Annotated in this window: 48 protein-coding genes and 2 pseudogenes (2 of these 50 cut by a window edge); 28 read left to right on the top strand and 22 right to left on the bottom strand. The window is 71.8% G+C overall.

The window, feature by feature from the left end; all coding sequences use genetic code 11:
* A protein-coding gene (locus WJM95_RS27745; protein ID WP_339132551.1) for an ATP-grasp domain-containing protein crosses the window boundary here: on the top strand, nt 1-1135 show its 3' portion. The gene continues 62 nt to the left of window position 1, outside the view; 1135 of the gene's 1197 nt are visible here — the last part of the coding sequence; its start codon lies beyond the left edge, outside the window; the stop codon is at nt 1133-1135.
* A 148-nt stretch (nt 1136-1283) separates the two neighbouring features.
* Nucleotides 1284-2969, top strand: a complete 1686-nt coding sequence (locus WJM95_RS27740; RefSeq protein WP_339132549.1) for a carbohydrate binding domain-containing protein — start codon at nt 1284-1286, stop codon at nt 2967-2969.
* 105 nt (nt 2970-3074) lie between these two features.
* Here WJM95_RS27740 and WJM95_RS27735 read toward each other — a convergent pair whose 3' ends face one another.
* From WJM95_RS27735 to WJM95_RS27720, 4 genes are all read right to left on the bottom strand, one after another.
* Nucleotides 3075-5861: a bifunctional YncE family protein/alkaline phosphatase family protein gene (locus WJM95_RS27735; protein WP_339132547.1), complete on the bottom strand. Its 2787-nt coding sequence runs from the start codon at nt 5859-5861 to the stop codon at nt 3075-3077.
* Nucleotides 5862-5865: 4 nt separating this feature from the next.
* Nucleotides 5866-7251 carry an ABC transporter permease gene (locus WJM95_RS27730; RefSeq protein ID WP_339132545.1) on the bottom strand — a complete coding sequence of 462 codons (1386 nt, stop codon included), beginning with the start codon at nt 7249-7251 and terminating at the stop codon, nt 5866-5868.
* Nucleotides 7248-8189: an ABC transporter ATP-binding protein gene (locus tag WJM95_RS27725; RefSeq protein WP_339132543.1), complete on the bottom strand. Its 942-nt coding sequence runs from the start codon at nt 8187-8189 to the stop codon at nt 7248-7250. The genes WJM95_RS27730 and WJM95_RS27725 overlap by 4 nt, the downstream gene beginning before the upstream one ends.
* A gap of 199 nt (nt 8190-8388) precedes the next feature.
* On the bottom strand, nt 8389-9726 hold the full coding sequence (locus tag WJM95_RS27720; protein ID WP_339132541.1) for a 6-phospho-beta-glucosidase: 1338 nt from the start codon (nt 9724-9726) through the stop codon (nt 8389-8391).
* Between the two features lie 169 nt (nt 9727-9895).
* Between WJM95_RS27720 and WJM95_RS27715 the strand changes: the two genes are divergently transcribed.
* Nucleotides 9896-10678, top strand: a complete 783-nt coding sequence (locus tag WJM95_RS27715) for an IclR family transcriptional regulator (protein ID WP_339132539.1) — start codon at nt 9896-9898, stop codon at nt 10676-10678.
* Between the two features lie 138 nt (nt 10679-10816).
* On the opposite strand, the gene WJM95_RS27710 is transcribed toward WJM95_RS27715, so the two are convergent.
* A complete protein-coding gene (locus WJM95_RS27710; RefSeq protein WP_339132537.1) occupies nt 10817-13525 on the bottom strand; it encodes an FAD/NAD(P)-binding protein in 2709 nt (902 codons plus the stop codon).
* Nucleotides 13526-13910: 385 nt separating this feature from the next.
* Here WJM95_RS27710 and WJM95_RS27705 point away from each other — a divergent pair, with 385 nt between their 5' ends.
* Together WJM95_RS27705 and WJM95_RS27700 are read left to right on the top strand one after the other, a co-directional pair.
* Nucleotides 13911-15077 (top strand): Ig-like domain-containing protein, encoded by a 1167-nt coding sequence (locus tag WJM95_RS27705; RefSeq protein ID WP_339132535.1) that lies wholly within the window; start codon nt 13911-13913, stop codon nt 15075-15077.
* A gap of 240 nt (nt 15078-15317) precedes the next feature.
* Nucleotides 15318-16718, top strand: coding sequence for a glycoside hydrolase family 16 protein (locus WJM95_RS27700; protein WP_339132533.1), 1401 nt, complete (start codon nt 15318-15320; stop codon nt 16716-16718).
* Nucleotides 16719-16855: 137 nt separating this feature from the next.
* Here WJM95_RS27700 and WJM95_RS27695 read toward each other — a convergent pair whose 3' ends face one another.
* Nucleotides 16856-17764, bottom strand: coding sequence for an AraC family transcriptional regulator (locus WJM95_RS27695; protein ID WP_339132531.1), 909 nt, complete (start codon nt 17762-17764; stop codon nt 16856-16858).
* A gap of 146 nt (nt 17765-17910) precedes the next feature.
* Here WJM95_RS27695 and tkt point away from each other — a divergent pair, with 146 nt between their 5' ends.
* The 9 genes from tkt (at nt 17911) to WJM95_RS27650 (ending at nt 28301) form a co-directional block, all read left to right on the top strand.
* Nucleotides 17911-19986 carry a transketolase gene (tkt, locus tag WJM95_RS27690; protein ID WP_339132529.1) on the top strand — a complete coding sequence of 692 codons (2076 nt, stop codon included), beginning with the start codon at nt 17911-17913 and terminating at the stop codon, nt 19984-19986.
* 19 nt (nt 19987-20005) lie between these two features.
* Nucleotides 20006-21175 carry a transaldolase gene (gene tal, locus WJM95_RS27685; protein WP_339132527.1) on the top strand — a complete coding sequence of 390 codons (1170 nt, stop codon included), beginning with the start codon at nt 20006-20008 and terminating at the stop codon, nt 21173-21175.
* 206 nt (nt 21176-21381) lie between these two features.
* Nucleotides 21382-22911: a glucose-6-phosphate dehydrogenase gene (zwf, locus tag WJM95_RS27680; RefSeq protein WP_339135890.1), complete on the top strand. Its 1530-nt coding sequence runs from the start codon at nt 21382-21384 to the stop codon at nt 22909-22911.
* Nucleotides 22908-23843: a glucose-6-phosphate dehydrogenase assembly protein OpcA gene (gene opcA, locus WJM95_RS27675; RefSeq protein WP_339132525.1), complete on the top strand. Its 936-nt coding sequence runs from the start codon at nt 22908-22910 to the stop codon at nt 23841-23843. The genes zwf and opcA overlap by 4 nt, the downstream gene beginning before the upstream one ends.
* Nucleotides 23836-25482 carry a glucose-6-phosphate isomerase gene (gene pgi, locus WJM95_RS27670; RefSeq protein WP_339132523.1) on the top strand — a complete coding sequence of 549 codons (1647 nt, stop codon included), beginning with the start codon at nt 23836-23838 and terminating at the stop codon, nt 25480-25482. Before opcA ends, pgi begins: the two co-directional genes overlap by 8 nt.
* A 7-nt stretch (nt 25483-25489) precedes the next feature.
* The gene (gene gnd / locus WJM95_RS27665; RefSeq protein ID WP_339132521.1) at nt 25490-26368 is read left to right on the top strand and encodes a phosphogluconate dehydrogenase (NAD(+)-dependent, decarboxylating); all 879 of its coding nucleotides are present in this window, start codon (nt 25490-25492) and stop codon (nt 26366-26368) included.
* A 9-nt stretch (nt 26369-26377) separates the two neighbouring features.
* Complete coding sequence (locus tag WJM95_RS27660) at nt 26378-26989, top strand: histidine phosphatase family protein (RefSeq protein ID WP_339132519.1); 612 nt, start codon at nt 26378-26380, stop codon at nt 26987-26989.
* An 86-nt stretch (nt 26990-27075) separates the two neighbouring features.
* Nucleotides 27076-27531: a TerB family tellurite resistance protein gene (locus tag WJM95_RS27655; protein WP_339132517.1), complete on the top strand. Its 456-nt coding sequence runs from the start codon at nt 27076-27078 to the stop codon at nt 27529-27531.
* Between the two features lie 104 nt (nt 27532-27635).
* Nucleotides 27636-28301: a TetR family transcriptional regulator gene (locus WJM95_RS27650; RefSeq protein WP_339132515.1), complete on the top strand. Its 666-nt coding sequence runs from the start codon at nt 27636-27638 to the stop codon at nt 28299-28301.
* A 46-nt stretch (nt 28302-28347) separates the two neighbouring features.
* On the opposite strand, the gene WJM95_RS27645 is transcribed toward WJM95_RS27650, so the two are convergent.
* Complete coding sequence (locus WJM95_RS27645; RefSeq protein ID WP_339132514.1) at nt 28348-28785, bottom strand: PPOX class F420-dependent oxidoreductase; 438 nt, start codon at nt 28783-28785, stop codon at nt 28348-28350.
* A gap of 95 nt (nt 28786-28880) precedes the next feature.
* Here WJM95_RS27645 and WJM95_RS27640 point away from each other — a divergent pair, with 95 nt between their 5' ends.
* Genes WJM95_RS27640 through WJM95_RS27630 form a run of 3 tightly spaced genes read left to right on the top strand, consistent with a single transcriptional unit; the run spans nt 28881 to nt 30982 of the window.
* Nucleotides 28881-29465, top strand: a complete 585-nt coding sequence (locus tag WJM95_RS27640; RefSeq protein WP_339132513.1) for a TetR/AcrR family transcriptional regulator — start codon at nt 28881-28883, stop codon at nt 29463-29465.
* A complete protein-coding gene (locus WJM95_RS27635; RefSeq protein ID WP_339132511.1) occupies nt 29462-29725 on the top strand; it encodes a hypothetical protein in 264 nt (87 codons plus the stop codon). The genes WJM95_RS27640 and WJM95_RS27635 overlap by 4 nt, the downstream gene beginning before the upstream one ends.
* 30 nt (nt 29726-29755) lie before the next feature.
* Nucleotides 29756-30982 carry a serine hydrolase domain-containing protein gene (locus WJM95_RS27630; protein WP_339132509.1) on the top strand — a complete coding sequence of 409 codons (1227 nt, stop codon included), beginning with the start codon at nt 29756-29758 and terminating at the stop codon, nt 30980-30982.
* Here WJM95_RS27630 and WJM95_RS27625 read toward each other — a convergent pair whose 3' ends face one another.
* Both WJM95_RS27625 and ribA read right to left on the bottom strand, forming a co-directional pair.
* Complete coding sequence (locus WJM95_RS27625) at nt 30983-32212, bottom strand: MFS transporter (RefSeq protein WP_339132507.1); 1230 nt, start codon at nt 32210-32212, stop codon at nt 30983-30985.
* 29 nt (nt 32213-32241) lie between these two features.
* Nucleotides 32242-32949, bottom strand: a complete 708-nt coding sequence (ribA, locus tag WJM95_RS27620) for a GTP cyclohydrolase II (protein ID WP_339132505.1) — start codon at nt 32947-32949, stop codon at nt 32242-32244.
* Between the two features lie 38 nt (nt 32950-32987).
* Between ribA and WJM95_RS27615 the strand changes: the two genes are divergently transcribed.
* Nucleotides 32988-33749 carry a creatininase family protein gene (locus WJM95_RS27615; protein WP_339132504.1) on the top strand — a complete coding sequence of 254 codons (762 nt, stop codon included), beginning with the start codon at nt 32988-32990 and terminating at the stop codon, nt 33747-33749.
* 137 nt (nt 33750-33886) lie between these two features.
* Here WJM95_RS27615 and WJM95_RS27610 read toward each other — a convergent pair.
* The 5 genes and pseudogenes from WJM95_RS27610 to WJM95_RS27590 form a co-directional block, all read right to left on the bottom strand.
* Nucleotides 33887-34612 (bottom strand): annotated as a pseudogene (locus WJM95_RS27610) (lysylphosphatidylglycerol synthase transmembrane domain-containing protein); the annotation flags it as partial.
* A 260-nt stretch (nt 34613-34872) separates the two neighbouring features.
* Entirely contained in the window at nt 34873-35844 is a 972-nt protein-coding gene (locus WJM95_RS27605) for a class I SAM-dependent methyltransferase (protein ID WP_339132503.1), read from the bottom strand.
* On the bottom strand, nt 35841-37055 hold the full coding sequence (locus tag WJM95_RS27600) for a glycosyltransferase family 4 protein (protein ID WP_339132502.1): 1215 nt from the start codon (nt 37053-37055) through the stop codon (nt 35841-35843). Before WJM95_RS27600 ends, WJM95_RS27605 begins: the two co-directional genes overlap by 4 nt.
* Entirely contained in the window at nt 37052-37450 is a 399-nt protein-coding gene (locus tag WJM95_RS27595) for a 6-carboxytetrahydropterin synthase (RefSeq protein ID WP_339132501.1), read from the bottom strand. Before WJM95_RS27595 ends, WJM95_RS27600 begins: the two co-directional genes overlap by 4 nt.
* Nucleotides 37451-37587: 137 nt before the next feature.
* On the bottom strand, nt 37588-38568 hold the full coding sequence (locus tag WJM95_RS27590) for a zinc-binding alcohol dehydrogenase (RefSeq protein ID WP_339132500.1): 981 nt from the start codon (nt 38566-38568) through the stop codon (nt 37588-37590).
* A 108-nt stretch (nt 38569-38676) separates the two neighbouring features.
* Between WJM95_RS27590 and WJM95_RS27585 the strand changes: the two genes are divergently transcribed.
* From WJM95_RS27585 to WJM95_RS27565, 5 genes are all read left to right on the top strand, one after another.
* Nucleotides 38677-39477 (top strand): CDP-alcohol phosphatidyltransferase family protein, encoded by an 801-nt coding sequence (locus WJM95_RS27585; RefSeq protein WP_339132499.1) that lies wholly within the window; start codon nt 38677-38679, stop codon nt 39475-39477.
* Nucleotides 39478-39618: 141 nt separating this feature from the next.
* Complete coding sequence (locus WJM95_RS27580) at nt 39619-40506, top strand: DNA-3-methyladenine glycosylase 2 family protein (protein ID WP_339132498.1); 888 nt, start codon at nt 39619-39621, stop codon at nt 40504-40506.
* A gap of 126 nt (nt 40507-40632) precedes the next feature.
* Entirely contained in the window at nt 40633-41769 is a 1137-nt protein-coding gene (locus WJM95_RS27575) for an ABC transporter ATP-binding protein (protein ID WP_339132497.1), read from the top strand.
* Nucleotides 41766-42473, top strand: a complete 708-nt coding sequence (locus tag WJM95_RS27570) for an ABC transporter permease subunit (RefSeq protein ID WP_339132496.1) — start codon at nt 41766-41768, stop codon at nt 42471-42473. Before WJM95_RS27575 ends, WJM95_RS27570 begins: the two co-directional genes overlap by 4 nt.
* Nucleotides 42470-43144, top strand: a complete 675-nt coding sequence (locus WJM95_RS27565) for an ABC transporter permease (RefSeq protein ID WP_339132495.1) — start codon at nt 42470-42472, stop codon at nt 43142-43144. Before WJM95_RS27570 ends, WJM95_RS27565 begins: the two co-directional genes overlap by 4 nt.
* A gap of 79 nt (nt 43145-43223) precedes the next feature.
* Here the strand turns inward: WJM95_RS27565 and WJM95_RS27560 are convergent, their stop codons facing one another.
* Genes WJM95_RS27560 through WJM95_RS27545 form a run of 4 tightly spaced genes read right to left on the bottom strand, consistent with a single transcriptional unit; the run spans nt 43224 to nt 47334 of the window.
* Nucleotides 43224-43775 (bottom strand): ATP/GTP-binding protein, encoded by a 552-nt coding sequence (locus WJM95_RS27560; RefSeq protein WP_339135888.1) that lies wholly within the window; start codon nt 43773-43775, stop codon nt 43224-43226.
* 34 nt (nt 43776-43809) lie between these two features.
* Nucleotides 43810-44241, bottom strand: a complete 432-nt coding sequence (locus WJM95_RS27555; protein ID WP_339132494.1) for a DUF742 domain-containing protein — start codon at nt 44239-44241, stop codon at nt 43810-43812.
* A gap of 58 nt (nt 44242-44299) precedes the next feature.
* Nucleotides 44300-44773 (bottom strand): roadblock/LC7 domain-containing protein, encoded by a 474-nt coding sequence (locus WJM95_RS27550; protein WP_339135886.1) that lies wholly within the window; start codon nt 44771-44773, stop codon nt 44300-44302.
* Between the two features lie 2 nt (nt 44774-44775).
* Nucleotides 44776-47334 (bottom strand): ATP-binding protein, encoded by a 2559-nt coding sequence (locus WJM95_RS27545; RefSeq protein ID WP_339132493.1) that lies wholly within the window; start codon nt 47332-47334, stop codon nt 44776-44778.
* A gap of 341 nt (nt 47335-47675) precedes the next feature.
* Here WJM95_RS27545 and WJM95_RS27540 point away from each other — a divergent pair, with 341 nt between their 5' ends.
* From WJM95_RS27540 to WJM95_RS27530, 3 genes and pseudogenes are all read left to right on the top strand, one after another.
* Nucleotides 47676-48635: an ABC transporter substrate-binding protein gene (locus WJM95_RS27540; protein ID WP_339132492.1), complete on the top strand. Its 960-nt coding sequence runs from the start codon at nt 47676-47678 to the stop codon at nt 48633-48635.
* A 106-nt stretch (nt 48636-48741) separates the two neighbouring features.
* Nucleotides 48742-49374, top strand: a pseudogene (locus WJM95_RS27535) (aromatic amino acid lyase); the annotation flags it as partial.
* 77 nt (nt 49375-49451) lie between these two features.
* On the top strand, nt 49452-50330 hold the full coding sequence (locus tag WJM95_RS27530) for an aromatic amino acid lyase (RefSeq protein ID WP_339132491.1): 879 nt from the start codon (nt 49452-49454) through the stop codon (nt 50328-50330).
* A 169-nt stretch (nt 50331-50499) separates the two neighbouring features.
* Here WJM95_RS27530 and oxc read toward each other — a convergent pair whose 3' ends face one another.
* Nucleotides 50500-52251, bottom strand: a complete 1752-nt coding sequence (gene oxc / locus WJM95_RS27525) for an oxalyl-CoA decarboxylase (RefSeq protein WP_339132490.1) — start codon at nt 52249-52251, stop codon at nt 50500-50502.
* A gap of 106 nt (nt 52252-52357) precedes the next feature.
* Nucleotides 52358-53329, bottom strand: a complete 972-nt coding sequence (locus WJM95_RS27520) for a LysR family transcriptional regulator (protein WP_339132489.1) — start codon at nt 53327-53329, stop codon at nt 52358-52360.
* Nucleotides 53330-53643: 314 nt separating this feature from the next.
* Between WJM95_RS27520 and WJM95_RS27515 the strand changes: the two genes are divergently transcribed.
* Nucleotides 53644-54333 (top strand): GntR family transcriptional regulator, encoded by a 690-nt coding sequence (locus tag WJM95_RS27515; protein ID WP_339132488.1) that lies wholly within the window; start codon nt 53644-53646, stop codon nt 54331-54333.
* Between the two features lie 26 nt (nt 54334-54359).
* On the opposite strand, the gene WJM95_RS27510 is transcribed toward WJM95_RS27515, so the two are convergent.
* Together WJM95_RS27510 and WJM95_RS27505 are read right to left on the bottom strand one after the other, a co-directional pair.
* Nucleotides 54360-55175, bottom strand: a complete 816-nt coding sequence (locus tag WJM95_RS27510; protein WP_339132487.1) for an acyl-CoA dehydrogenase family protein — start codon at nt 55173-55175, stop codon at nt 54360-54362.
* Nucleotides 55176-55342: 167 nt separating this feature from the next.
* Entirely contained in the window at nt 55343-55897 is a 555-nt protein-coding gene (locus WJM95_RS27505) for a carbonic anhydrase (protein ID WP_339132486.1), read from the bottom strand.
* A 217-nt stretch (nt 55898-56114) separates the two neighbouring features.
* Here WJM95_RS27505 and WJM95_RS27500 point away from each other — a divergent pair, with 217 nt between their 5' ends.
* Nucleotides 56115-57671, top strand: the 5' portion of a protein-coding gene (locus tag WJM95_RS27500; RefSeq protein ID WP_339132485.1) for a heavy metal translocating P-type ATPase. The gene runs 801 nt beyond the window's last position; the window shows 1557 of its 2358 coding nt (coding positions 1-1557); its start codon is at nt 56115-56117; its stop codon lies beyond the right edge, outside the window.

Here is a 57671-nt window from a genome sequence, read left to right as displayed (position 1 = left end):
CCAGCTGCGAAATAATCCGCAGCACCGCGCGGTCGAGATCCACGCCACCCACGGTGACGCCGACTCGCCCGTCCTGGCCGCCGCCGACACCGCCGAGCCGGAGCCCGAGGGCCTGTCGCCGCGCGCCTACGTCGAGTACGCCCTCGACATGTGCGCACGCCGTTCCGTCGACGTGTTCGTGCCGGTCCTGCACCAGGACGCGATCGTGGCGCAGCGCGCGGAGTTCGCGGCGGTGGGTACGGCGCTGCTGGCTCCGCCGGCGGAGGCCGTCGCGGTCTTCCACGACAAGGCCGTCGCGTACCAGGCCGTGGAGGCCGTGGGCATACCGGTTCCTCCGTGGTACCGCGTGCGGACCGTCGAGGAACTGGTCACCGCGGTCGAGGAGTTGGAGGCGGCGGGGCACCGTGCGTGCTTCAAGCCCGCGGCCGGCGCGGGCGGCGTGGGCTTCCGCGTGATCACCCGCTCCCCCTTCTCCATGGTGCACCTCACCGGCTTCCCGAGCGCGTACGTGCCGCTCGATCTGGTGGTGGAGGCGCTGCGCACGGCCGAGGAGCCCGTCGACTGGCTGGTGATGCCGCACCTGGGACAGCCCGAGGTGTCGGTGGACTGCCTGACCGGTCCCGACGGCCGGGTCCGCATGGCCATCGGGCGCACCAAGAACGGCCGGCGCCGCGGGTTCACCCTCGACGACGCGTGGATCGAGCCCGCCCGGCTGCTCGCGGAGGCGTTCGGGCTGCACTATCTGTCCAACATCCAGTTCCGGATGTACGGCGACGAGCCGGTCCTTATGGACGTGAACACCCGTCCGGCGGGCGGACTGCACCAGATCGCCCAGTGCGGGGTCAACGCCCCTTGGGCCGCTGTGCAGTTGGCGCTGGGCGAGGAAACGGGCGAGCTGGTCCCGCCGTTCCTCGGTCCCGACTACACGGTGGTCGCGGGGCCCCGTCCGGTGCGTCCGGTGTCGCTGCCGGCGCAGCGGACCGAGTCGGGCGTACCCGCTCTGCCCGTCCTGCCCGCCGTGCCCGCGCAGGCCACGGAGTCCCCGTCCGTGCAGTCCGCCCCGATCGAGGCGACCGCCGCCGCGCGGCCGGCCCAGGCCGCCACGGCCGCGGGCGCGGCGATCGCGCCGGCCTAGGACCCGTCCGGCACGGAGCCACCCGCCTTTACCGGTCTGGACCAATTCCCGCGCAGTGTCTTGACAGCGGGATTGGTCCATACCAGCTTGGTTGCGCACCTCTCTGCACTCCCGAACACCCCCATATCTCCAGGGAGATCGCGTGCGCATGACCATGCTCAGACGTTCCAGACACCGTTTCCTCGCCCTGCTGGGCACGGCCGCGCTGGCCCTCGCCGGCGCGGTCGCCCTGCCGGGCACGGCCGAGGCGGCCAACATCCTGACCAACCCCGGCTTCGAGACCGGCAGCCTCTCCCCCTGGTCCTGTTCCGGCAATCTGGGCTCGATCGTCTCAAGTCCCGTGCACGGGGGCTCCAAAGCCCTTGCGGGGGCGGCGAGTTCGAGCGACAACGCACAGTGCACCCAGACCGTCTCGGTCCAGCCGAACACCACGTACAGCCTCTCCGGCTGGGTGCGCGGCAGCTACGTCTACCTCGGTGTGGACGGCGGTGCCTCGAACTGGACGACGTCCCCGTCGGCGTACAGCCAGCTCACCGTCTCCTTCACCACCGGCGCCTCGCAGACGAGCGCCAAGATCTACGTCCACGGCTGGTACGCGCAGGGCACCTACTACGCCGACGACATCAGCCTGGACGGTCCCGGCGGCGGTGGCGGCGGGACCGACACCCAGGCGCCGACCGCGCCCACGGGCCTGACCTCCACCGGCAAGAGCTCCTCCAGCGTGTCCCTGTCGTGGGGCGCGTCGAGCGACAACGTCGGTGTCACCGCGTACGACATCTACAGCGGCTCCAACAACGTGCTCAGCGTGTCGGGCACGAGTGCCACGGTCAGCGGGCTGTCCGCGAGCACCGCGTACTCGTTCACCGTCAAGGCGCGGGACGCGGCCGGCAACACCTCCGCGGCCTCCAACTCCGTGAGCGTCACGACCGACGCGGGCGGCGGCGGTGGCACCGGCTTCAAGCAGGCCGCTCCCTATCTGTACGAGGGCTGGGGCGACCCCCCGAACCCGACCACGGTGATGAGCGCGACCGGGATCAAGTGGTTCACGATGGCGTTCGTGCTGGACTCGGGCGGCTGCACCCCGGCCTGGGACGGCAGCCGTGCGCTGACCGGCGGCGTCGACCAGACGGCGATCAACCAGATCCGCTCCGCGGGCGGTGACATCGTCCCGTCGTTCGGCGGCTGGCAGGGCAGCAAGCTCGGCGCCAACTGCTCCTCGGCGAGCGCGCTCGCCGGTGCGCTCCAGAAGGTGATCTCGGCCTACAACCTCAAGGCCATCGACATGGACATCGAGAACACCGACGAGTTCGAGAACGAGGCCGTCCAGGCGAAGATCCTGACCGCGCTGAAGACCGTCAAGGCCAACAACCCCGGCCTCAAGACGATCGTCACCTTCGGCACCTCGACGACCGGCCCGACCTACTACGGCAACCGGCTCATCGAGCAGGCGCAGTCCCTGAACGCGAACATCGACGTCTTCACCATCATGCCGTTCGACTTCGGCGGCGGCTCCGACATGTACGGCAACACCGTCAACGCCGCCGAGGGGCTGAAGACCAAGCTGAAGTCGACCTTCGGCTGGGACGACGCCACGGCGTACTCGCACATCGGCATCTCCGGCATGAACGGCCTGTCCGACCAGCAGGAGAACACGACCCCGGCCATCTGGACCTCGATCCGTGACTGGGCGAACAACCACCACATCGCCCGGCTCGCCTACTGGGCGGTCAACCGCGACCGGTCCTGCCCCGGGGGCGGCGTGGTGAGCAACTGCTCCGGCATCAGCCAGAGCACCTGGCAGTTCACGTCGATCACGGCCGGCTTCACGGGCTGACGCCGACGCGAGCGAACCAAGAGCGGTGGGCCGCCCGGGAGTTGACCCGGGCGGCCCATCGCCGCGCGCACGTACGTCGGACACCGGTGAACGGCCGCAGGAGCGTCAGCCGTCGGACTCCGACGACGGGAGGTAGGCGCCCGGCACGTCCTTCGGTGCGAAGATCGTGCGCTCGCCGGGGTACGGCTTGGTCCACCCGTGCGTCTGATACCAGGTGAAGTGGTTCATCTGCGCGGGGTTGGCGAAGTCGGGAATGGCGTTCGGTCCGGTCAGCCGCTGGTGCGACTTCCAGGTGTCCCACTGCGCGGCCAGCGCCCGCTTGTCCGCCGGCACCTTCGCCGACGGCACGGGCGCCGCCGCCGGGTCCTGCGGGGCCGGGGTGTCCGTACCGCAGGAGGGCGGGGTCTTGAGGCCGTCGGTCAGCGAGGTCCGGTTGGGCAGCGCCGTGAACGGCGTGAGGTCCGCGTGCCCGGTGAAGGCGGCACGCATCGGGGTGGCCGCGCTGTCCTTCTGGTTCATGGGGTGGACGCCGAGGATCTGCTCGATCGTCCGGATGAGCGTTATCTGCGAGTAGTAGTGGCTGTCGACGACGCCGTGCCGGGCCCAGGGGCTGATGATCTGGATCGGGGCGCGGTGGCCGTCGACATGGTCGAGACCGGCCTGGGAGTCGTCCTCGACGACGAAGATCGCCGAGTCCTTCCAGTACCTGCTGTGCGAGATCTCGTCGACGATCCTGCCGGTCGCGAGGTCGTTGTCGGCCACCTGGGCGGCCGCGTTCGCCGGACCGCCGGTGTGGTCGCTGGAGAGCCAGAACATGTTCAGGTTCGCCGGACCGTTCTTCTCGAAGTCACGCTTCCAGATCTCCTCCCGGTACACGTCCGGGACACTGGTGTCGAACTTCGGGAAGCCGTGCACGGACACGTCGTTGAGGGAGGGGATCGGCGAGGACGAGTCCAGCGCGTACGCCGTGTCCTGGCCCGTCGAGGCCATGTTCTTCGCGTCGCAGTACAGGTTCTGCCAGCTGGCGTCGGCAGGCTTGGTGAGGAACTGCTGGAACTCGCCGAAGTCCCGGGCCGAGTTGCCCGCCGCCTGCGCTCCGGTCCACAGGAAGCCGGTCCGCTGGTGGCCGAGTGCGTCGTCCTCGGTGTCGTAACTGCGCGCGTACTCACCGGCCGAGGACTCGGTGTACTCCGGATCGTCCGCCTGCATCAGCCAGTTGTGCCCCTCGGCGGAGTTCGTGCCGATGTCGTACGTGTTGTCGTAGAGCCCGAACTGCCGCGCCATGGCGTGCTGGTTGGGGGTCACGTTCTCGCCGAACTGCGCCAGCGACGGATCGCCGTTGCCCTCGGGAACGTCCCCGAGGACCTGGTCGTAGGTGCGGTTCTCCTTCACGAGCAGGAACACGTGCTTGATCGTCGAGGGGTCGCCGAGCCGCAGCGGGACGGCGACCGGCTTGGCGTGTCCCTTGCTCCTCGACCGGGCCACCGAGCCCGCCGTCCAGCCGTTCTGCCGGAAGACCTTGGCCGTCTGCGCCCGTACGACACTGTCGTCGGGCAGGGTGAACCGCTGCACGCTCGACGTCGTGTCGTGCGTGGCGTGCCCGGCCGCGGTGGTGGTCCGGCGGGCGTCGACGCCACGGGTGTTGGAGACCACGACGTCCTTGCCGACGGCGGAGATCTCCGCGGGGAAGTAGTCCGTGGGGAGCAGCCCGATGTAGCGGACCGGGTCCTGCGGTGACCGGTACCGATAGACGGCGACGGCGTTGGCGCGGCCGAGCGTCACCAGCAGATGGCCGTCGTCGGTGAGCGTCACCGCGTCGGGCTCGTAGCCCACCGACGCTTCCGGCCACGGCTGGGTCGCGATGGTCTGGACGACCTTGTTCCTGGCCGTGTCGATGACCGACACGTCGTTGGTGGCGGTGTTGGTGACGAACAGCGCCCTGCCCTTGGCGTACAGGGCGGTGGGGTGCAGTCCGACGGGGATGCTCGTGACCGCGGCGGACGGGTCCGCCAGGTCGATGACGCTGACGGTTCCGGTGGTGGTGGCCGCGGTGACCGGGTCGGCCGGTACCTGGGTGCCGTACGAGTTGATCGTGGTGTCACCGGCCCGCGCGGGGCGCCCGCCCTCGTCGCTGACGTAGAGCCTGTCACCGACCTGGGCCAGGTCGCGCGGGGCGTTGCCCACGTTCCAGCTCTGCCGGACGGTCCCGGTGGCCGCGTCGATGGCGACCACCCGGTTCTGTCCGTTCACGGCCGAGTACACGGTGGAGCCGTCGGGCGAGAACACCGCCGCGCCCACGAGCGCGTGCTTGGCCCCGTCCGCGGCGACCGGGACGAACACGGGGTCGGTGACGCCGCCGTCCGCGGTCACGGTGAACCGGGTGTACCCGTCGGTCTGGCCCAGCCAGAGCTGTGAGCCGTCGGGCGAGTAGCTCGGTCCTTCCTGGCCCACGCTGTTGCCGCTGATGCGCGGGACGGAGGACGCGGCGCTGCTGACGAGCTGCTGCACCTTCCAGCTCTTCAGGTCGACGATCGACAGGGCGCTCCCGCCGTCGGTGAGCGAGGCCGCGAGGTGGGTGCCGTCCGGGCTGACCGAGGACGACATGATCTTCCCGTTCTGGACGACGAGCCGGTCGCCGTACGGCGCGATGTACTGGTCGCCGGAGACGACCTGACCGCGATCGGTGACCTGGCCGACCTGGTCGGTGCCGAACTGGTGCGTCTGGGCGAAGGCCGCCCCGGCGGCGAGGAGGGCGAGCACGGTGGTGCCCGCCGTGACCAGCGGTATCCGTCTTCCGGCGAGTCCGCCGAACGGGCCTGCCACGCCGGTGAGTCTGCCCGGCGCGCCCGATCGTCCCTTCTTCCCGGTCCGTCGGCGACGCGTTACCTGCATGGAGTCATCCCTTCGAGCTGGCGAGCAGGTCGACATTCCCGTCGAACTGCCAGAGCGGGTTCGGTGCGTCCCCGGTCGGTGTGCGGACCAGGAAGTAGCCGTTCACCTCCTTCGGTCCGTCACCGTCGGCCATGTATCGGCCGTCCGGGGTGATGTCGAGCTGGTAGACGGCCGTCCCCACGGCGTCGACGCCGGGAAGGTGCCAGGAGACGACACAGCGCCAGTCGTTGCCCGGACCCTCGGCCGCGACCTTGACGCTGCCCTTGTCGCAGTCCGCCGTGACCTTGAGCTGTGCCTCCGTGACGGCGGGGCGGTTGAGCTGCCGGGTCTGGAGCCGGTAGAGGTGCGCGAACGCCGTCGCGGCCGAGCGCTGCACCTTGTCCTGTTCGATCCCGGAGCCGGTGGCCCCCGTGGCGGCGCCGACGGTCAGGGCCGTGACGGCGGCCAGCCCGGCGAGCGGCAGGAGTCCGGCGGTGACCGCGCCACGGCCCGGTCCGTCGTGGGCCGTGTCGGTGAAGTCCCGCCGCATGAAGAGGAGATGGGCCGACACCGTCGCGGTCAGTGCCCACAGCAGGCTGACCGCGATGCCGATGAGGAGCGGGCCGAGCTGGGCGGGGCCGGTGAACAGGCCGTTCCAGGCGATGAAGGCGTAGCTGGGCAGCGCCAGCCGCACGGCGACGGGCAGCGGCATCATCTGGGCGAGCTGCATCGCGAGGGCGACGAGCGCGGGCAGCAGCAGTCCCATCGGGGACCGTCCGAGGGTGATGGAGCCGAGCAGTCCCACGGCGGCCAGGGCCAGGGTCGGGGCGAGGACGCAGGCCCAGGCGAGCAGGACCTTCGCGGCGGCGTCCCCCGGTGTCAGCAGATGGCCGTCGAGGCCGACGAGCGGCTGGTCACCGACCGCAACGGCCCCGCCGGCCGAGCTGGAGGCGACCAGTCCGGCCACGAGGAGCAGGAGGACGGTGAGGCCGGCCAGTGCCTTGGCGGCGAAGATCCGGCGCGGTGACCGTACCGCCACGAGCAGATGGCGCCAGGTGCCGAGCCGGTCCTCGGAGGCGAACACGTCACCGGCGACGACCGAGGTGAGCAGGGGGAGCGCCCAGGTGCCCGCGAAACCGAGCGTCACCAGCGCCCCGGCCCACCCGGTGGCGTGCATCCAGCGGCCGAAGAGCGTGTCGACGGGAAGCGTGCTCTGCCTGCTGACCGCGGCCACGAACAGCGCGGGCACGATCCAGCAGGCGAGGACCAGCAGGCGGATCCGCCACTGCGAGACGAGTTTGACGAGTTCGAAGCGGTAGACGCGGACGACCGGGACCCGGGGGACGGGGGCGCCGTCCTCGTCCGGGCCCTGGGCCTCGACTCCGGAGTCCTCCGCGACGGTCGCGGTCATCCGCCGTTCTCCTTCGGCTCGGTGAGGGCGAGGAACGCGGCTTCGAGGGGCGACACGACGGGGGCGAGCTCGCGCAGCGCGACGCCGGCGCCCACGAGCCGTGCCACCAGTTCGTCGACGGCGGGCACGAGGGCCCGTACGACGAGCGCGTCGGTGTCGTGCCGTGGAGCCGCGCCGTCGACGACGCGGATTCCGGGCGTGCCGAGGGCCAGCGGACGGGCGGCCGCCGGATCCGAGGTGAGCAGCCGGTAGTCGAGTTCGCGGTTCTCGGCGGCCAGTTTGCCCAGCGGGCCGGAGAAGACGACCCGTCCTGTCGCGAGGATGGTGACCTCGGAGCACAGGGCCTGGAGGTCGTCCATGCGGTGGCTGGAGAGGACGACCGCGGTCCCGTTCCCGGCGAGCCGGTCGAGAACGCCGTGGACATGGCGTTTGCCCGCCGGGTCGAGGCCGTTGGACGGCTCGTCGAGCACGAGCAGCCGGGGCCCGGTGAGCAGGGCGGCCGCGAGGCCGAGCCGCTGGCGCATGCCCAGGGAGTAGCCGCGGGCCGGATCGTCGGCGACATCGGTGAGCCCGACCTCGGCCAGCACCCCGTCGACACCGGCTGCGCGCGCGCTCCGGCCGCGGAGCGCGGCCAGGGCGGTGAGGTTCTGCCGGGCGGTGAGCGAGGGGTAGAGGCCGGGCCCGTCGACGAAGCCGGCGACCCCGCCGGGGGCGGCGAGCGCCCGTCCGATGGGGGTGCCGAGGATCTCGAGCCGGCCTTCGTCGGCGACGGCCAGACCCAGCAGCAGACCGAGCAGGGTCGTCTTGCCGGCGCCGTTCGGTCCGGCCAGGCCGTGGATCTGACCCGGTGTCACGTCCAGATCGACGCCGTCGAGTGCCACGACGTCCCCGAAGCACTTGGTGATCCCGCGAGCCCGGACGGCGAGAGGTCTGTCCATGTGTCCCTTCCTTCGAAGCACTCGGCGCACTCGAAGCACTCAGGGACCCTAGGGACGCTACACAACGCGGGCACGGACACCCGGCTGAACACGCAGGAAACGGATCGTCAAGGCGTCGGCAAGTCCGGTGCGCAAAGCGGGTGTCATCGGGAGGGACCCGGGCAGCGTCCGCGCGCGCCGGGCCCGCCCGGCGGTGGCCTCATGTCAGATAGGCGAGACCCGGGTGCACGGCCGTGTAGCCGTCGACGAGCGCGCGTGCCACGCCGACCGAGTCGACGAGCGGATGCAGGGCGAAGGCCTTCACCGCGGTCGTACGGGAGCCGGACTCGGCGGCGGAGAGCACCTCGCGCTCCACCGCCTTGACCGCGCACACCAGTCCGGCGGCGTGGCCCGGCAGCGGGTCGACGGCCACGGGGTGGGCGCCGTTGGCGTCGACCAGGCAGGGCACCTCGATGACGGCCTCGGCGTCGAGGACGCCGAGCGTGCCCCGGTTGCGGACGTTGAGGATCAGGGTGGTCCGTTCGTCGCGGGCGATGGCCCGCATCAGCGCGAGCGCCACCTTCTCGTAGCCGCCGGAGAGATCGTCCTCCTCGCGTTCGCCTGCACCGGCGGCGTCGCGGTTCTCCGCCATGTACGTGGCCTCGCGCTCGGCCCGGGTGCGTTCCCAGGCGGACAGGGCCCCGGCGTCCGGTCGCCGCATCTCCTCGTAGAAACCGGCCTGTTGGTCGCGCAGGAAGGCGCCGCGCGTCTTCTCGGCCCGCTGGTAGGCGTCCACGGTCTCGCGGTTGAAGTAGTAGTAGTGCAGGTACTCGTTGGGGACGGCGCCGAGGGACTGGAGCCACTGCGGGCCGAAGAGCCTGCCCTCCTCGAAGGAGCCGAGCAGGGCGGGGTCGGCGAGCAGCCGCGGGAGTTCGTCGCGGCCCGCGACCCGCAGGCCCCGTACCCAGCCGAGGTGGTTGAGCCCCACGTAGTCGATCCACGCCTCGCGCGGGTTCGCGCCGAGGACCTTGGCGATGCGGCGGCCGAGGCCGACCGGGGAGTCGCAGATGCCGATGACCCGGTCGCCGAGGTGGCGGGACATGGCCTCGGTGACCAGTCCGGCCGGGTTGGTGAAGTTGATGACCCAGGCGTCGGGCGCGAGCCGGGCCACCCGCCGGGCGATGTCCACGGCGACGGGCACGGTACGCAGGCCGTAGGCGATCCCACCGGCGCCGACCGTCTCCTGGCCGAGGACGCCCTCGGCCAGGGCGACCCGCTCGTCCGCCGCACGCCCCTCCAGGCCGCCGACGCGGATGGCGGAGAAGACGAAGTCGGCGCCGCGCAGGGCCTCGTCGAGGTCGGTGGTGACGGTCACCTCCGGCGCGCCGGGGTCCCCGGCCGCCTGCTCGGCCAGGACCCGGGCCACGGCCGAGAGCCGTCCCGCGTCCAGGTCGTGCAGCACGACGCGGGTGACGCGGCCCTCGGCCCGGTCCCCGAGGAGTGCCCCGTAGACGAGCGGGACACGGAATCCGCCGCCGCCCAGAATGGTCAGCCTCACGCAAGTACCACCTTCGCAGTTCGTACGGGGACACGGGCCGCGCGGCACATGTCCTTCAGGAGCAGGGTGCCATCGCGCGCCCCGGTGATTGTCGCCGTCGCGCCCGTGCGGCAGGGTGGTTCCGACGCCCGAACCGCCCCGCCCGGGGCCGGGCCGCGGGAGGCAGGTCATGGCAGGCCGGGAGCGCGCCGCCCCCTCCGCTTCCGGCCGCCTGCTCGCCGTTCTCGCCGCGTTCGACCACGAGCACGCGGCGCTGTCCCTGACGGACATCAGCCGCCGGGCCGGCCTCAGCCTCACCACCGCGCACCGGCTGGTGGCCGCGCTGACCGGGTGGGGCGCGCTGGAGCGGGACGTGAACGGCGTCTACCACGTGGGCCTGCGGCTGTGGGAGCTCGCGGCGCTGGCCCCGCGCGGTCTCGCGCTGCGCCAGGTCGCCCTGCCCTTCCTCGAGGACCTGTACGAAGCGACCCACGAGAACGTGCAGTTGGCGGTCATGGACGGGACCGAGGTCGTCTACACCGAGTGGATCGCGGGGCGTTCGTCGGTCGGTGTACGCATCCAGGTAGGCGCCCGCTGGCCGCTGCACGCGACGGGCGTCGGCCTCGCGCTGCTCGCGCACGCGCGGCCCGCCGTCCAAGAGGGCTACTGCTCCGGCGCGTTGGCCGCGTACACCCCGTACACGATCACGGACCCGGTCCGTCTGCGCCGTGTGCTGGCCGAAGTCCGGCGCACGGGTGTGGTGGTGAGCAGTCGTCAGATCACGGACGACGCGCTGTCCGTGGCCGCTCCGGTGCGGGGCGCGGACGGTTCGGTGGTCGCGGCCGTGTCGCTCGTCGTGCCCTGGGCCGAGGCACGGGTACCGGCGCTGATCCCGGCGGTGCGCGTGGCGGCCCGGGGGATCTCCCGTGCCCTGGGCTGGCGTCCGGCACCGCCCGGCGAGCCACGGGCCTGACGCGGACGCAGGGGCCGGCCGCTCCCCCGGCCGGCCCCTGCGCACGGCCGGGACCCGGCGACGAGGCACCGGCGGCTTCCCCAGCGGGCCTTGGTCTCGCCTCGCACGCCTCCGTCGCGAAGGCCCGCTTCGCGTCCCTCAGTCGCGCAGCGCCGCCAGCAGACGCCGGTCGCGGGGCGCGTGGCCCCGGTCGAGCCGGGCGTCCAGGAGACGGCGGGCCGCCTCGCAGCGGCCCGCCGCGACCAGGGCGTACAGCAGGGTCTCCTCGACGACCTCGCGCTGGGCCGCGCTGCCGCCGACCCGGCCGACGACCGGCAGCAGCGCGTCCAGGCCCCGGGCCGCCTCGTGGAAGCGTTCCTCGCCGAGGGCCGCGAGGGCCTCGCACAGGGGGACGACGACCTCGCGCTGCACCGGATCGGCGCCGGCGGCGTGGTCCCGCAGCCGGCGCAGTGCCGCGAGATCGCCTGCGGCGGTGAGCGCGACGGCGGCGTGCAGCGCGGTGAAGGCGGTCGCGGGCCGTTCCACGATCTCGCGGGCGACGCTGTCGAGCACGTCCGTCGCGGGCACCGGCCCCCGCCAGCTGTCACTGAGCCGGGCCCGCCACAGCAGCGACCCGGAGTCGACCAGGGCGCGTACGCCGGTCACGCGTCCCGGGGCGAGCTGGGCGAACCAGCGCCTGCGGACGGCCGTGGAATCGTCCAGGGCCAGTTCGTGCAGAGCGATGTGCCAGGCGAAGTGGGCACGGTGGACGGCACCGCGCCCGTGCCCGGACACCCAGGCGTCCAGCCAGTCGCGGCCCTTCTCGTGGGCGCCCGTCTCGTAGTGGACGTGGGCGAGTGCGTGCACCGCGTGTCCGGAGGCGGGCTCCTCGGCGAGCGCGCGTCCGGCGAGTTCGGCGGCCTCCTCGTGGCGGCCCTGGTCCTGGCGCAGGAAGGCGAGGAGCGAGGCCGGGAACCAGTGCCCGTCGTAGGCAGGCGCGGCACGCTCGACCAAGCTCAACGCGTAGGCCGGATCGAGGTCGTTGATGCCGGAGAAGGCGATGGTGGGGACGGCCGCGGCGAGCGCCAGGGCGTCGGCGGGGTGGGCGGTGAGATGTCCGAGCAGGGCCCGGGCCCCGTGGTCGGGTCCCTCGCCACGCACACGGCGGGTCACCACGTCGACGAAGGAACGTTCGCGCGCGTCGGCCCGTTCCCGGGCGCAGCGCCGCGCGTCGGCGAGCGCCCTGGGCACGTCGACGTCGGCTCCGCATTCGTGGCCGAGCAGGGCGAGGGCCGCGTGCCCGAGCGCGAAGCCGGGGTCGAGGGCGACGGAACGCGCGAAGGCGTCCTCGGCGCCCGCCCTGACCTTGAGGACCCGTTCGACGCCGGTGCGGTGGGCGGCGGCGGCCTCGGCGTGGGTGGACAGCGGGAGCCCGTGGGCGTCGAGCGGCCGGCGGCGCGCGGGGCGCGGCCGCGGTACCAGGGGCGCGAGCAGCTGCTCGGCCAGCTCCGCGGCCTGGACACGGATCTCGGGGATGGCCGTGGTCTCCCAGAGTTCACCGCGGCGCGGGGCACCGAGGGTGAACACCGGGAGTCCTGAGCCGCCTTCCCGGTCGAGGAGCCGGCCGCCACGGGTCGCGACGCCGAGCCCGAGCGGTCCGGGCACGGCGCTGCCCGCCGCGAACAGCGAGCGCCACAGCGGGTCTTCGGGGCGCGGCCCGGGTCCGGTGCAGTCGATCACCCAACCGGCCTCGATACGGCTCCCGTTGGTGAGGATGAGCAGTGCGGAGCCGTCAGGACCGGGGAAGGCGTCGGCGATCCCGCCGGTGTGCACCCGCAGTCGCCGGGCCGTGCGGGCACGGTCCAGGGTTTCGGCGGTGGTCGGCGCCATCCGGTGCCGGTGGGTGTTCCAGAGCGCGCCCTCGCTCCGCAGGAAGTCCGCGCGTTCCTCGGGGGTGAGGCTGTGCCACAGCCGCGCCGTGTGCGGGCGGAGACTGTCCAGGGCGGGGCGCCAGTCACCATGGGCGCGGACGGCACGGCCGATGTGGCGGTAGACGGTCCGGCGCAGCGTGGACAGGGTCGGCGCGTCGAGTCCTTCGGGCGCGGCCATCGCCGGTGCGGGGCTGAGCGCGTGCGCTTGCGGCAGCAGACCCGTGCGGGAGAGGGCGTGCACGGTGCGCCCGGGGCGGTCGAGGCTGAGCGCGAGGTCGACCGCGGTGAGCCCGGTCCCCACCAGCAGGACGTCGTCGCACGTGTCCCCCCGTGCGTGACCGGCGGGTCGGGCGAGGGGTCCGTCGAGCGCGCCCGGGGTCCAGGGCGAGCGGATGAACCGTTCGGAGGTACGCAGCCGGGGCGGGGCCCAGTCGCCGGTCGTGGCGGCAGGTCCGGTGGCGAGGACCACGCTGTCGGCCACCAGGCTGTTCCCGTCGGCGAGCCGGAGCTCAAGTCCGCCGTCGGGGCCGGGGACGCAGGCCTCGGCCCTGGTCCGCAGCCGGCGCACGGTGACGACGCCGTGCGCGTGGACGATCGCCTGGGCGAGGGTGTCGGCGAGGTAGGCGCCGTATCGATAGCGGGTGGCGAAGTCGGTTCCCCTGACGGTGGGTTCGCCGTGCCCGCACAGCCAGCGGGTGAAGTGTCCCGGGTCGTCGGGATAGCCGCTCATACCGCCCGCGGGCACGTTCAGGCGGTGCCTGGGATCGTCCGTGGCGTACGCGGTGCCGCGCCCGGCCTCGGGGGCGGGGTCGACCAGGAGGAGACGCAGGCGGGTACGGCGGCGGGTCGCCGTCTCGCACAGCTGCACGGCGGTGAGCGTGCCGGCGGCGCCCGCTCCGACGATGGCCACGGTGTGCCCCTGAGGGACTGGATTCACGGATGCCTCCGGCATGGTGTGGTCGCGGATCCGGCAAGCGGAACGGCCTCCCGGGAAACGAGGGATCGGACGGGGCGCTTTTCATCATCTGTTCATCATTCGGGGCGGCCCGGCAACCGTGGATTCAGGCCGTCTCTCCCGGCGTCTTCACCGGAATCTCAGGCTGGGGACGCCGGATTCAAAGAATCAACCCAGGGAAGTCCCGCAGGATGCACCCGCAGTGGTGCTGAGTGAAAGAACCGAGGAAAGGCGTTCCGTGGGCGTCCCTGAGATATCGAATCGGCCCGAGACCGCGACGCGGGAGCCGGCACGGACATGGCCGCGCCCGGGACGTCGGGCCTGGTCACGGCGGGGCGTCCTCGCGGCCTTCGGGGCCTGCGCACCGGTGCTCGCGCTGAGCGGTTGTGGCGCTCCGGCGGGCGCCGCGGAGGAGAAGGACACGGCTGCGACCGCGGCGTCCGGGACCGGAACGAAGGTGAAGACGCAGGTGAGGACGCCGACGGTCACCGTCACCCCCGCCGACGGCACGAGGAAGGCCGGCTTCGCCGCTCCTGTCGTGGTCTCCGTGGCCGACGGCACGCTGTCGTCGGTCGAGGTGTCCGGCAACGACGGCTCCACGCTGGCCGGATCCTTCGACGACGACCGCACCCGCTGGATCTCGTCCCGCAATCCGTACTCGGGCACCAAATACACGGTCACGGCCAAGGCGACGGGTGGCGTCGAACACATCGCGACGTTCGTCACGAAGTCCCCGGGCCGGACGTTCGCCGGCTATTTCACGCCCGAGGCGAATTCGACGTCCGGAGTCGGCATGCCCGTGTCGATCAACTTCACCGAGGCCGTGAAGGACCGGGCCGCGGTGGAAAAGGCCATCACGGTGACCGCGGAACCCGCGGTCGAGGTGGTGGGCCACTGGTTCGGGAACACCCGGCTGGATTTCCGTCCCGCGCGCTACTGGGCGGCCGGCACGAAGATCACACTGAGCCTGCGTCTGAAGGACGTCGAGGGCGCGGACGGCGTCTACGGGGTCCAGTCCAAGGACGTCACCTTCCGCATCGGCCGCCGTCAGGTGAGCACCGTCGACCTCGCGAGGAAGACCATGACGGTCGAGCGGGACGGGACCACGCTCGCCACCTACCCGGTCAGCGGCGGCGCGCCGGACCACACGACCTGGTCCGGGATCATGGTGATCAGCGAGCGGTTCGAGCAGACCCGGATGCAGTCCTCGACGGTCGGGCTCGGCGACGAGTACGACATCGCGGACGTGCCGCACGCCCAGCGCCTGACCACTTCGGGCACCTTCATCCACGGCAACTACTGGGCCGTGCCCTCGGTGTTCGGGAGCAGCAACACCAGCCACGGCTGCGTCGGCCTGCGCGACACCAAGGGCGCGGGCGACAGCTCCGTGCCGGGTTACCGGTTCTACGAGAGTTCGATGCTCGGGGACGTCGTGGTGGTGGAGAACTCCGGCGAGCGGACCGTCGAGGCGTCGAACGGACTGAACGGCTGGAACCTGTCGTGGGCCGACTGGCAGGCCGGCAGCGCACTTTGAGGGGTGCGCCCGATGACCGGACTTCAACTACCGTCCGCGGTGCGCCCATCGGGACTTCCCCCTTACTTCACGGCGTGAACTCCCTTGTGGCGCAAGGACTTTCTCGGCTTCACCTCTTGACGACCGGAGTGACAGAGAGCACATTGGCCGCGCACCTCTGTTGAGAGCGCTCTCAGATTCTCGTGGGAGCGCTCTCACACCCCCACCCGCGCACCCCACTCCGTACGCGAAGAGGCACCCATGAGTGAAACCACCGGCAGACCCGGACGCGGCTCCGTCCGGCGCGTGCTCGTCGCCGTGATCGGCACGCTGAGCCTGGCGGCGGCCGCCGCGACCGCGGCGACCCTGCCCGCGAACGCGTCCGCCCCCACACCCCCCACCGGCTGGACCCAGGTCTTCGCCGACGACTTCACCGGGGCGGCCGGGAGCGGCGTCAACACCGCCAACTGGCAGTACACGACGGGCACCAGCTACCCCGGCGGGCCGGCCAACTTCGGCACCGGCGAGGTCGAGACGATGACCTCGAGCACCAGCAACGTGGCCCTGGACGGCAACGGCAACCTGCTGATCACCCCGCGCCGTGACGCCTCGGGCAACTGGACCTCGGGCCGCATCGAGACCACCCGCACCGACTTCCAGCCGCCCGCGGGCGGCAAGCTGCGCATGGAGGCGCGGCTCCAGATGCCGAACGTGACGGGCGCCGCCGCCAAGGGCTACTGGCCCGCCTTCTGGGCACTGGGCGCGCCCTACCGCGGCAACTACCAGAACTGGCCGGGCGTCGGCGAACTGGACATCATGGAGAACGTCCAGGGCCTCAACACCGAGTGGGCCACGATGCACTGCGGCACCAACCCGGGCGGCCCGTGCAACGAGACCAGCGGCATCGGCAACAACACGCCCTGTACCGGCACGACCTGTCAGGCAGGCTTCCACACCTACGCGATGGAGTGGGACAGGTCGACCAGCCCCGAGGAGATCCGCTTCTACCTCGACGGCGTCAACTTCCACACGGTGAAGGCGAACCAGGTCGACGCGACCACCTGGGCCAACGCCACCAACCACGGCTACTTCATGATCCTGAACGTGGCGATGGGCGGCGGCTTCCCGGGTGCCTTCGGCGGCGGCCCCGACGGCGGCACGGAGCCGGGTCACCCGCTCGTCGTCGACTACGTCCAGGTGCTCCAGTCGGCCGGCGGTGGCGGCGGCACCACTCCCCCGCCCACTGGCAACCGTGACGCCTACAGCACCATCCAGGCCGAGTCCTACGACAGCCAGAGCGGTGTCGTCGGCGAGACCACCACGGACACCGGCGGCGGCCAGGACATCGGCACGATCGCCAACGGCGACTACGCGGTGTACAAGGGCGTCAACTTCGGTTCGTCGGCGGCCACCCAGTTCTACGGCCGGGTCGCGAGCGGCGCGGCGGGCGGGGTCAGCGGACTGGTCGAGGTGCGCCTCGACAGCCGTACGAGCACACCGGTCGCGAGCTTCGCGCTGGCCAACACCGGTGGCTGGCAGTCCTGGAGGACCGTGCCCGCGAACATGAGCTCCGTGACCGGAACCCATGACGTCTATCTGACCTTCACCAGCGGCCAGCCCGCGGACTTCGTGAACGTCAACTGGTTCGACTTCGGTCACTGACAGGCGAACCGAGGATCAGTCACTTCAGTACGGCCGGGCGGGGCGGACCCACGAGGTCCGCCCCGCCCGGCACGCACCGGCCCGCTCGGCCGCACCGCCACCACCCGGCACGCACCGGCCCGCGAGGCCGCCCGGGCTCAGCGCAGTTCGGACCGGAAGGCCACCGGTGTCGAGCCCGTGTGCTGGTGGAAGAACTTCGAGAAATTGGCCGAGTCCGGGAAGCCGACGGCGGCCCCGATGCGCCCGATCGGCATGTCCGTGTGGGCGAGGAGCCGTTTGGCCTCCAGGACGACCCGCTTGTCGATGAACCCCTTGGGCGTCTCGCCGGTGGCGGCGCGCACCGCGCGGACCAGGGTGCGCCGCGAGTAACCGAGGGCGTCCGCGTAGGCACTGACGCTGTGGTTGACGGCGAAGTCCTTCTCGACCGCGTCCCTGAACCGGGTGAACGTGGTGTCCCTGTGCTCGTGCGCCGCCTCGGCGGAGCTCGCCGCGAGGTGGGCCAGGCGCAGCAGGAACGCGGTGAGCGAGTGCCGCAGTACCGCGGTGTGCAGACTGAGCGGCAGCGTGGTCGTGTCGACGTACTCGCGCTCCAGCTGCGTGAGCGCGTGCTCGAGGGCTTCCAGCCGGGCCGTGTCCGGGCGCAGCAGCGGTGGCAGGTCGTAGCGGTAGAGCCCGGTCGCCTCGACGGTCGCGCGGGGCAGGAATCCGGGCTGCATGGTCAGGACGGTCCCGCGATAGGGGTCGGTGCTGGAGAAGCGGTGCACCTGGCCGGGCCGGATCCACAGCAGGTCGCCCGCGCGGGCCTCGTACTCGGCGAAGTCGATCATGTGCCGTACGGGCCCCTCGTGGAAGAGCATCACGACGTGGAAGTCGATGCGGTGCACGCGTTCCAGCGGGGCGTCCGCGTGCCAGGTGCGCCCGGCGCCCATCGCGCCGACCTGCATGCCCACGCCGGACAGGCTCAGATCGGCCGGGAACGGAAAGGTCCTGATCCCGTCCTCGGGCCCCTCACCGCCCGTGCCGCCTTGGGTGGTTCTGTCGTTCATGTCCTTCTCGCGTCGGCTCGCCACGGCTCCATGTGTCCCACTTTCACCGAAGGCTGACACACGGACACCTTCCCCATCAAAAGTCTGACTTTTAGGTTTGAACGCAAAGACCCCATGACAGCACCTCCAGTGAGGACTTCTTGAAGATGAGCACGCAGAGCTCCGACGGATTCGGCTGGACCGAGCTCGACCGCCGCGCCGTCGACACGGCCCGCCTTCTGGCCGCCGACGCCGTGCAGAAGGTCGGCAACGGCCATCCCGGTACGGCGATGAGCCTGGCCCCGGCGGCGTACACGCTCTTCCAGAAGGTGATGCGGCACGACCCGGCCGACCCGGAGTGGACCGGACGCGACCGTTTCGTCCTCTCCCCCGGTCACACCTCGCTGACGCTCTACACCCAGCTCTTCCTGTCAGGTTATGAACTCGGCCTCGACGATCTGAAGGCGTTCCGCACCCAGGGGTCCAAGACGCCCGGTCACCCCGAGTACGGGCACACCGCGGGGGTGGAGACCACGACCGGCCCGCTCGGCCAGGGCGCCGCCAACGCGGTGGGCATGGCGATGGCCGCCCGCTACGAGCGCGGCCTGTTCGACCCGGAGGCCCCCGAGGGCGAGTCGCCCTTCGACCACACCATCTGGGCGATCGTCTCCGACGGCGACCTGGAGGAGGGCATCTCGGCTGAGGCGTCCTCGCTCGCGGGCCACCAGAAGCTCGGCAACCTCGTCTTCCTCTACGACGACAACCACATCTCCATCGAGGGCGACACCGCGACCGCCTTCTCCGAGGACGTGCTGAAGCGCTACGAGGCGTACGGCTGGCACGTGCAGCGCATCGAGCCCACGCCCGACGGCGACACCGACGTCCACGCCCTGTACACGGCGCTCAAGGCGGCGCAGGCCGAGACCGGGCGCCCGTCGATCATCGCGATGCGCACGATCATCGCCTGGCCCGCCCCGAACGCGCGGAACACCGAGGCCTCGCACGGCTCGGCGCTCGGCGCCGAGGAGATCGCCGCCACCAAGCGGCTCCTGGGCTTCGACCCGGAGCGCTCCTTCCAGGTCGACGCCGAGGTGCTGGCCCACGCCCGCCAGGCCCTGGACCGGGGCGCCGAGGCGCACGCCGCCTGGGACAAGCGCGTCGGCGCCTGGCGCACCGAGCGGCCCGAGAACGCGCGGCTGTTCGACCGGATCGTCGCCGGCCAGCTCCCCGAGGGCTGGGAGAGCGCGCTGCCGGTGTTCGAGGAGGGCAGGTCCGTCGCCACCCGCGCCGCCTCCGGCACGGTCCTCCAGGCCCTCGGTTCCGTGCTGCCCGAGCTGTGGGGCGGCTCCGCCGACCTCGCCGGCTCGAACAACACCACGATCGACAGGACCAGCTCGTTCCTCCCCGAGGGCAACCCGCTGCCCGAGGCGAACCCGTACGGCCGCACGATCCACTTCGGCATCCGCGAGCACTCCATGGCCGCGGAGATGAACGGCATCGCGCTGCACGGCAACACCCGCATCTACGGCGGCACCTTCCTGGTGTTCTCCGACTACATGCGCAACGCCGTCCGCCTCTCCGCGCTGATGCAGCTCCCGGTGACGTACGTGTGGACGCACGACTCGATCGGCCTCGGCGAGGACGGTCCGACCCACCAGCCGATCGAGCACCTCGCCTCGCTGCGCGCCATCCCCGGCCTGAACGTCGTCCGCCCCGCGGACGCCAACGAGACGGCCATCGCCTGGCGCGAGATCCTCGAGCGCCACGCCACGAACCCGGCCCCGCACGGTCTGGCCCTCACCCGTCAGGGCGTGCCGACCTACCCGGCCAACCCCGACGCGGCGCGCGGCGGTTACGTCCTGCGGGACGCCTCCAGCGGCACCCCGGACGTCGTCCTCGTCGCGACCGGCTCCGAGGTGCAGCTCGCCGTCGCGGCGCGCGAGCTGCTGGAGGCCGAGGGGGTCGGCACCCGCGTGGTGTCGATGCCGTCCGTCGAGTGGTTCGAGGAGCAGTCCCCGGAGTACCGGGACAGCGTCCTGCCGCCGTCCGTGAAGGCCCGCGTGGCGGTAGAGGCCGGCATCGCCCTGACCTGGTACCGGTACGTCGGTGACGCGGGACGGATCGTCTCGCTGGAGCACTTCGGCGCCTCGGCCGACGCCGGGACCCTGTTCGCCGAGTTCGGCTTCACCGCCGACAACGTAGCCGCCGCCGCGCGGGAATCCCTCGCCGCCCTGCGCGGTTGATCCGTTCGCACGAAGGAAGATGATCACTGTGACCGAAGCAACCGCGACCGCGGTACCTCTTGAGCGCCTCTCCGGCGAAGGCGTCTCCATCTGGCTCGACGACCTCTCCCGCAAGCGCATCGAGTCCGGCAACCTGGCCGAACTCGTCGCGACGCGGCACGTGGTGGGCGTGACCACCAACCCGTCCATCTTCCAGGCCGCCATCGGCTCGGGCGAGGGCTACGAGCAGCAGCTGGCCGACCTCGCGGTGCGCGGGGTGACCGTCGACGAGGCCGTCCGCATGATGACGACCGCCGACGTCCGCGCCGCCGCGGACATCCTGCGCCCGGTCTTCGAGGCGACCGGGGGCCGTGACGGCCGGGTCTCCATCGAGGTCGACCCCCGTCTGGCGCACAACACCGCCGCGACCGTCGCCGAGGCCCGCCAGCTCGCCTGGCTGGTGGACCGCCCGAACGCGATGATCAAGATCCCGGCGACCGAGGCCGGTCTCCCGGCGATCACCGAGGTCATCGGCCTCGGCATCAGCGTCAACGTGACGCTGATCTTCTCGCTGGAGCGCTACCGCGAGGTCATGGACGCCTATCTGGCGGGCCTGGAGAAGGCGCGGGCCGCCGGCATCGACCTCGCCGGCATCCACTCCGTCGCCTCCTTCTTCGTCTCCCGCGTCGACAGTGAGATCGACAAGCGGCTCGCGAAGCTCGGCACGGACGAGGCGCTCGCGCTCAAGGGCAGGGCGGCGCTCGCCAACGCCCGTCTGGCCTACGAGGCGTACGAGGGCGTGTTCGGCGCCGCCGACGGCACCGCGCCGGGCGACGCCCGCTGGACGGCGCTCGCCGGCCACGGCGCGCAGAAGCAGCGTCCGCTGTGGGCCTCCACGGGCGTCAAGGACCCCGCGTACAAGGACACCCTGTACGTCGACGAACTGGTCGCTCCCGGCACGGTCAACACCATGCCCGAGGGGACGCTGAACGCGACCGCCGACCACGGCGACATCCACGGCGACACGGTGACCGGCGGCTACGACCAGGCCCGTGCCGACCTGGCCGCGGTCGAGGCGCTCGGCATCTCGTACGACGAGGTCGTCGGACAGCTGGAGGACGAGGGCGTCTCGAAGTTCGAGGCGGCCTGGGAGGACCTTCTCGACGCGGTGACCGCCTCGCTGCGCGGCAAGGGAGTTGAGGGCGCATGACCGGGGGTGAGGCGCTTCCCGACGATGCGTCGCAGAACGCGGCCCCCGCGCCGCAGGGATCCGGTGACACGGCCGTGGAACAGGACGTTCTGACGCCCGAGGCCGCCGCCACGGCGCTCGGCGCCCCGGTCCCCGGCGCGTCCGCCGAGGCGGCCGCGGGCACGCCCGCCGTCCAGGCGGACGAGGACCTCGCCGCCGCGCTCGGCGTGGCGGCCGACTGGGACAACCCGCTGCGCGACCCGCGCGACCGCCGGCTCCCCCGTATCGCCGGCCCCTCCGGCCTGGTCATCTTCGGCGTCACGGGCGACCTGTCCCGCAAGAAGCTGATGCCGGCGGTGTACGACCTCGCCAACCGGGGTCTGCTGCCGCCGGGATTCTCGCTCCTCGGGTTCGCCCGCCGCGAGTGGGAGGACCAGGACTTCGCGCAGGTGGTCCACGACTCGGTGCGCGAGCACTCCAGGACCGAGTTCCGCGAGGAGGTCTGGCAGCAGCTCGCCGAGGGCATGCGGTTCATCCCCGGCGACTTCGACGACGACACGGCATTCAAGCAACTGCGCTCCGCCGTCGACGAGTTGGACGCTTCCCGGGGCACCAGCGGCAACTACGCGTTCTACCTCTCCGTACCGCCGAAGTTCTTCCCGAAGGTGGTCCGCCAGCTCAAGAGGCACGGACTGGCCGACGCCCCCGAGGGGTCCTGGCGGCGCGCGGTCATCGAGAAGCCGTTCGGCCACGACCTGGCGAGCGCCCGCGAGCTGAACCGGATCGTGCACGACGTGTTCGACCCGGACCAGGTGTTCCGGATCGACCACTACCTCGGCAAGGAGACCGTCCAGAACATCCTGGCGCTCCGCTTCGCCAATCAGATGTACGAGCCCGTCTGGAACCGGTCGTACGTCGACCACGTCCAGATCACCATGGCCGAGGACATCGGCATCGGCGGCCGGGCCGGTTACTACGACGGCATCGGCTCCGCCCGTGACGTCATCCAGAACCATCTGCTCCAGCTGCTGGCGCTCACCGCCATGGAGGAACCGGCCGCGTTCGACGCCGAGTCGCTGCTCGCCGAGAAGCTCAAGGTCCTCAGGGCCGTGAAGCTGCCGGAGAACCTGGGCGAGCACACCGTGCGCGGCCAGTACGCGGCGAGCTGGCAGGGCGGCGCCGAGGTGCGCGGCTACCTCCAGGAGGACGGCATCGACCCCGCGTCGACGACCGACACCTACGCGGCCGTCAAGCTCCAGGTGGACAACCGCCGTTGGGCCGGGGTCCCGTTCTACCTGCGCACCGGCAAGCGACTGGGCCGGCGGGTCACGGAGATCGCGGTCGTCTTCCAGCGCGCCCCGCACTCCCCGTTCGACTCCACGGCGACCGAGGAACTCGGCGCGAACGCGATCGTCATCCGCGTCCAGCCCGACGAGGGCATGACGGTGCGCTTCGGATCGAAGGTACCGGGTACGTCGATGGAGATCCGGGACGTCACCATGGACTTCGCGTACGGCGAGTCGTTCACCGAGTCCAGCCCGGAGGCGTACGAACGGCTGATCCTGGATGTCCTGCTCGGCGACGCCAATCTCTTCCCCCGTCACCAGGAGGTGGAAGAGTCCTGGAAGATCCTCGACCCGATCGAGGGGTACTGGGACAGCCACGGCACGCCCGCGCAGTACCCCTCGGGCAGCTGGGGCCCGGAGGAAGCCGACGAGATGCTCGCACGAGACGGACGGAGCTGGCGCAGGCCATGAAGATCGACCTGACCGACACCACGGCAAGCCAAATCAACAAGGCGCTCGTACGGGGGCGCCGGGCCATCGGCACCCCCGCCGTGGGCATGGTCCTGACGATGGTCATCGTCACCGACGAGGAGAACGCGTACGACTCGATCAAGGCGGCCGAGGAGGCCTCCCGCGAGCACCCCTCGCGGACCCTGGTCGTCATCCGGCGGGTCGCGCGCACCCCGCGCGACCGCACCAACTCCCGCCTGGACGCCGAGGTCCGCGTCGGCTCCGACGCGGGCACCGGCGAGACGGTCGTCCTGCGGACCTACGGCGACGTGTCCGACCACGCCGACTCCGTGGTCCTGCCGCTGCTGCTGCCGGACGCCCCGGTCGTCGTCTGGTGGCCGGTGGACGCGCCCGAGGTCCCGGCGAAGGACCCGCTCGGCGCCCTCGCCCAGCGCCGGATCACCGACATGTACGCCGTCGAGACACCCCTCGCGGCGCTGGACGCCCGCGCGGCCTCCTACGCCCCGGGCGACACCGACCTGGCCTGGACCCGGCTCACGCCGTGGCGCTCCATGCTGGCCGCGGCCCTGGACCAGGCGCGTACGAAGGTGATCTCGGCGACCGTCGAGAGCGAGGCGCAGAACCCGAGCGCCGAACTGCTCGCCCGCTGGCTGGAGGCCCGCCTGCGGGTCAAGACCGAGCGGGTCGTCACCGCGGGCCCCGTCGTGACGGCCGTCCGGCTCGGCACCGAGAACGGCGAGATCGTCATCGACCGCCCCGAGGGACCGCTCGCGACCCTGTCCCTGCCCGGACAGCCCTCCCGCACCCTCGCGCTGAAGGTGCGCTCCACGTCCCAGCTGATCGCCGAGGAACTGCGCCGCCTCGACGCCGACGAGATGTACGCCGTGGCGCTGCGCGGCGAGGCCCCCAAGGAGAACCCCCTCGATGTCTGAGTTCCCCAAGCCCACACGGCGGCCGGAGTGGGTGGCCCTCGAGGACCACCGCGCGACCGCGCTGCTGCACCCGCGGCTGCGCGACCTGTTCGCCGCCGACCCCGCGCGCGCCGAGCGCTATGTCGTCCGGGTCGGTGACCTGCGGATCGACTACTCCAAGCACCTGATCACCGACGAGACCCTGGCCCTGCTCCAGGAACTCGCCGTCGCCACGGACGTGTTCGGGCTGCGGGACGCGATGTTCCGGGGCGAGAAGATCAACACGACCGAGGACCGGGCGGTGCTGCACACCGCGCTGCGGGCGCCGCGGGACGCGGTGGTCGAGGTCGACGGCGAGAACGTGGTGCGGGCCGTGCACGCGGTCCTGGACAAGATGGCGGACTTCGCGGAGCGGGTGCGCTCGGGCGAGTGGACCGGGCACACGGGCAAGCGCATCAAGAACGTCGTCAACATCGGCATCGGCGGCTCGGACCTCGGCCCCGCCATGGCCTACGAGGTGCTGCGCTCCTTCACGGACCGCTCGCTGACCCTGCGGTTCGTCTCGAACGTGGACGGCGCGGACCTGCACGAGGCCGTCCGCGACCTGGACCCGGCCGAGACGCTGTTCGTCATCGCCTCCAAGACGTTCACCACCATCGAGACCATCACCAACGCCACCTCCGCGCGCTCCTGGCTGCTCGCCGGGCTCGGTGAGGAGAAGGCGGTGGCCAAGCACTTCGTGGCGCTGTCGACGAACGCGGAGAAGGTGTCGGACTTCGGCATCGACACGGCGAACATGTTCGAGTTCTGGGACTGGGTCGGCGGGCGCTACTCGTACGACTCGGCGATCGGCCTGTCGCTGATGATCGCGATCGGTCCGGACCGTTTCCGCGAGATGCTCGACGGCTTCCACCTGGTCGACGAGCACTTCCGCACCGCGCCCGCCGAGGCCAACGCCCCGCTGCTGATGGGCCTGCTGGGCATCTGGTACGGCAACTTCCACGACGCCCAGTCGCACGCGGTGCTGCCGTACTCGCACTACCTGTCGAAGTTCACGGCCTATCTCCAGCAGCTCGACATGGAGTCCAACGGCAAGTCCGTGGACCGTGAGGGCAGCCCGGTGGAGTGGCAGACCGGACCGGTGGTGTGGGGCACGCCCGGCACCAACGGCCAGCACGCGTACTACCAGTTGATCCACCAGGGCACCAAGCTCATCCCCGCCGACTTCATCGGCTTCGTCAACCCGGTCGGTGAACTGGGCGACGAACTCGCGGCCCAGCACGACCTGCTGATGGCGAACTTCTTCGCGCAGACGCAGGCGCTGGCGTTCGGCAAGACCCCGGACGAGGTCCGCGCCGAGGGCGTGCCCGAAGACCTGGTGCCGCACAAGACGTTCCGCGGCAACCACCCCACGACCACGATCCTCGCCGCCGAACTGACCCCCTCCGTCCTCGGCCAGTTGATCGCCCTCTACGAGCACAAGGTGTTCGTCCAGGGCGCGGTCTGGAACATCGACTCCTTCGACCAGTGGGGCGTCGAACTCGGCAAGGTGCTCGCCAAGCGCGTCGAACCCGCCCTGACCGAGGGCGCGGACGTCCCCGGCCTCGATCCCTCCACGGCCGCTCTCGTGGCCGCTTACCGCACTCTCCGGAAGAAGTGAACTGACAATGCAGCTCGGACTCATCGGTCTCGGCAAGATGGGCGGCAACATGCGCGAGCGCATACGCCGCGCGGGGCACACCGTCATCGGCTACGACCGTAATCCGGACCTCGCCGACGTGCACAGCCTCGCCGAACTCGTGAGCGGCCTCGAAGGCCCGCGTGTGGTCTGGGTGATGGTGCCGGCCGGCGCCCCCACCCAGACCGTCATCGACGAGCTCGGTGACCTGCTGGAGGCCGGCGACACGGTCGTGGACGGCGGCAACTCCCGCTGGACGGACGACGAGAAGCACGCCGAGGAGCTGGCGGCCAAGGGCATCGGCTTCGTGGACGCCGGTGTCTCGGGCGGTGTGTGGGGCCTGGAGAACGGCTACGCGCTGATGGTCGGCGGCGACGCCGAGAACATCGAGAAGGTGCGGCCGGTCTTCGACGCGCTCAAGCCGGAGGGCGACTTCGGCTTCGTGCACGCCGGCAAGGTGGGCGCGGGCCACTTCTCCAAGATGGTCCACAACGGCATCGAGTACGCCATGATGCAGGCGTACGCCGAGGGCTGGGAGCTCCTGGAGAAGGTCGACTCGGTCACCGACGTGCGCGAGGTGTTCCGCTCCTGGCAGGAGGGCACGGTCATCCGCTCCTGGCTGCTCGACCTCGCGGTCAACGCCCTGGACGACGACGAGCACCTGGACAAGCTGCGCGGCTACGCGGAGGACTCGGGCGAGGGCCGGTGGACCGTCGAGGCGGCCATCGACAACGCCGTTCCGCTGCCCGCCATCACGGCGTCCCTCTTCGCCCGCTTCGCGTCCCGCCAGGACGACTCGCCGCAGATGAAGATGATCGCGGCCCTGCGGAACCAGTTCGGCGGCCACGCCGTCGAGTCGGCGAAGTAGGCACGGACCATGGGCGATCTCATCCTGGTCCGCCACGGAGAGACCGAGTGGACGCTGACGGGACAGCACACCAGCTGGACCGACCTTCCGCTCACCCGGCACGGCGAGGAACAGGCCAAGTCCCTGGCGCCGTTCTTCGCCGGGCGCTCCTTCGCCCAGGTCCTCACCAGTCCCCTCGGCCGTGCGGTCCGCACGGCCGAGCTCGCGGGACTGTCCGGGCCGCGGATCGACCCCGATCTGCACGAATGGGACTACGGCGGCTACGAGGGGGTCACCACCCGCGCCGTCCACCGGGCCAGGCCCGGCTGGGTGCTGTGGGACGACGGAGTGCCGACCGGCCCGGACGGCCACCCCGGCGAGTCGCCGCACGAGGTGGGGGTGCGCGCCGACCGGGTGCTCTCCCGGGTGGACGCGGCGCTCTGCGACCACCCCGGTGACGTGGTCCTGGTGGCGCACGCGCACTTCCTGCGCGTGCTCACCGCACGGCGGCTGGGGCTGCCGCCGGAGTCCGGGCGGCTGTTCCAGCTGTCGACCGGGACCGTCAGCCGGCTCTCCACCGAGCACGGCGACCCCGTGATCGCCGCGTGGAATCAACCGGGAACTTCCGTCACGGTCCACTAGTTTCCACGGTGCTGCTGTAGAAACCCAAGAGGTATCCGGTCCGCCCGCTCGGGCGGACCGGGCTCTTGACCACATTTGGAGTTCTCATGGCCCTGTGGGACCGCATCAAGGAGTCCGCGTCGACGATGCAGACCCAGCTCGTGGCGAAGAAGAACGATCTCAAGAGCGGCGCCTTCCGCGACGCGAGCATGGCCATGTGCGCGCTCGTGGCCGCGGCGGACGGCTCGATCGACCCCTCCGAGCGGCAGCGCGTGGCCCAGCTCATCGCCACGAACGAAGTGCTCCAGAACTTCGACGCCACGGACCTCCAGCGCCGATTCGACGACAACCTGAACAAGCTCACCGCCGACTTCGCCTTCGGCAAGGTCAGCGTTCTCCAGGAGATCGCCAAGGCGAAGAAGAAGCCCGCCGAGGCCCGCGCGGTCATCCAGATCGGCATCGTCATCGGCGGCGCCGACGGCGACTTCGACAAGACCGAGCAGGCCGTCGTGCGGGAGGCGTGCTTCACGCTCGACCTGCCTCCGCACGAGTTCGACCTGTAGGACGCCCGCTTCGCCGTCCCGGCTCACGGCGTCCCTTCGGGAGAGTCGACCGGCGGCCTGCTCCTAGAATCGCGGGCACCGATCGACTCGCCCGAAGGAAGCCGATGAACAGCGCCGCGGAACCGGCAGGAGCAGGCGGGCGGGGCCGCGACGCCGCCCGCACCAGGGCCGAGATTCTCGACGTGGCGACCGGGGAGTTCTCCCGTGCCGGTTTCGCGGGTGCCCGGGTCGACGAGATCGCCGCCCGCACCAGCACCACCAAGCGGATGATCTATTACTACTTCGGCGGCAAGGAGCAGCTCTTCACGGCGGTCCTGGAGCGCGCCTACTCGGTGCTCCGGCAGGCCGAGGAGGAGCTGGACGTCGAGCGGCTCGACCCCGTCGCGGCCGTCCGTCGGATCGCCGAGCTGACCTTCGACCATCATGAGGCGCACCCGGACTTCATCCGCCTGGTGAGCATCGAGAACATCCACGAGGCCGAGCACATCGCCGCCTCCCGGAAGCTGGGGACGGCCGGCTCGCCCGCGCTCGCGCTGATCGGCCGGACCCTGACGGCCGGCCGGGAGTCGGGCCTGTTCACCGCCGGTGTCGACGCGGTGGACGTGCACGCGATGATCAACGCGTTCTGCTTCTTCCGGGTCTCCAACCGGCATACGTACAAGGCCCTGTTCGGCCGCGACCTGACCGCGCCGGGCCGGCGGGAGCACTACCGCTCGATGCTCGGCGACATGGTCATCGCCTATCTGACCGCCGATCGCGCGACGGACTGAGCACCGGGGACCCCGTGCGAGGGGCCCCGGTCCGCGGGACTCCCGGTCAGCGTCCGGGGATGCCGTACGCCCGTTCCACGTGGAGGCGCAGCACCAGTCTGGCGTCGCGGACCATGGCGGCGCGGTAGTCGTCCCAGTCGGGGTGTTCGCCGAGGACGTCCCGGTAGACGCGGACGAGCTCCTCCACGGTCTCGTCGTGCGGATCCCGGGCCACGGGCGTCAGCTCGGCCGTGCCCTCCACGACCGTGTAGGCCCACCGGTCCGCGCTGGTCACGTGGTACGAGGCGCGGGGGTCCCGGCGCAGATTGCGGGTCTTGGCGCGGTCGTCGGTGAGCGACACGCGGATGATCTTCTCGTCGGGGTAGTACACATGGCTGACGTTCGACAGCTGGGGCCGGCCGTCCTTCTTGAGGGTGACGAGCACCCCGCCCTTGTACTCCGAGAGCAGCTTCAGCAGTGCGTCCTGGGTCGCTTCCTCAGTCATACCCGCGTCAACGCTCCGGATCCCGCCCGTCATTCCGTACCGACGGCCGTCCGTGCTCGTAGACAGTGTCTACGCGCGAGTGGTAGACACTGTCCGTGGACGAGCCGGAGACCATCGGCCTCAGGGAACGGCTGATCGACGCCGGAGTCGATCTCGTGACGGCGGAGGGCGCGCAGGCGCTGACGCTGCGGGAGATCGCCCGCCGGGCCGGGGTCTCGCACGGCGCGCCGCGCCGCTGGTTCCCGACCCATGCGGAGCTGCTGTCCGCCATCGCGCGCCGGGGCTTCGCCGACCTCCAGGACCGCGCGGCCAAGGCGGTCGGCGGCGCGGAGACCGGCCCCCGCGCCCGGCTCACCGCCCTGGCCACGGTGTATCTGGACTTCGCTCTGTCCGAGCGCGGCATGTACGAACTGATGTTCCGTCACGACCTGCTGAGAAGCGACCGGTTGGGGCCCCGCGAGACCGGCCTGCCGATGTTCGGGACGCTGGTGGACCTCGTCGGCCGGGTGCGCCCGGAGGCCGACCCCCGGGTCCTTGCCGGCGCCCTCTGGGCGAACCTGCACGGCATCGCCCAGCTGTGGGGCTGGGGGAGCCTGCCCCTCGCCACGGGCGCCGGCGACCACGTACCCCTGCTGAACGCCGCGCTCGACGCGCATCTCGGACCGGAGGACCGTCGATGACACCGGTCTCCGGCAGTGCCGTGGGCGATCGCGCCCCGGAAGCGCGCCCCGCCGCACGGCGGACGGCGCGCCGCGGGATCACCCTCGCGAGCAGCGTCGTCGGTGCCGTGACCGTCGCCCTCGACGGCACGGTCCTCACCGTCGCGGTGTTCCCCACGGTTGGAACCCTGCTCGCCCTCGGGCTTCCGGGGCACAAGGACACCATGAGCACCGTCCGGGGGCACCCGGACGACGTCTCACCAGCACGTTCGGGACGATGAAGCACACGAGCCGCGGTCCGGAGGAGAACCATGGGAGATCTGCGACAGGAAGTCGAGCCGGGATCGGTCGGTCTCGACCCCGGGGCGCTGGAGCGGCTCGACCGGCACTTCGCCGCGCTGGTCGACGAGGGCGGGCTCCCCGGTTTCCTGGTCGCCGTCTCCCGGCACGGGCGGGTCGCCCACCTCACCACGTACGGCCGGCGTGACCTCGCGGCCGGACTCCCGGTGCGCAGCGACACGTTGTGGCGGATCTACTCCATGACCAAGCCGGTCACCTCGGTCGCCGCGCTGATGCTGGTCGAGGAGGGCCGCCTCGGACTCGACGACCCGGTGGCCGACTACTTGCCGGCCTTCGCCGAACCGCGCGTGTACGTCGACGGGTCGGGACCGGACACGAGGACACGGCCCGCCGAACAACCCATCCTGATCCGGCACTTGCTGACCCACACGGCCGGCCTGACCTTCGGCTTCTACCACACGCATCCCGTCGACGGGCTCTACCGCGACGCCGGGGTGGAGTCCTCGGTGGCACCGGGCGCCGACCTGGCCGAGACCTGCGAGGTGTACGCCCGGCTGCCGCTCCAGTTCGAGCCCGGTACGCAGTGGAACTACTCGGTGGCCACCAACGTCCTCGGCCGGATCGTCGAGGTCGTGTCCGGCCAGGACCTCGACGAGCACATCGGGCAGCGCGTCCTCGGGCCGCTCGGGATGACGGACGCCGGCTTCCAGGTCACCGACGAACAGGCGGGCAGGCTGGCCGAGTTGTACGGGCAGGACACCGAGGGGAAGCTGACGCCCGTCGCCGGTCTCCCGCTGCGCGGCCGGCCCCGCTTCCTGTCCGGCAGCGGGGGCATGGTCGCCACCGCCCACGACTACCACCGCTTCATGGAGATGCTCCGGCGCCGCGGCGAACTCGACGGAACCCGGCTGCTGCGCCCCGAGACCGTGGACCTGATGGCCGCGAACCACCTTCCCGGCGGCGCCGACCGGTTCTCCTTCGGCAGCCCGGTCCACCGGGAGCCGGGCAACGCGGGCCTCGGTTTCGGTCTGGGCGTCTCGGTCGTGGTGGAGCCGGCCGCCACCCGGGCACCGTCGAGCGAGGGCGCGTTCGGCTGGAGCGGGGTGGCGACCACGACCTTCTGGGTGGACCCGCGACGTGATCTGACCGTGCAGTTCCTGAGCCAGCTGCGCCCGAAGGGGTCCCACTCGGTCTTCCCCGAACTCAAACGGCTGGTGCACCGGGCGGTACGGTCCTGATCACCCCGGGGTCGTCCGGTTGACGCGGTACACGTCCCGTACGCACAGGTTGAGCAGCGTCGCCGCCACGATCACGCCCGCGCAGACCAGCAGCACCCCACGGTCGGACCAGGCGCCCGCCGCCAGCGCGGCGAGCAGATAGCCGAGCGGGATCGCGCAGCGCTCCCCGACGCTGTTGAACGCGGCCGCCCTCCCCAACTCGGCCTCGGGCACATGCAGTTGGAAGGCGGTGGTCCACGCGACGATGGCCACGTCGAGGCCGACGCCGGCGAGGAGCGCGGCGCACAGGACGGCGGGCAGCGGCAGCGCGAGACCCATCGCCGTCAGCGGCAGGAAGAGCAGGGAGGCGGTGCACACGGCGACGGCGAGCAGCCGGTACGGCTTCCACCACAGGCACACCAGCGCGCCCGCCAGCAGCCCGAGCGCGAACGCCCCCTGCACCAGCCCCCAGGAGCCGGCTCCGGAGTACTGCCGCGCGGCGAGAAGCGGTCCGAGCAGCTGGAACCCGGCCAGCCAGGCGGCGACCACGACCGTCCCGGCGAGCGTGTACGTCCACAGCCAGGTGCGGGAGCGGAACTCCGACCAGCCCGAGCGCAGCGCGCCGAGGACGCCGTCCACGGCGACGGTCGCGTCCAGGCGCAGGCCGTGCAGCAGCAGGGCCGCGATCACGAACGTGAGCGCGTCCCAGGCCAGCGCCCAGCCCGGTCCGCACAGGGCGACGACCAGCCCGCCGGCCACGGGTCCGAGCACCCGTACGGCGTTGGTCGGCAGGCGGACCAGCGCGTTGGCCCGCTGGAGCTGTCCGGGCTCCACCAGCTGGTTCACCACGCCCTGGCCGGCCGGCACGGTGAAGGCCACGGCGACGCCCGAGAGGAAGCCGCAGGCGGCGATGGAGCCAGTCGAGGCAGTGCCGGTCAGGACGACGGCGGCCAGTGCTCCCTGGGCCACCGCCGCGCCCAGGTTGCCGACCAGCAGGATCCGGCTGCGGGACATCCGGTCCGCGAGTACCCCGCCCACGAGCAGGAAGGCGATCGTCGGAACGGTGTTCACGGCGAGCACCAGGCCGAGCGATCCGGCTCCGCCGCCCTGTCCGATCACCGCGTAGGCGAGCGCGACCGGCGCCATCGCCGATCCCGTCGCCGAGATCAGGCCGGCCAGCACGAACCGGCGGAAGGCGGCGCTGCGCAGGGGTGCCGTCCGGGTGCCCGGCACCCGCGCCGCCGTCTCCATGGTCCTCCCCACCGTCGTCGGCCCTTCGGTCATTCCTCGGTGACGACCGTCTTCGCCTCACCTGCGAAGATCGCCTTCGCCCACTCCTCGCCGTCCAGGTGGGGCAGGTAGTGGTCGAGGCGCTCCCGCTTGGTCAGCAGGTACGTGAGGTTGTCCTCGCACGGCGGTATCAGGAGCGGCACCTGCTCGGCGACCTTGATGCCGTGGCGCAGCAGCGACTCGCGCTTGCGCGGGTTGTTCGACAGCAGCCGCACGGACCGTACGCCGAGGTCGTGCAGCATCTCCGCCGCCACCCGGTAGTCACGGGCGTCGACCGGCAGGCCGAGGGCCACGTTCGCCTCGACGGTGTCCAGGCCCTCCGCCTGGAGCTTCATCGCCTTGAGCTTGGCGAGCAGACCGATGCCCCGGCCCTCGTGACCCCGGAGGTAGACGAGGGCTCCGCGCCCCTCGGCCACGATGGCTTGCAGCGAGGCGGTGAGCTGGGGGCCGCACTCGCAGTGCTGCGAGCCGAAGGAGTCGCCGGTGAGGCATTCGGAATGCAACCGGGTCAGGACGTCTCCCTCTCCGAGGGTGTCCAAGTCGCCGTGCACGAGGACGACTTGTTCCTCGCCGAGGTCGTGGTCGAAGAATCCGACGGCGTGGAAATCTCCGTACACGGTGGGCAGCGGGGCAATCACGACTCGTTCGACACCTGTGAGGTGGGCATTCCCGCCGAGTACGCCAAAGTTATCTGTCATGATCTGGTTCCTAAGCAGAGTCGAAAGGGCCGTGAAAGATGAGTAGTTCGGGAACACGCGTGATGGCGTCGGGTGTGCTGTCACTGGACACCACGGAGGATGTCCGCGAGCGGGGGTCCGGTGTCGCCCGTCAGGTCGCCGTCCTTCCCGTCGGCAGCCTCGAACAGCACGGCGCGTACCTGCCCCTGACGACCGACACACTGGTGGCGTGCGCCATCGCGCGGGAGATCGCGGCCGCCTATCCGGTGCATCTTCTTCCTCCGGTGACGATCTCCTGCTCGCACGAGCACGCCGACTGGCCGGGTACCGTGAGCATTTCCTCCGTGACGCTGTACGCCGTCGTCCGGGACATCGCCGCTTCGTTGCGGCGATCCGGTGTCGACACCCTGGTCGTGGTCAACGGGCACGGCGGGAATTACGTCCTGGGCAATGTGGTCCAGGAATCCGCGGGCACCGGTACACGCATGGCGCTTTTCCCGGCCGTGGAGGACTGGGAAGGCGCCTGTGAACGGGCCGGTGTGCAGACGTCGTTGCTCACCGATATGCACGCCGGAGAAATCGAGACGTCCATTCTCCTGCATGCCCATCCGGAATGCGTCAAAGACGGTTATGAGACCTCCGATTTCGTCGCCGACGACCGCCGGCATCTGCTCACCCTCGGCATGTCGGCCTACACCGAGTCCGGGGTCATCGGCCGTCCCTCGATGGCCGCCGCCGAGAAGGGGAAGGAACTCCTGGCCGGGCTGACCGAGGCCTTCGGAGCGTATTTCTCCCTGGTGACGTCCGAGTCGCTGCACTGATCAGCCCCTCCCGCGCTCTCCTCGCGGGAGCGCCGGAGCGCGGCGCCCCATCGCACGACCAGGACCACGGCGCCGGGCAGGGCCGCCGCGAAGCTGAGCACTCCGTAGATCACCGCGACGGTCAGGCCCGTGCCTGCGCCGAGCCCGGCCGCGCCGAAGGCCCAGGCGGTGGCGCCCTCGCGGGGGCCCCAGCCGCCGACGTTCAGCGGCAGCCCCATGGCCAGCAGGGCCAGCAGGGCCAGCGGCGTCAGCACGGCGACGGACGCGGCCGATCCGGCGGCCCGGGCGGCGAGCACGAACATCGCCAGATGCCCGGCGAGCACCAGGACCGACGAGAGCGCCACGCCGGGCCAGGCGCGCCGGGCCAGCAGGGCGCCCCGCGCCTCGACGAGCGCGCCGCGGACCGCCCGGTACCGTCCGGTGCCCGAGGATCCCCGCCGCCGGCGGACGACGGCGAACGCCGTCGCGGCGCACACCGCGACGATCACGAGGACCAGCGCGGCCTCCCGGGCCTGGGCGAGCACGGGTGACGGCTGGGTGAGCAGCACCACCGCGCCGAACGCCAGCAACACGGCCTGCCCCGAGGTGCGTTCGAGCACCACCGAGCGCACGCCCCGGCCGATGTCACCGGCACTCTGCCCGTGCCGCACGGCCCGGTGCACGTCTCCGAGGACCCCGCCGGGCAGCGCGGCGTTCAGGAACAGCGCGCGGTAGTAGTCCGCGACGGCCGCGCCCAGCCGGAGTTCGATGCGCAGCTCGCGTGCCACCAGGCACCAGCGCCAGGCGCTGAACACCGTGGTGAGCAGCCCGATGGCGATGGCCGCCGTGAGCGTGGTCCCGTCGATCCGCCGTAGCCCGTCCACGAACACCCCGGTACCCAGGCGCCAGAGCAGCACTCCGAGAATCAGGACGCCGGCGGCGGTGCCGAGGTGCTTGCGGACCCGGCCGGACACGCGCCGGGCGCGGGAGGCTCCATCGGCCGCGGGGCTCGCGGAGTCCCCGGCCGGGGCGGGACCCGGCGCCTGCGCGCCGGACTCCGCGGGGTTGTTCGGGGGCGGGCCGTCGAGGTCCGGGGTCACGGCCGCCGGGGCGGCGGAGGGATCCAGTGTCTCCAGGCCCGCGCTCACGCCGCACCCCCGGCGGGGTGGGGCAGCGCGAGCACATCGCTGTGGTGGACGACGACCCGCAGTTCACCCGCCGCGCAGGCCGCCAGGCGGGACTCCAGATAGGCCTCCGCGCGTTCCGCCAGTTCGGGGTGCTCCTCCACGGCGGCGCCGACCCAGCCGCGCAGCCACTCGGCGGTGAGGGCGGCCTCGTCGGGGCCGAGCCGCCAGGGGCTCGGGTGCACCCGTACGGTCGCGTCGTAGCGGGCGAATGCCTCGCAGGCGGCGGTGACGGCGTCCGGGCCGAGCAGGTCGCCGCGCCGCTGGTGGGCGTTGAACGCCTCGGCGATCTCGGCGTCCAGCGGGTCGGCCGGGCCGATTTCGACGCGGCCGGCGACCGACAGCGTGAGCAGGGCGGGCACGCCCGCGCCCGCGCAGGCCGCCGCGAGCCGGTCGATCTCCTCGGCGGTGAGCACGTCGAGCAGCGCCGACGCGGTCACCAGGGAGGCACCGGCCAGGGCGTCCGCCGTCAGCCGCCCGATGTCACCGCGCTGGGTGGTGACCCCGACGTGGCTGCCGTCGGCCGCGGCCTTGGGGGCCCCGACGGTGGCGAAGTGCAGGAGGTAGGGGTCCCGGTCGTGCAGGATCCAGTGCTGTGCGCCGTCGAGCCGGGGCGCCAGCCAGCGGCCCATGGAGCCGGTGCCGCAGCCCAGGTCGTGGATGGCCAGGTCGCCGCGCCCGGGCCGGTTGGCCAGGCGGATGCGGAGCGGGTCGAGCAGGTCGGCCGCGCGCGCGGCCGCGTCCGCGGGTTCGCGCAGCTGGAGCCACTGGGGTGCGTAGCGGACCTCTTCGGTGTCAGGGTCCCCGACTCGCTGACCGGGCACGCCCGTCCTCACCTTCTCCTCGGGCGGGCCGGAGTCCGGCCCGCTCGTGGCCTTCGCCTCCGGGGCACCGGAGTCGGGCCCGCTGGTGGGAGTCGTCGCGGTGCTCACGCCGCCCTCCGGGGTTCCTGGGGCAGCCGGCCGAGCACGCCTGCCAGGCTGCGCGCGGTGGTCGCCCATCCGTCGAGCGCGGCGCGCCGTCCGCGGGCGGCGGCCTTCAGCCGACGGCGCACGTCGGCCTCGCCGAACCAGCCGCGCAGCTCGGCGGCGAGGGCCGCCGGGTCCTCCGGGGGGACGAGGATGCCGGGCACTCCGCCGTCGGGGGCGCGCCCGACGGCCTCGGGGACACCGCCGACGTCCGTGGCCAGCACCGGGATGCCCCGGGCCAGGGCCTCGGTCACGGCCATGCCGTAGGTCTCCGCGTACGAGGTGAGGACCATCAGGTCGGCGGAGGCGTAGCTGGCGTCGAGTTCGGCACCGGCCTGGGGTCCGGCGAGGTGCAGCCGGTCGCCGAGGCCGTGCCGGGCGATCAGGGTGCGCAGATGGTCGACGTAGGCGGGGTCCTGGCCGAGTCCGCCGACGCAGACGCAGCTCCAGGGCAGGTCGGTGACGGTGGCGAGGGCCTCGATGAGCCGGTGCTGCCCCTTGCGCGGGGTCACCGCGGCGACGCACAGCAGCCTCGAGACACCGTCGGTTCCGGAGGCGAGCGGGGCGATGTCGGCACCGGGGGCGGCGGCGTGGACCCGGTCGGGGGCGAGGCCGTGGTGGGCGACGAGCCGGCGGACGGCCCATTCGCTGGTGGCCACGACGGCGGACACGGCCCGCAGGGTCGTACGTTCCAGGGCGTCCAGCTCGGCGGCCACGGCGGGCTCGAGTCCCGTCTCGTCGCCGAGCGGCAGGTGGACGAGGACGACGAGACGCAGCCGGTCGGCCTCGGGGGCGACGATCTCGGGGACTCCGCAGGCGACGATCCCGTCGAGGAGGACGACCGTGCCGTCGGGCAGGTCGGCCAGGGTCCGGGCGAGTTCCGTGCGGGCGGCCGCGTCGGGGCGGGGCCACCGGCCGTCCAGGACGTGCCGTTCGACCTGCCAGCCGAAGCCGGGCAGGTCCAGGCAGAGCCTGCGGTCGTAGGCGTTGCCCCCGCTGGGCGTGGCCGGGTCGTCGACACCGCCCGGCATGACGAAGTGCACGGTGCGCAGGGACATGGGGATGATCTCGGCGTTCTTGAGAGCCGCGTTCTGCACGGGAACGTAGTTCAGGGCGCCCGGTCCGGCGGCGCGGCCGGACGCGGGGGACGCCTTGTCGAGGGTCACGTCGGTCACAGGCCACGCTCGTAACTCGCCCAGGCGATGTGCGACTCGTGGAGGGTGACGGTGATGCCGGTGAGGCCGCGGGCGCCTTCGCCGAGGGCCCCGGCGTGCACCCGGTCGGCGAGCCGGTCGGCGATGACCTTCGCCAGGAACTCGGTCGAGGTGTTGGTGTCCTTGAAGTCCGGCTCGCTGTCGAGATTGCGGTAGTTCAACTCGCTCACGACGGCGCCGAGCTCCTGCGTGGCCAGTCCGATGTCGACGACGATGTTGTCGTCGTCCAGCTCGGGGCGGCGGAAGGTGGCGTCCACCAGGAACGTCGCCCCGTGCAGACGCTGCGCGGGTCCGAAGACCTCGCCACGGAAGCTGTGGGCGATCATCAGGTGATCGCGGACGGTGATGCTGAACAACGGACGACCCTCCAGGTGCGGTGCGTCTGATCCCCTGCCGGGATCACGTCGTGTAGTACGGCTGCCCGGTTCACCTTGTTCAGCCGCGTGTTGCCCTTTCTTCGGAGTCCGTAGAGGTCAGGCCGGTTCTCGTCGGCTCAAACCTCTTCGTAGGCGACCCTGTGGCACAGGGCGGGCAGTGATCCGGAGGCCAGTTGCCCCATCACCTCGGGGAGTTCGCCGAAGGAGCACTCGCCCGTGATCAGGGCGTCGAAGGCCGGTTCGGCCAGAAGTTCGAGGGCCAGGGCCAGCCGGTCCGCGTACGTCCTTCCGGCCCGGGCGGAGGGGGAGACGGAACCCACCTGGCTGCTGCGCAGGGTCAGCCGGCGCGAATGGAACGCCTCTCCCAGCGGCAGGGCGACACGGCGGTCCCCGTACCAGCTCAGCTCGATGACGGTCCCCTCGTGGGCCGAGAGGCCGAGGGCGAGGTTCAGTCCGGCCTCGGTGGCGCTGGCGTGCACGACGAGGTCGCGTTCGCCCTCGGCGTCCTCGGGGAGCGCGAAGTCGACGCCGAGCGCGTGGGCGACGGCGGCGCGCGCCGGGTCGGCGTCCACGAGCTGAACACGGACCCCGGGGAAGCGGGCCAGCAGGGCGGCGACCGAGCAGCCGACCATGCCGCCGCCGACCACGGCGATCCGGTCGCCGATCAGCGGGGCGGCGTCCCACAGGGCGTTCACGGCGGTCTCGACGGTGCCGGCGAGGATGGCGCGGGAGGCGGGCACCGACTCGGGTACGACGGTCACGGCGCTCACCGGGACGACGTACCGCGTCTGGTGCGGATAGAGGCAGAAGACCGTCCGGCCGAGCAGCTGCTCCGGTCCTTCCTCCACCCGGCCGACACTCAGATAGCCGTACTTCACCGGCGCGGGGAAGTCGCCCTCCTGGAACGGGGCGCGCATCGAGGCGTACTGGTTCTCCGGGACTCCCCCGCGGAACACGAGGGTCTCGGTGCCCCTGCTGACTCCGGAGTAGAGCGTACGGACCAGGACCTCGCCCTCCGCGGGCTTGTCGAGGGTGACGTCACGGAGCTCTCCGTGGCCCGGGGAAGCGAGCCAGAAGGCGCGAGCTGTGAGTTCCATGAGCGTCCCCCTGAACGATTCCGCAGATCTTCACGTACGGAGCAGTGACAAGTCGCGCACACGGTACGCGGCGATGATCGAATCTGTCATTCGGCCGGAGGAACTGCGGTGGCCCTGAACAACATGTACGGCGCGAGGCTCCCCCAGCAGGAGACCATGGTGGGAGCCGGCGTGCAGCTCCTGGTGCTGGCCCTGCTGGGCACGGCGATCGGGATGGGGCCGGCCGGCTGGCTGACCGGTCTCGTGTTCGCGTTCGCCACCTGGGCGGTGCTCACCCGCGCGCTGCGGCGCACACGGCCCCGCTCCTTCGGCCCCGCCAACCGGGTGACGCTCGGCCGCGCGATCCTGGTGGGCGGAGTCACCGCGCTGGTCGCGGACTCCTTCGAGAGCTCGCCGCCGGTGAGTCTGCTGGTCGGTCTGACCGCGGTCGCCCTGATCCTGGACGGCGTCGACGGCAAGGTCGCCCGGCGCACGGGCACGTCCTCGGCGCTGGGCGCGCGCTTCGACATGGAGGTGGACGCGTTCCTGATCCTCGTGCTGAGCGTGTACGTCGGGATGTCGCTCGGCCCGTGGGTGCTGCTGATCGGCACCATGCGGTACGCCTTCGTCGCCGCCGCCCGGGTCCTCCCGTGGCTGAACGGCGAGCTGCCCCCGAGCATGGCGCGCAAGACGGTCGCGGCCCTCCAGGGCGTCATCCTGCTGGTCGCGGGCTCGGGACTGCTGCCGTACGACGTGGAGGCGGCGGCCGTGCTGACGGCGCTGGCCCTGCTCGTGTGGTCCTTCGGCCGCGACATCCTGTGGCTGTGGCACCAGGGCGGGCAGGCGCCCGTCGAGCGGACCCCGGAGAACCGCGAGCGCCACGAGCGCGTGCCGTCGCGGGAACTGGTCGGCGCGGGTTCCGAGGGCTGACCGACCCGCCGTGCGGGCCCCTGGGGACCGCTGGACGAACGAACCGCGGAACCCTCGGAATAGTTGACAGGAACTGTCAGGTATCGCCTCCAGAGTGGTGCTCACCGACACGGTGAACGTGTCCCGAGCGGGAGGTCCGGCATGACACGGCACACGGTCGAGTCCGAGGTGGCAGGTCCCTGGTCCCTGGAGAACAGCAGGGCGTTCTGGGAGGAGATGGCACCCGTGCCCCCTGCCAGGACCGGAGGCGCCGGGACGGCGCTGCGCACCGTCTTCCACGCCGACGCCGACTGGCGGCCGATCCGCGCGGAAGTGACACAGAGCGGGTCCACCGCCCGGGTCACGGTCACGGGGGACGGCGATCTGGACGCCGCCGCGGAACAGGTGCTCCGCTTCCTGTCCCTGGACGTCGACGCCCGCGGCTGGCCCGGGGTCGGCGACCGCGACCCGGTGATCGGCCGGATCCAGGCACGCAGGCCGGGACTTCGGCCGTGCGGTTTCCACTCTCCGTACGAGGCCGCCTGCTGGGCGGTGCTGACCCAGCGCACCGGGATGCCGGCCGCCCGCCGGATGCGCGCGGACCTCGTCTCCGCGTACGGCACCGGCGGCGCGTTCCCCGCGCCCGGGGACCTGCTCCGCATGGACGCCGAACTGCCCTGGCGCAAGACCGAATACCTGCACGATGTCGCGCGGGCCGCGCTCGACGGAGTCCTCGACGGAGCCCGGCTGCGGTCCCTGGACGCGGAGGAGGCGATGCGGCAGGTGCGGCGGGTCAAGGGACTTGGCGCCTTCGCCGGCGAACTCGTCGTGATCCGGGGGGCCAACCACCCCGACGTCCTGCCCGCCCAGGAGCGCAGGCTCACCGCGGAGATCGCCGAACAGTACGGACCCGGGCGCGAGTTGACCGAGATCTCGGAGAAGTGGCGGCCGCTGCGCACCTGGGCCGCGCTCCATCTGCGGATCCTGCGCGGTGAGCGCCTCGACAGCGAAGGCTCCCGTACCGAACGGCCCGGGCGCGGCCAGAAATAGGGGACGTACGCACGACATTCACGATCTGTCATGGCCGGGAACGAACATCGACTGACTAGACTACGCAGCCTCGTGCACATGATCGCGCCACGCGCGGGCAAGGCCGTTCCCGAAGGGTTTCGACGCTTGATAGCCATCGAAGATGTCAGCAAGCGATACGCCGACGGCACGGTGGCCGTCGATCGCCTGTCCCTCCAGATACCGGACCACTCCATCACCGTTCTCGTCGGACCTTCGGGCTGCGGCAAGACCACCACACTCCGCATGATCAACCGGATGATCGAGCCGAGCAGCGGCACGATCCGCGTCGACGGCGAGGACATCCGCGCCCGCCCCGTCAACGCCCTCCGGCGCTCGATGGGTTACGTCATCCAGAACGCCGGTCTCTTCCAGCACCGGACGATCGTCGACAACATCGCCACGGTGCCCCGGCTGCTCGGCTGGTCGAAGCAGCGCGCCCGGGAGCGCGCGGCGGAACTGATGGAGCGGGTCGGCCTCGACCCGGCCATGGCCCGCCGTTATCCCTACCAGCTCTCCGGCGGCCAGCAGCAACGAGTGGGTGTCGCGCGCGCGTTGGCGGCGGACCCGCCCATCCTGCTCATGGACGAGCCGTTCTCCGCGGTCGACCCCGTCGTACGCCGTGGACTCCAGGAGGAGTTGCTGCGCATCCAGGGCGAACTGGGCAAGGCCATCGTGTTCGTCACCCACGACATGGACGAGGCCATCACCATCGGCGACCGCATCGCCGTCCTGCGCACCGGCGGCAAGCTCGCCCAGTTCGCGGCGCCGGACGAGATCCTCTCGGCGCCCGCCGACCCGTTCGTCGAGGAGTTCCTCGGCTCCGACCGTGGCATCCGCGGTCTGTCGTTCCTGTCCACACGCGATCTCGAACTCGACCGCTCCCGGGTCTTCCCCGTCGGCTCGGACTGGCGGGAGATCGCCGGTCGCGCGCCCGAGGGAGCGCCCGTGCTGGTCACCGACGCCGGCGGCAAGCCGCTCGGCTGGGCCGACCCCGGCAGCTGGGACGGACGGACCGAGGCCCTGGAACCGTACGGCCCCAGTTTCGAGGTGGGCCGTGACTCGCTGCGCGTGGCCCTGGACCGTACGGTGCTGGCACCGAACGGCCGGGCGGTCGGCGTCGACGCCTCCGGCACGGTCCTCGGGGTCGCCGGGCAGGAGACGGTGGCCGCGGCCATCCGGTCCGCCCGGCGGCGGGCGGCGGACGCCCCGCAGGACGCGCCGACGGTGAAGGCCGGGCGATGAACGGGTTCTTCGACATCCCGAGCTCCATCCAGCACGGCTACGGCGAACTGATCGTCCTCCATCTCCAGGAGGCGCTCGTCCCCGTGCTGGCCGGACTGCTGCTCGCCCTGCCGATCGGGCTGCTGTGCGTCCACTACGACTGGCTCTACGCGCCGGTGCTGTGGACCTCGACGGTGCTCTACGCCATTCCCTCCATCGCCTTCTTCGTGGTGCTCATCGACTACACCGGGCTGAGCCGGCTGACGGTGATGATCCCGCTCTGCCTCTACAGCCTGGTCGTGCTCGTCCCTGCGGTGGTCGACGGGGTCCGCTCGGTCTCCGAGGAGACGAACGCCGCCGCCTCGGCCATGGGCATCGGCCTGGTGCGCCGCTACTTCCAGGTCCAACTGCCCATCGCCGTACCGGCGATCATGGCCGGACTGCGCGTGGCCGTCGCCTCCAGCATCAGCCTGGTCAGCGTCGGCGCGCTGATCGGCAACCAAGGGGCGTTCGGAAACCTGCTGACCTACGCGCAGTTGTACAGTCTCCCCCGGCTCGCGGTGACCGCGGTGGTCACCACCGCCGTGCTCGCGATCGTGATCGACGCCCTGCTGGTCCTGCTGCGGCGGGTCCTCACCCCCTGGCAGCCGCCGTCCGGCGGCGCCGGGCGCTCCGCCGTCACCGCCGCGGACGCCGTCGCCCGCACGCCGGAGGGCGTCTCGTGAACGTACTGAACTTCATGCAGTCCTTCTTCAACGACGGCTCGCACTGGCACGGCTACGACGGCATCCCGCAGCGCGTGTGGGAGCACGTCCAGTACACGGCCGTGGCCCTCGCGATCGCCTCGCTCATCGGGCTGCCGATCGGTCTGGTCACCGGGCACACCGGGCGCGGCGGCAACGCGCTGGCCTTCGTGTCCGCCGGGGCACGGGCGCTGCCGACCTTCGGACTCCTGGTCCTGATGTTCGTCTGGCTCGGCCTCGGCATCGTGCCGGTGATGATCCCGCTCGTCGTGCTGGCGATCCCGCCGGTCCTCATCACCACGTACGAGGCGATCCGCGCCGTGGACCCCTCCCCCGTCGACGCCGCCCGCGGCATGGGCATGCCCGAGATACGGATCCTCTTCCAGGTCGAGGTCCCGGCGGCACTGCCGCTGATCCTCAGCGGGCTGCGCTCGGCGACGGTCCAGATCGTCTCGACGGCCACGATCGCGGCCTATGTGTCCCTCGGCGGGGTCGGCCGGTACATCCTGGACGGCCTCTACCAGCACGACTACGAGAAGGTGGTCGGCGGAGCCGCCCTGACGGCCGTGCTCGCGCTGCTCGTCCTCATCCTGTTCTGGACGGTGGGCCGGGTGGCGGTCTCCCCGGGAGTACGCAGGCGCCGGGCCGCGTAGACCACGCGCGCGAACGATCCGACGGGGACGGCTCCGGCCGTCCCCGTCCTTGTTCCTCAGCCCCGCCGGGCGGGGTTCCTCACCCCTTCTCCCGGGACTGCGTCCCGGCCTCGGCCCTGGCCAGGGCGTGTTCGAGGACGACGAGGAGGGCGTCCCGCACGGAGCCCCGGTCGCGTGCGTCGAACACGGTCAGCGGCACGTGGTCGGCCACGTCGAGGGCCCACCGTACGTCGTCCAGATCGTGTTCGACCTTGCCGTCGAAGGCGTTGACGGCCACCGCGAAGGGGATCTCGCGGTGCTCGAAGTAGTCGACGGCCGCGTAGCAGTCGTCCAGGCGCCGGGTGTCGACGATGACGAGTCCGCCCAGCGCGCCCTCGACGAGGTCGTCCCACATGAACCCGAACCGCTCCTGGCCGGGGGTGCCGAACAGGTAGAGCTTCAGCGTCGGGTCGAGGGTGACGCAGCCGAAGTCCATGGCGACGGTCGTCGTCACCTTCTCCGGGGTGTGACTGAGGTCGTCGACACCGGCGGCGACCGAGGTGATGGACGCCTCGGTGGTCAGCGGCTCGATCTCGGAGATCGCCCCCACCGTCGTGGTCTTGCCCACGCCGAAGCCGCCCGCGATCACCATTTTCACCGGCAGCGGAGGCCGGGGACGCCCGTCGTCATCCCTCACGGATCGCGCCCCGGGAGTCGGGGACAGCTCTGAGACCATCGATCACCCTTCGCAGAACAGTGACATCGCGGTTGGAGCGGGCCTGCGGCGCGTACAGGGCCAGTTGGCCGTCGGCGCGCAGATCGTCGGCGAGAACCCGGACCACGTTCAAGTGCATCCGGAGTCTCGCGGCGATCTCCGCGAGCGACTGCGGCTCGCGGCAGACCGAGATGATGTCGCGGTGCTGGTCGAACACGAAACGGTCCAGCGTCGCCAGTCCCGCATCGGTCGCCACCACCTGTGTCTCGATCGGAATGGGCGGTACGAGACTGTCCCCGCCGGCGATCCGCCCCGCGGTCAGCAGGAACGGCCGGACGACCGAAGCGGGGCGCTCCACCCCCCACTCGGCGTCACCGCCGGCCAATGGCTCGCCGGACGTCATCACGTCCTCCCCCTTCAACTCACCGCGTGTCACCGGTCATGTGACACGCCGTCGGACATCAGCGGGTCGGTGCGATGCCCACGGTTCTCTTGAGTTCCATCACCAGTTGCGGACTGAGCACCGCACCGGCCCGGTTGGCGAACAGGGTCATCTCGTAAGCGATGTTGCCGAGCTTCGCCTCCTTCGAGGCGACCACGCCGAGCACCGCTCCGGCACCGAGCGCGGACACCAGCACGTGCCCTTCCTCCAGGTCGATGATGACCTTGTTGAGGCCGCCGAGACCGTAGTTGCCGGAGGCCCCCATGGCGAGGCTGGTGATACCCGAGACGATCGCCGCGAGCCGCTCGGAGTCGGCCTGGCCGCGCTGCTGGGAGACCGCGATGAGCAGTCCGTCGGAGGAGACACCGATCACGTCGACGACCCCGGCCGTCTCGGTGGCGAACCGGTTGAGCAGCCAGTTGAAGTCGGCCGCGGCGGTCTTCACGTCCGCCGCGGGTTCCGCTGTCCGGGACTCGGGCCCGCCTGTCCACATGGTCACGTGCTCATGCCTTCCGGGGAAGAGGGTCTTCTGCTCTGGGGGTCGGTGCCGGCCGGTCCGCGGGCTCCGCCGCCCGGCCGGGTCACCGCTGTCGTGTGGTCCTCGGCGGCGCTCTCGCGTTCGGCCCGCAGGACGGCGGCCTCGAACTCGTCGATCTCGGAGCGCGCGGCCTCGGCGTCCGTGGGCTGCCAGGAGGGCGGCCTGCGGTGGGCGGGAGGTTCGGTCGCGGGCCGGGGCAGCCGGCTCGACGCGGTGGCGGCCGACAGGGTCGCCCCGCGCACCCGGCGGCGCAGCGGACCGGCGTCGCCGGACCGCGCCGGACCGGTGGGCGCCGGTTCGGCCCCGCTTCCGGGCCGGGCACCGCCGTGCGTCGTCGCGCGCTCCGTGCCCGTGTCGCTCGTCTCCGAACGGCGGGCGTGGCCGGGGGACTCGGCGGTCCGTGACCACGAGGGCACCCTGCGGGGCAGACCCGCGGGTCCGGGCGGCGCCTCGACCCGCGCCTTGCGCGGCTCGCTCGGGCCGGGGCGGCGCACCGGCGGCTCGATGCGCGGAGCCCGCTCGGCGGCACGGCCCTGGTCACGGGACACGAGATGGACCGCGGGCACCGCGACGGTGGCGGTGACCCCGCCTCCGGGGGTACGGGACAGGGCGACCTCGATGCCCCAGCGCCGGGACAGACCGCCGACCACGAACAGGCCGAGGACCTCCGTCGGCGCCAGGTCGAGGCGCTCGCGCCGGATCAGCCGGGCGTTCTCCTGGTCCAGCCGCTCGGGGCTCATGCCGAGCCCGTGGTCGATGATCTCGACGAGTGCCCCGCCGCCCTGGTGACGGGGCCGCAGGACGACCTCGACGCCGCTGGTCGCCGGGGAGAACATCACGGCGTTCTCGAGGAGTTCGGCGAGCATCAGGGTCAGGTCGCCGACGATGTCGGGGACGACGATGACATCGCCCTCGGCGTGCGGGGTGACACGCTGATAGCCCTCGATCTGGCCGAGCGCGGCACGGACGATGTTGCTGAGCCTCATCGGCTCGGTGTTGAGACCGGTCTCGCTGATCCCGGCGAGCAGCATGAGGCTGTCGGCGTTGCGCTGGAGACGCACGGCGATGTGGTCGATGCGGTAGAGCCGGTCGAGCACCTCGGGGTCGGTCTCCCCGCGCTCCACCGAGTCGATCAGCGCGAGTTGACGTGCCGTCAGATTGCTGACGCGGCGGCCCACGTTGCCGAACATCTCGGCGATGTTGCGCCGGCTGACGACCTGGCGTTCCAGCAGGGCGCTCGCGGTGACCTGAACCTGGTTGAAGGCTTCGGCCAGTTCGCCGATCTCGTCGCGCACCGGCACGGGCACGGCCTCGAGCCGTGGCGGGCTCGCGTCGTCGGCGTCGTCGTCCGCGACGCGGGCGAGTTCGTTCTTGGCGGCGCCCGCCACGTGCTGGGCCGCCGCCGTGAGGGTGCGCACGGTACGGACGACGGAGCGCCGGGTCAGCACGGAGAACAGCAGCCAGGCGGCGAAGGCGGCCAGGATTCCCGCGACCAGCCAGACCACCCGCCACCAGGCGGCGTTCGACGCGGACTGGGCGTTGCCCGCGATCCCGGCGATCAGCGACTGCACGATCTTCAGCCGGTTCTCGGCCTGCCGCTCGTAGGTGGGTCCGGCGCGCAGCGCCTCGTCGAGCGCGGCCCGCAGCTGGGTCGCGTTCTCGGCGACCAGGGCTCCGGTGTCGACCTGGAGCGCGGCCCAGTGCTGGGTGATGACGCTCTGGTACGGGCTGTGCTCGATCTCGGCGAGGTCGGTGCCCTGCTCCGGGCCGGCGAACCGGGTGAACCGCTCGGCCTGGTAGGTGTACTGGTCGTAGTCGCCGACCGCGCCGGTGAACTCGATGAGCGCGTTGGAGTCGCGGGTACGGGCGGCGAAGACGCTGGTCTCGAAGGAGGCGTGGGCGGTGTCGGCGCGCAGCAGCGCGTCGAGCAGATTGCCCGCGGACGCGGAGGACTCGCTGCCGGAGCGGCCGAGACCGAGTCCGTCGATGAGCCCCTCGATCACCGATCCGTAGGCGGGGTCGATGTTGTCGGCGGGGATGGGACCCTGCTCGATGGTCTTGCGCAGGCTGTCGAGGCCTTCGAGCTCCTTGAGCGCGGCGGCCTCGCCGTCGGGCAGCCGGTCGCCGTACGCGGACCTGACCGCTTCGATACGGGCGCCCACCTGGTCCTGCGCGGCCAGATACTCGGCGGTGTCCGGTGCGGACTTGCCCGAACCGGCGGCCTCGTAGCGCAGGGAGACCAGGAGCGCCTGCCGGTGCTCGGTCTGCACGGCGTCGATGAGTTTCGTCACCTGCGCGCTGTCGCGCACGAGTTGGGCGGTGTCGGCGGCGGACCGGGCCTTGCCCATTTCGCCGGACACGACATAGGCGAGCATCACGGAGATGACGGCGAGCGGCACGATCACCAGAACATTCAGTTTCCGGCGGAAAGGCCAGCGGTCCAGCAGGGATGGTGTCCGGCCGGTCCCGAGAGCAGTGGACGGCTGCCCCGAGGCGGCTTTTCTGTGCGCGGGCACCCAACCTCCTTGACTTCATTCCCCGTTGGAAGCCCAATGGCAGGCCTGCATGGATCAATGGTCACGAGCAGCACGATCGGGCCGGCAAGTGGAACGGGGCCCTCGACGCGGCCAACACTAGCGGCTGCCGTCAGAGTACGGCCATGATCAACCGAAAAGTGGCACGCGAGGGCGCCTGGTTCGCTCCCGTTTCGGTCACGTTGCGCCTACGGGCTGAAGCTGTACGGTCCCCTTCAGTGATCTATTCGTGTCTTGACGGTAGTTGAGGCGGCTCGATTGGATCGTGGGGACCGCCGTCCGCGCTCACCGGCCGCCAACGCCCCACCGATTGCCAAGTCTGGATGACCAACGTGACCATCGCCAGAAGCACGCGTACCTCCACAACCTCCGCTGTCACCTTGCTCGTTGTGGCCGCCTCCGCGCTCACGGGCTGCGGCTCCTCCAACGACTCCAGCGGCAAGGACCCGTTGAAGGGCGACGCCGCCAAGGCCGGTACGGTCGTGGTCGGTTCCAACAACTTCCCCGAGAGCTTCCTGCTCGCCGACATCTACGGCGAGGCCCTCAAGGCCAAGGGGATCAAAGTCACCTACAAACTGAACATCGGCAGCCGCGAGACCTCGTACGGCCTGATCAAGAACGGCACGATCACGGTCCTGCCGGAGTACAACGGCGCGCTGCTCGCCTACCTCGACGCCAAGGCCACCCCGGCGTCCGTCGACGAGACCAGCCAGGCCATATCGGCCAAGCTGGACCCGAAGCTCTCCCTGCTGGAGCCCTCGAAGGCCGAGGACAAGGACGCGATCGCCCTCAACGAGGCGACGGCCAAGAAGTACAACCTCACGACCAAGTCGAGCATCAGCGACCTGTCCGGCGTGGCGAAGGACCTGGTCGTCGGCGGCTCGCCGGAGTTCCAGACCCGGCAGCAGGGCCTGAAGGGCCTGAAGTCCGTATACGGCCTCGATTTCAAGAGTTTCAAGGCACTGGACGCGGGCGGCCCGCTCACCGTGGCGGCGCTCAAGGGAAACAGCATCCAGGCCGCGGATATCTTCACCACGGACCCCGGAATCGGCAAGAACAAGTTTGTCGTGCTCCAGGACACCAAGAATCTCTTCGGATTCGAGAATGTAACTCCGCTGACATACAAGAGCGGTCTGCCCGCGGCCGGGGTTTCCGTTCTCAACGACGTCTCGGCGAAGCTCGACACCGAGACCCTGGTGAAGCTCAACAGCGACGTGCAGAACGGCAACAAGGACCCGCTGGACGTGGCCAAGAACTGGCTGGCCTCGGCGGGACTGAGCTGACGCCGGTGCCGGCGACCGGCTGACGGGTGCCCGCGGGCCGGGAGGACCTCCTCCCGGCCCGGCCTCCTGACGGGAACGTCGTACGGCTGAGGAGTGAACGTCCGTCATGCTCGACCGCACGGCCACCGCCGTCCCCCTCGGCCCCGGCGCGGCCGCCGAGGACCCGGCCGCGGGCAGCGCCCCGCCCGCCGCGGCCCTCGACGGGCAGGGTCTGGATGCCGCCACGGTGGCACGGATCGCCGACGGGGCGCCCCCGCCCGCCCTGTGTCCGGCGGCACTTGAGGCGATGGAGCACACCCGGGCGGCGGCGGACCGGCTGGCGGCCGAGGGCGCCCGGGTCTACGGACGCAGCACCGGTGTGGGCGCGCACCGGGGACTCTCCGTCGAGGACCACGACGGACCCGGCCACGACCTGCGGCTGCTGCTGAGCCACGCGGGCGGCACGGGCGAGGCGCTGCCCGCCCGGCAGGTCCGCGCGATGATGCTGGTGCGCGCCAACCAACTCCTCGCCGCCGGTTCGGGGTTGGGCCCCGAGGTCGCCACGGCCCTGACGCGGGCGCTGCGGGCGGGCGTGCATCCCGTGGTCCCCGAGTACGGGTCGGTCGGCACCGGTGATCTGACGGCCCTGGCCCGGCTGGGGCTCGCGCTCTTCGGCCACGGCACGTGGTCGCCCGAGGGAGCGTCGACCGGGCGGCCGGTTCCCGAACCCCTTCCACTGCGACGGGGGGACACGCTGGCCCTGCTGAGCAGCAACGCCCTGACGCTCGGGCAGTCCGCGCTCGCCTGGCACGACCTCGGGATCCCGCTGCGCACCTCGTGGCCGCGCTCTCCCTGCGCGCGGTGGACGGCTCCCTCGAACCGTACGCACCCGAGGTCCACGCGGCCCATCCCCATCCGGCGATCGCGGCGGCGGCCGCACGCGTGCGCCTGCTGCTCGGTGCGAAGGCCGGAGGCGGGGCGGTCGTGCCGGGGGCGTCGGACGGAGCACCGGCTCGGGTGCAGGACCCGTTCGGCTTCCGCTGTTTCCCACAGGCTCACGGGCCCGCGATGCAGGCGTGGTCCGGCCTGGAACGGGTGCTGTCCATCGATCTCAACTCCGCCACCGAGAACCCCCTCATCGGCTGGGACGACACCACGGGCACGCCCGTCGCCCTGCATCACGGCGGGTTCTTCACCGCGCCGCTCACCCTCGCGCTCGACCGGCTGGACCTCGCCGTGCTCGGCACGGCCCGGCTCTCGGCGGCTCGGCTGTCCGCCCTGGGCCGCCCCGAACTGACCGGCCTGCGCTCCTATTTGGCCGACGGCTCCGCGGCGGGGTCCGGCATCATGATCCTGGAGTACAGCTGCGCGTCCGCCCTCGCCGAGATACAGGCCTGTGCCACCCCGGCGGCGCTCGGGCACGTTGTGCTCTCCCAGGGTCTGGAGGAGGCGGCGACCTTCGCGACCCAGGCCGCCCGCAAGTCACTCCGGGCGGCGCAGGCGTACCGGCTCGTCCTTGCCTGCGAACTCGTAGCGGCCGTACGGGCGTTGCGACAGCGGGGCACTCCGCCGGCGCCCGGCACTCCGGCGGGCCGCGCCTACGCCCGCGCGGCGGCCGCGCTGGACCCGGACATGCGGGACCGGCCCCTGACGGACGACGTGGGCGTGGCGGCGACCCTGCTCGACGTCTTCGCCGACCTCACCGACGAGGAGTGAGCGCCCGGACGGCCGCTCGGATGACACCCCCCGGGGACGTGGACGTCCCACCGCCGACCGCGCCCCAACGGGCCGGGGGCTCCGGGTGTTCCGCTGCGTCGCCGCGGCGCTCACGGACGACGGCGAGACGACGGGCGGCCGCTTCGGCGCAACCGGCTGACCTGGCCGCTCACTTCCCGGCGGGCCCGAAGGTGCCCGCCGTGATCCCCTTCGGGTTCAGGTGGGCGATGTGGCCGCTCTCGGTTCCGGCGGAGGGGTCGATGGCGCAGTCGACGAGCGCGGGGCCGCCGGAGTCCAGCGCCTCGGTGAGGGCGGCGGTGACCTCGGCGGGCGTGGTCGCGCGGTAGCCCTTGCCGCCGAACGCCTCGATCATCCGGTCGTGGCGGGCCGTCAGCATCAGGGTGGTCGGGGCGGGCGCGTCGCCCAGGGGATTGACGTCGTCGCCCCGGTAGACACCGCCGTTGTTCAGGACGACCGTGACGACGGGCAGCCCGTACCGGCAGATCGTCTCCAGTTCCATACCGCTGAAGCCGAACGCGCTGTCGCCCTCCACGGCGACGACCGGGGCGCCGCTCTCGACGGCGGCGGCGATCGCGTAGCCCATCCCGATGCCCATGACACCCCAGGTGCCGCTGTCGAGGCGGTGCCGCGGTACGTGCATGTCGATGACGTTGCGCGCGATGTCCAGCGCGTTCGCCCCCTCGTTGACGACGTACGTCTCCGGGCGAGCGCGCACGACATCGCGCACGGCCTTCAGGGCGCCCATGAACTGCATGGGATGCGGGTCCGCCTCGAGCCGCTCCGCCATCCTCGCCACGTTGTGCGCGGACCGGGCACCGAGTTCCGCCCGCCAGGCCGCGGGGGCCGCGATCCGGCCGGGCTTGGCACGCTCGGCGATGGCCTCCAGCACCGACTCGACGTCTCCGACGAGCGGGGCCGCGATGGGCTGGTTGCTGTCCATCTCCCTGGCCTCGATGTCGACCTGGACGAACCGTGCATCGGGGTTCCACTGCGGTGCCTCGCCGTGGCCGAGCAGCCAGTTGAGGCGCGCGCCGACGAGCATCACGACATCGGCCCTCTTCAGGGCGAGCGAACGGGCGGTGGCCGCCGACTGCGGGTGGTCGTCGGGGAGCAGGCCCTTGGCCATCGACATCGGGATGTACGGGATGCCGGTGGACTCCACGAACTCGCGGACGCGTTCGTCGGCCTGTGCGTACGCGGCGCCCTTGCCGAGCACGAGGAGCGGCCGTTCGGCGCCCGCGAGCAGCTCGACGGCACGGTCCACCGCCTCGGGTCCCGGGATCTGCCGCGGCGCGGGGTCGACGAGGCGGCTCAGCGTCCTGGCACCCGCCTCCGCGTCCATGACGGAGCCGAGCACCGCGGCCGGGATGTCGAGATACACCCCGCCGGGGCGGCCGGAGGCGGCGGTGCGCAGGGCGCGGGCGATGCCCCGGCCGATGTCCTCCACGCGGCTCACCCGGTAGGCGGCCTTGCAGAACGGCTGCGCGGCGGCGAGCTGGTCCATCTCCTCGTAGTCGCCCTGTCTGAGGTCGACCAGGTGCCGCTCGCTCGAGCCGGAGATCTGCACCATGGGAAAGCAGTTGGTGGTGGCGTTGGCCAGGGCGACCAGACCGTTGAGGAAGCCCGGCGCGGACACGGTCAGGCAGATGCCGGGCCTCTTGGTGAGAAATCCGGCGGCGGCCGCCGCGTGACCCGCGTTGCTCTCGTGCCGGAACCCGATGTAGCGGATGCCCCGGGCCTGCGCGAGCCGGGCCAGATCGGTGACGGGAATACCGACGACCCCGTAGACCGTGTCGACGCCGTTCATCCTCAGCGCGTCGACGACCAGGTGGTACCCGTCGGTGAGCTCGGTCCGCGGGTCGGTGGTCGCCGCGGTCTCCGGTGTCGAGGGGGCGGTCATGGTCCGAGGTCCTCCTTGGGCGGTCCGTACGGCTGTTCCTCCACCATCGGCAGCGCGTTCGCCCGCGTCCAAGACGCATCGGCGACCGGTCGACAGACGGCGTCTATCAAGGGCGGGCGGAGGTCTCGAAATGCCGTGGCTGCGAGGGGGCCACCGGCCGTTCGTGCGGCAGGGGCCGTCCGAAGACCTCGTCCAGCCCCAGGCCCGTCGCCGCGTCCAGGAAGGCCCGCGCGGCGACCGAGCCGGGGGTCCCGGCGTGGATCGCCACCGAGATCTGGGCGCCGGCCTCCGGGTCGACCAGGGGCAACGCGCGGATCCTGCCGTTCACCGGCATCGCGCGCAGCCAGGTGTGCGGAATGACGCTGGCCCGGTCACCGCTGCCGACGTGCGCGTAGAGCGCGGCGATGGAGTCCGTCTCCACCTGCGGGGTCACCACGCATCCCTTCTCGGCGAAGACATCGTCGATGAGCCGGCGGACATCCATGTCGGGGGTCAGCAGGGCGAGCGGCAGCCGGGCCGCCTCCGTCCACGTCACGGTGGTGTCCCGGGACGCCGGCCGGTCCTCGGCGACCAGGAGCACGTACCTCTCCCGGTACAGGGGGACGACCTGAAGGCCTTCCCGGTCGCCGGGCCCGAAGTGGGCGATGGCCGCGTCGAGCTCGAAGTCCCGGAGCCGGCGGTGGAGTTCGCCCGTCGACAGCCGGGAGCGGACCTGGACCCTGGCGCGCGGGTGCGCCGCGCAGAACGCGGCCACGGGCAGCGCCGGGGTCGTCGAGGCCGTGGGGTCCGTCCCGAGGCGGAGCGTCCCCGTGACGCCCGACCGCACGGCGGCCACCTCGGTCTTGAACGCCTCCTGCTCGGCGAGGATCCGTTTCGCCCACACGACGAGCCGCTGGCCCTCGGGCGTGAGGCCCTGGTAGGCGTGCCCGCGGTTGATGAGCGTGACGTTCAGTTCCCGCTCCAGTTTGGCGATCGCGGCCGACAGCGCGGGCTGCGAGACGTAACAGCTCTGCGCGGCCCGCGCGAAGTGCCTTTCCCTGGCCACCGCCACGAAGTACTCGAGCTGCCGGAACAACATGCGCGACCCCTCTCGTACGTCCCGTGCGTCTGGTGCGTCCGGCGCGTCTGGTGCGTCCGGCGCGTCTGGTGCGTCTCGTGCGTCTGGTGCCTCGACCCTCGCCTCCGGGACGGGAATCGACCTCCGGCGCACCGGACCGGGCGGGCAGTTCGTCCGCCGACGGCACCCCGGCCGACCTGGGACCATCTCCTCACGACTCCCCATCCTGCATACGAAAACCTGTATGCTGACGCGGCCGTCGGCGACCCGCTCGGCGGCCTGGCACGTGGCAGAGCCGTCGGCCCCGATGGGCCCGGTGGCGGAACGGGGCTCCCATGCGTGAGGCACTGACGGCCGCCGCCACCCGGCGCGTCACCCGCCCGGCGCCGCTTCGGCAGGCGGTGTACGACGCCCTCACGGAGCTGATCGTCAGCGGTTCCCTCAAGCCCGGCCAGCATCTCGTGGAGGCCGAGCTCGCCGAACACCTCGGAGTCAGCCGCCAGCCCGTACGCGAGGCGTTGCAGCGACTCCAGACCGACGGCTGGGTCGACCTGCGTCCCGCCCAAGGTGCCTTCGTCCACTCGCCCACCGAGGAGGAGGCGGCCCAACTCTTGGGCGTCCGTGCGGTTCTGGAGACGTACTCGGCCCAACTCGCGGCCCGGCAGGCGAAGCCCGAGGACGTCGAGCGGCTCTGGGAGCTGCACCGGGAGGGGGTCGACGCCCTGGCCGCGAGCGACACCGAGCGGCTGGTCGAGGCCAACACCGCGCTGCACGCCTTCATCACCTCCCTCGCGGCCAACGCCGTGCTGACCGGACTGATCGCGGGCGTCGGCCAGAAGGTGCGCTGGTACTACACACCGATCGCGCGGCCCCGCGGCAAGGAGGCCTGGAACGAGCACGCCCAGCTGATCAGGGCCATCGCCAAGGGCGACGCCGACCGCGCCGGCGAGGTCATGCGCAAGCACACCGAGCGCACCACCGGCTTCTACCGCAGGCAGCTCGCCGCCGGCACGGGCCAGGACTGACCGAGGGGTCTCCCGCACCGAGCCCGTCACTCCCGCCGCCCGCCGGATCCCGTTCCGGGGGCACGTCCGCGTCCCCGTCCGGGACCAGGTCCAACTCCGAGGCCTGGTCCGGGAAGTGCGCTGTCGGCGGCGGCTTCCAGCTCCAGCAGCCACGGCCGTACCCGGCTCAGCAGGATCTCCCGCCCTCCGCCGTCCCGCCCGAGCATCACGTCGGCGGGCACGAGCACCGGATCCGCGTACAGCGTGGCGGTCCCGCTGCCCCTGGGCCCTCCCCCGTCGGGCCTGGCCGGGACGAAGAGTTCGCGGGCCTGCGCCGGAACGACCCACAGCGTCAGACCGTCCGGCCCGGCGAGCGGTCGCGAGGACCAGAGATAGCTGTCGGCCTCCCCCGCCGCGACCACCTCACGCTTGCGGCCCCGCAGGGCGACCACGTCGGCGAAACGCGTCGCGGCCGAACGGGACGGTCCGTACGGGTCCCCCGCTCCGGGACCGCACGGTCCGTCCTCGGAGAGCGCGAGGCCGACGAGGTGCCGGCCGGCGGTGATCTCCTCGCGCACCCAGGACCCCCCGCACCACTCGACGGCGGCGACCGCCGCGAAGTGGGACGTGAGCACGGCGGCCGTCGCCGGGCAGACCCGCGCGGTCCGCGCGACCACGTCGGCCGCCTCCGCGAGCCCGAACCCACCACCGCCGAACTCCCGGGCGACCGTCAGCCCGAGCACCCCCGCACGGCCCAGCGCCGACACGGCATCACGGGGGAACCGGCCTTCCCCCGAAGCCCGTTCGGCCGCGAGCCCGACGACTTCGGCCAGGACGACCGAGAGAGAAGTGCGACAGGACACGGGGCGCCCCCCTCCTCGCGAACAGCTCCCCACGGGAACTGCATACAGTATGCGGGGCGCATGCCCGTGGGCACCAGAGCCGTGCACGGACCGTTCCGGCCGGGGCCGCCCTTTCGCCGCGGGGCGACGACGCGGCCACCCGGCGGCGAGGGATCGGGACGGGCGGCTCAGAGCCGCGGGTCGATCTCCCGCAGCAGCCCGGTCGTGACGTCGAAGACGAACCCGCGCACGTCGTCGGTGTGCGGCAGGAACGGTGACGTACGCACCCGCTGCATCGACTGCCGTACGTCCTGGTCGACGTCACGGAACGCCTCGACCGCCCAGGCCGGCCGCTGTCCGACCTCCATCTCCAGCTCGTGCCGGAACTCCTCGGTGATGCTCTGGAGGCCGCAGCCCGTGTGGTGGATGAGTATGACGCTGCGGGTCCCGAGGGCACGCTGACTGATCGTCAGGGAGCGGATGGTGTCGTCGGTGACGACACCGCCCGCGTTGCGCACGGTGTGGCAGTCGCCCAACTGGAGTCCCAGCGCCGCGTGGAGGTCGATGCGGGCGTCCATACAGGCCACGACGGCCACGCGTTGGACCGGACGGGCGTCCCTGCCGGTGTCCACGAATCGGGCGGCGTACTCGCGATTGGCCGTCACGAGCCGGTCCGTGACCGACCCGCCGGCCGGAAGCGGGTCGGCGGACCGGGCCTGACGTCGAGATGCTGAAGTCGTCATGGAAGGGCTACCTCACTCGGGTCGGTGACGGAAGACCTCTACCCGATCCATGTATGCGATATGCGATAACCCGGACGGTCGCCGACCTCGCGGAAAGGACGCAACCGCGGCCCGGGCCGCGTCGAGGTCGCCGCGCCGCTGCGTCATCCGGTGGGAACGCGCGGTGTCCGCCCCGGGATCGGCCCCGGAGCGGGAACCGCTGCGCCACAGTGGTGCCGTGGACGACCAGGAGACGGAGCACGGCGGCCGCGCCGAGGCATCCACGGACCTCGGCACCGTCGTGCTGGACGTCCGGGGACTGCGCTGGGCCTCCCAGCAGAGCACCGTCACCGGCGTCCTCGGGCGGCGGCCGGGGGTGCTCGATGTCGAGACCAACCCGGTGGCCCAGACGGCGACCGTGGTCTACGACCCCGGGCGTACGTCCCTGGCCGAGCTGCGGCACTGGGTGACGGAGTGCGGCTACCACTGCGCGGGCCGGTCCGTCCCCTCGCACCTCTGCGACCCGATGGCCGAGCCCGGTCCACCCGCGCCCTCCCCGGACGAGACGGGAGGACACGACGGGCACGACGGCATGTCGATGGCCGGCATGGTCGCCGACCTGCGCAACCGGTTCCTCGTCGCCGCGCTGTTCTCGGTCCCCATCCTGCTGTGGTCGCCGATCGGCAGGGACGTCCTCCACCTGGACCTGCCCGTCCCCTTCGGACTGCGCGAGGACGTGTGGGCGCTGCTGCTGAGCCTGCCGGTGATCCTCCACTCCTGCACGATCTTCTTCGCCGGTGCCTGGCGGGCCCTGCGCGCCCGCACCCTCGACATGATGGTGCTGGTGGCCGTGGCGGTGGGCTCGGGCTGGCTGTACTCGCTGGTCGTCACCCTCACCGGAGGCGGCGACGTCTTCTACGAGGCGGTCACCGTGCTGGCCTCGTTCGTCCTGCTGGGCCACTGGTTCGAGATGCGGGCCCGCGGCGGCGCCAACGACGCCATCCGCACCCTGCTCGACCTCGCCCCGCCCAAGGCGCTCGTCCTGCGCGACGGCGAACCCGTCGAGGTGCCCACCGCCGAGATCGTGGTCGGTGACCTGCTGCTGGTCCGCCCCGGAGCGAGGATCGCCGCGGACGGTACGGTCGAGGAGGGCACCAGCGAGATCGACGAGTCGATGGTCACGGGCGAGAGCCTGCCCGTGCACAAGGAACCGGGCTCATCGGTCGTCGGCGCCACGATCAACGCGAACGGCACCCTGCGGGTCCGGGCGACGAAAGTCGGCTCCGACACCGCTCTCGCCCAGATCGTGCAACTCGTCCAGCAGGCACAGAACTCCAAGGCCCCAGGGCAGCGGCTGGCCGACCGCGCGGCGTTCTGGCTGGTCCTCGTCGCCCTGATCGGCGGCGCCGTGACGCTGACCGTATGGCTGATCGCGGGCCGCTCGTTCGGCGACGCCATGCTGTTCGCGATCACCGTCGTCGTGATCACCTGTCCGGACGCGCTCGGGCTCGCCACGCCCACCGCGATCATGGTGGGAACCGGTCTCGGCGCGCAGCGGGGCGTGCTGTTCAAGAACGCCCTGGGCCTGGAGAACTCGGCCCGTGTGCGGACCGTCGTCATGGACAAGACGGGCACGCTCACCAGGGGCGAGCCGGAGGTCACCGACGTCCTCACGGACGCCCGTACGACCGAGGAGGATCTCCTGCGGCTGGTGGCCGCCGTGGAGCGGGAGTCCGAGCACCCGCTCGCCCGGGCCGTCGTACGGTACGCCGAGGCCAGGGGCTTCGCGGGCGAG

Source organism: Streptomyces sp. f51 (assembly GCF_037940415.1).
Lineage (GTDB): Bacteria > Actinomycetota > Actinomycetes > Streptomycetales > Streptomycetaceae > Streptomyces.
The sequence above is the reverse complement of the archived record's forward strand: the minus strand, read 5'-3'. Positions and strand labels throughout refer to the sequence as shown.

Coding starts and splice junctions, on each gene's coding strand:
- WJM95_RS27740 (WP_339132549.1), top strand. CDS start 1,284: ATGACCATGCTCAGACGTTCCAGACACCGTTTCCTCGCCCTGCTGGGC.
- WJM95_RS27735 (WP_339132547.1), bottom strand. CDS start 5,861: ATGCAGGTAACGCGTCGCCGACGGACCGGGAAGAAGGGACGATCGGGC.
- WJM95_RS27730 (WP_339132545.1), bottom strand. CDS start 7,251: ATGACCGCGACCGTCGCGGAGGACTCCGGAGTCGAGGCCCAGGGCCCG.
- WJM95_RS27725 (WP_339132543.1), bottom strand. CDS start 8,189: ATGGACAGACCTCTCGCCGTCCGGGCTCGCGGGATCACCAAGTGCTTC.
- WJM95_RS27715 (WP_339132539.1), top strand. CDS start 9,896: ATGGCAGGCCGGGAGCGCGCCGCCCCCTCCGCTTCCGGCCGCCTGCTC.
- WJM95_RS27700 (WP_339132533.1), top strand. CDS start 15,318: ATGAGTGAAACCACCGGCAGACCCGGACGCGGCTCCGTCCGGCGCGTG.
- WJM95_RS27695 (WP_339132531.1), bottom strand. CDS start 17,764: ATGAACGACAGAACCACCCAAGGCGGCACGGGCGGTGAGGGGCCCGAG.
- tkt (WP_339132529.1), top strand. CDS start 17,911: ATGAGCACGCAGAGCTCCGACGGATTCGGCTGGACCGAGCTCGACCGC.
- tal (WP_339132527.1), top strand. CDS start 20,006: ATGATCACTGTGACCGAAGCAACCGCGACCGCGGTACCTCTTGAGCGC.
- opcA (WP_339132525.1), top strand. CDS start 22,908: ATGAAGATCGACCTGACCGACACCACGGCAAGCCAAATCAACAAGGCG.
- pgi (WP_339132523.1), top strand. CDS start 23,836: ATGTCTGAGTTCCCCAAGCCCACACGGCGGCCGGAGTGGGTGGCCCTC.
- gnd (WP_339132521.1), top strand. CDS start 25,490: ATGCAGCTCGGACTCATCGGTCTCGGCAAGATGGGCGGCAACATGCGC.
- WJM95_RS27660 (WP_339132519.1), top strand. CDS start 26,378: ATGGGCGATCTCATCCTGGTCCGCCACGGAGAGACCGAGTGGACGCTG.
- WJM95_RS27655 (WP_339132517.1), top strand. CDS start 27,076: ATGGCCCTGTGGGACCGCATCAAGGAGTCCGCGTCGACGATGCAGACC.
- WJM95_RS27650 (WP_339132515.1), top strand. CDS start 27,636: ATGAACAGCGCCGCGGAACCGGCAGGAGCAGGCGGGCGGGGCCGCGAC.
- WJM95_RS27645 (WP_339132514.1), bottom strand. CDS start 28,785: ATGACTGAGGAAGCGACCCAGGACGCACTGCTGAAGCTGCTCTCGGAG.
- WJM95_RS27635 (WP_339132511.1), top strand. CDS start 29,462: ATGACACCGGTCTCCGGCAGTGCCGTGGGCGATCGCGCCCCGGAAGCG.
- WJM95_RS27630 (WP_339132509.1), top strand. CDS start 29,756: ATGGGAGATCTGCGACAGGAAGTCGAGCCGGGATCGGTCGGTCTCGAC.
- WJM95_RS27625 (WP_339132507.1), bottom strand. CDS start 32,212: ATGGAGACGGCGGCGCGGGTGCCGGGCACCCGGACGGCACCCCTGCGC.
- ribA (WP_339132505.1), bottom strand. CDS start 32,949: ATGACAGATAACTTTGGCGTACTCGGCGGGAATGCCCACCTCACAGGT.
- WJM95_RS27615 (WP_339132504.1), top strand. CDS start 32,988: ATGAGTAGTTCGGGAACACGCGTGATGGCGTCGGGTGTGCTGTCACTG.
- WJM95_RS27590 (WP_339132500.1), bottom strand. CDS start 38,568: ATGGAACTCACAGCTCGCGCCTTCTGGCTCGCTTCCCCGGGCCACGGA.
- WJM95_RS27580 (WP_339132498.1), top strand. CDS start 39,619: ATGACACGGCACACGGTCGAGTCCGAGGTGGCAGGTCCCTGGTCCCTG.
- WJM95_RS27570 (WP_339132496.1), top strand. CDS start 41,766: ATGAACGGGTTCTTCGACATCCCGAGCTCCATCCAGCACGGCTACGGC.
- WJM95_RS27560 (WP_339135888.1), bottom strand. CDS start 43,775: ATGGTGATCGCGGGCGGCTTCGGCGTGGGCAAGACCACGACGGTGGGG.
- WJM95_RS27555 (WP_339132494.1), bottom strand. CDS start 44,241: ATGACGTCCGGCGAGCCATTGGCCGGCGGTGACGCCGAGTGGGGGGTG.
- WJM95_RS27550 (WP_339135886.1), bottom strand. CDS start 44,773: ATGTGGACAGGCGGGCCCGAGTCCCGGACAGCGGAACCCGCGGCGGAC.
- WJM95_RS27540 (WP_339132492.1), top strand. CDS start 47,676: ATGACCAACGTGACCATCGCCAGAAGCACGCGTACCTCCACAACCTCC.
- oxc (WP_339132490.1), bottom strand. CDS start 52,251: ATGACCGCCCCCTCGACACCGGAGACCGCGGCGACCACCGACCCGCGG.
- WJM95_RS27520 (WP_339132489.1), bottom strand. CDS start 53,329: ATGTTGTTCCGGCAGCTCGAGTACTTCGTGGCGGTGGCCAGGGAAAGG.
- WJM95_RS27515 (WP_339132488.1), top strand. CDS start 53,644: ATGCGTGAGGCACTGACGGCCGCCGCCACCCGGCGCGTCACCCGCCCG.
- WJM95_RS27505 (WP_339132486.1), bottom strand. CDS start 55,897: ATGACGACTTCAGCATCTCGACGTCAGGCCCGGTCCGCCGACCCGCTT.